The sequence below is a fragment of the Bradyrhizobium nivariense genome (assembly GCF_029846695.2).
GTDB lineage: Bacteria > Pseudomonadota > Alphaproteobacteria > Rhizobiales > Xanthobacteraceae > Bradyrhizobium.
The window spans coordinates 1-55815 of record NZ_JARWCR020000006.1 but is presented as its reverse complement, the minus strand read 5'-3'; the positions used below and the strand labels follow the sequence as shown (position 1 = coordinate 55815).

Sequence of the window (55815 nt, the reverse complement as noted above, 5' to 3'; positions counted from 1 at the left end):
TGGCCCGGCCATGAGCGGGTGAGGCAGAGATTGCCTGAGGTCTCGCCGTCCAGCACCTTGCCGTCGGCGTCGACGATTTCAGGCACCACACCGAAGAAAGGCTGCGTCGCCGAGCCCGGCTTCAGCCTGGTCGCGCCCGGCAGCGGCGTGATCAGGATGCCGCCGGTCTCGGTCTGCCACCAGGTGTCGACGATCGGGCAGCGGTCGTCACCGACGACGCGGTGGTACCATTCCCAGGCTTCCGGATTGATCGGCTCGCCGACCGAGCCGAGCAGGCGGAGCGAAGCGCGCGAGGTCTTCTTCACCGGCTCGTCGCCGCTCTGCATCAACGCGCGGATCGCGGTCGGGGCGGTGTAGAAGATGTTGACCTTGTGTTTGTCGATGACGTTCCAGAATCGCGAATTATCCGGGTAATTCGGCACGCCTTCGAACATCAGCGTGGTCGCGCCGTTGGCGAGCGGTCCGTAGAGAATGTAGCTGTGGCCGGTGACCCAGCCGACGTCGGCGGTGCACCAGTAAATGTCGCCGTCGTGATAGTCGAAGACGTATTGATGCGTCATCGCGGCGAACACGAGATAGCCGGCGGAGGTGTGCAGCACACCCTTGGGTTGGCCGGTCGAGCCGGAGGTGTAGAGGATGAAGAGCGGATCCTCGGCGTGCATGTGCTCGACCGGGCATTCCGTCGTCACCATCGAAGCCGCCTCGTGATACCAGAGATCGCGCGTCGGGTTCATGTCGATCTTGCCGCCGGTGCGCTTGACCACGACGACCCAGTCGACGCCGTCGGCCTTGGCGAGCTCCGCGTCGACATTGGCCTTCAGCGGCACCTTCTTGCCGCCGCGCAGGCCCTCGTCCGCGGTGATGATGACCTTGGACTGGCAGTCGTTGATGCGCTGGGCGAGGCTGTCGGGCGAGAAGCCGGCAAACACCACGGAGTGGATCGCGCCGATCCGCGCGCAAGCGAGCATCGCGTAGGCCGCTTCCGGGATCATCGGCAGGTAGATGGTGACGCGGTCGCCCTTCTTGACGTTGCGGGTGCGCAGGATGTTGGCCATCCGGCAGACCTCGTCGTGCAGCTCCTTGTAGGTGATGTGCCTGGACTGCGAGGGATCGTCGCCTTCCCAGATGATCGCGGTCTGGTTGGCGCGCTTGTGCAGGTGACGATCGATGCAATTGTGGGCGACATTGAGGATGCCGTCCTCGAACCATTTGATCGAGATGTTGCCGGGCGCGAAGGAGACGTTCTCGATTTTGGTCGGCGCGTGCATCCAGTCGATCCGCTTGGCCTGCTCCGCCCAGAAGGCGTTCGGGTCCGCGATCGAGCGGGCGTACATGTCCGCGTACTTGGCCTGGTCGACCCAGGCGCGCTTGGCCCATTCCGCGGGGACGTCGTAGATCTTCTCGGACATGTTTCCCTCCACATACGGCAGGCCGAGCACGGGCCATTGGCGAGCCGACTTGATCGTTGAACCGATTATGCGTCGGGCTAACCGGACCCGACAAGGTGCACAAGCTGGACCTTCGGCGAGCGCCCGGCCATGCGAAGGATCAAGGCCGCCGGGTGTGACTGTCGCAGATCTGAAACAGGCGAGGAGGCGGCTTTCGGGCCTTTACCCAAATCCGCGGAACAGGCCGGCGCAGAGCCCCATGCATCCGGCAGAGGTATTTAGAAACCGCACCTCACTGATTCGGGACTCGCAATACGGTTCGGAACACCCTAAATGGCCAACCCGGGCCGAACGAGACCCCTTGGAACAATAATCAGAACAGCGGCATTGACCGATAACAGGCAGGGCTAAGGCTTAAGACTATGATGGATCAGCAGAATCTCGGGACGATGCGGCCCGCTTCAGCCGATCCTGCGGCCATTGCGCTGGCCAAAGCCCTCGGACAATGGCCGAAACCGGCCGCTTCCGCCCGTTCCAGCCCGAAAAAAATGTTCGATACGACGCCCGCGGCGACGGTCGAGGCCCTCGCCAAGGAGCTGGGCTTGCGGCTCGGCGACCAGAACGAACTGAAGATCCGGCGCATCAAGCGCGGCAAGGGCTATTCCTTCGTCCGCCCCAACGGCGCGCATGTCCGCGATGCCCGTACCATCCGCCGGCTGCATTCCATGGCGGTGCCGCCGGCCTACCGCGAGGTACGCTACTCGGCCGATCCGAGCTCGCATCTCCAGGCGGTGGGACGCGATGCCGCGGGCCGGCTGCAATATCGCTATCACGCCGATTGGGAGAAAGTCCGCGAGCACCGCAAGGCGCATCGGCTGGAGAAGCTCGTCGGCGCGCTGCCAAAGATCCGGCGCAAGGTTTCTGCGTTCCTGTCGGGCGAGGAGCCGACGCGCGAGTTCGCGCTCTCAGCCGTGATCGAGCTGATTGCGCGCACCGCGATCCGCCCCGGCAACGAATCCTACGCTCGCCTCAACGGCACCCGCGGCGCCACCACGCTGCTGAAGTCCAACGTCACGCTGGAAGACGATTGTTTCGTGCTGACGTTCATGGCGAAGGGCGGCAAGGCGGTGCGGAAAGAGTGCGATGCGGCCAAGCTCGTGCGTGCCATCGGAATCCTGCGCGACGTTCCCGGCAAGCGCATGTTCCAGTACCGCGATGCCTACGGCGCCGTGCGTGCGGTCAATACGACGCAGGTGAACGCGTTCTTGCGCGAGATCGCCGGCATCAAGATATCGCTGAAGGACTTTCGTACGCTGATGGCCTCGGCCGTCGTCGTGGAATCGCTGTCGCGGATCACGCCGGCCGTCAGCCAGCGCGGCCGGAAGAAGCAGGTGCTGGAAGCGATCCGCGCCGCCGCCGACCAGCTCTCCAACACGCCGGCGATCTGCCGCAAGAGCTATGTCCACGACACCATCGTCACCGCCTTCGAGGACGGCATACTCGAGCGCTTCGCCGCGACCATGAAGGGCCAGCGCTCGCAGGCCAGGCGCGAGCAACTTTTGCAGCAGGTGGTGGCGACCGCGGCGGTCTGACTTCCCGTCGCTATGCCTTGTTGGAAACGCCCCTGTCGGGACCGGGATCGCTGCCTGCGGCTGCGGTCATGAGCCGTCCCAGATAATGCGTCCATCCCGTCGCGTGGGCGGCAGCCTGTTCTTCGGTCGGCAGCCCGCTATGGGTCATGCGCAGCAGCGTGCCGCCGTCGCGTTCGATCAGGTCGATCTCGATCAGGCTCGAGCCGGGCGGCACTTCCTGGCCGCCCTCCCATCCGAATGTATAGGCGAGACGATGCACCGGCACGACTTCGCGGAACGCGCCGCGGGCGACGGCGCCGCGGGGGCCGATGCCTTTGAGCAGATACAGCCCGCCGGGATGCGGCTCCGTGGTCGCCTCGGAGCCCATCCAGCTCAAAATCTTCTCGGGGTCGGTCAAATAGGCGAAAACGGTGGCGCGCGGGGCCGCGATCTGGGTCTCGCGTCGCAATATGAACGGTTCGGTCATCGGCGATCATCCCTGGGCTGACACTGGGACATGGCGGCGCTCCGGCGGCCCGTCAAGGATTGCCCGTGACAAAGACGGCCTGCCTTCGTCATGATCGGGCCATGCACCTCTCGCCGACGCTCGCCTGGCTGATCGATGCCGCCGCCGATAGCGCCGGGGCCGACCGCCTGCTCGCGGATCTCGGCGCACATCTGGTCGCCGACGGCGTGCCGCTTGCGGCAGGCAGCCTGACGCTCGAGGTGCCGCATCCGCTGATCGCGAAGCGGACCTGGTTGTGGCGCGCGGAGAACGGCCGGGTGATCGAAGCGCTCGGCTTCGCACCAGGCGGCCTCGCGCCCGACCTGCCCAACGATGCCGGCCGCCGCTGGCTGCGCGACATCGCGGACGGTGAGGTGCACCAAGACGTGGTCGGACGGTCCGATGGGCCGTTGCTCGGCTGGATCGGGCGGCGCCCGTTCACCGCAGACGAGATCGAGCATCTGCGCCAGGCCGCGCGCTTCGCCGCGACGCCCCTTGCGGTGCTTGCCGCGCGTGCAACGTTGCGCGCGACGTTGGATGCTTATCTCGGCAAGCGCAGTGCGGAACGGGTGCTGGCGGCACCGCTGCGGCGCGATCTCGGCGAGACCATACAGGCCGCCCTGCTCTATGCGGACTTGCGCAACTTCACGTCCCTGTCGGACACCAATCCGCCCGCCCAGGTCATCGTGGCGCTCGATGCCTGGTTCGATCGCATCGCCGGTGCGGTTCACGCCTTCGGCGGCGAGGTGCTGAAATTCATCGGCGACGGCGTGCTCGCGATCTTTCCGGTGGTCGAGGCGACACCACGCCGCGCATGCGATGCGGCTTTGCGTGCCGCGAGCGCAGCCGAAGCCGGGATGACGTATCTCAATGCGGAGCGCCGCGCCCAAAGTCTGCCGCCGCTCGCGTTCGGTGCGGCGCTACATCTCGGCGAGATGCTGTGGGGCAATATCGGTGCCGCCAACCGGCTCGATTTCACCGCGATCGGCCCCGCCGTCAATCTCGCCAGCCGGCTCGAAGGATTGTGCAAGCCGCTCGGCAGGACCGTGCTGGTGTCGGGCGCGCTCGCCGCGGAGACTGACATGCCACTGCTAGCGCTCGGATCGCATTCGCTGCGCGGCATCGCCTCGCCATGTGAGGTGTTCGCGTTGCCCGAGCCGCAAGCTCGGATACCGTAGCCCGCATAAGCGTAGCGACATGCGGGGTCGCAGCAGCAGTCCCGGATGTCGCTACGCTCATGCGGGCTCCGCCACCGAAGCCTACATCCCGCCCATCTTGCAGACGAGCTTCCACTCCTCGGCCGTCACCGGCTGCACCGACAGGCGCGAATATTTTACCAGGGCCATGTCGGCGAGTTTCTTCTCGGCCTTGATCGTGGCCATCGTCACCGGAATCTTCAAGGGCTTGTCGGCCTTGATGTCGACGCAGACGAATTTTGCGGTCTTGTCGGTCGGGTCAGGGTAGGCCTCCTTGATGATCTCCGCGATCCCGACGATCTCCTTGCCCTCGTTGGAATGATAGAAGAACGCCTTGTCGCCCTTCTTCATGGCGACGAGGTTCTGGCGCGCGGTGTAATTGCGCACGCCGGTCCAGGCTTCGCCCTTGGCGCCCTTCGCCACTTGGTGGTCCCAGGACCACACCGACGGTTCGGATTTCACCAGCCAGTAGTTCATCGCAAACTCACCTCGTTCCGGGATGCGCCATCTCCAGCACCGCGATGTTTAGGGCACGCCGATGCCTGCGACAAGCGCGGGCATCGTATATCAAACGCAACGCTCACTGCTTCAGATGTCGATCGAAGAATTTCGCGATATCGGTGAAAGCTTCCCTGGTCTCCGGCGCGTTGATGTTGAACTGGTACTGCGCGTGGGATTGTCCCTCATAGACGTTGAGATCGGCAATCACGCCGGCGCGACGCAATTTGCGATGCGTGCGAACCGTGTTGCTGAGGAACAGATCGCGCGTGCCCGATGTCAGGATGGTCGGCGGGAAGCCTTTGAAGTCACCGTAGATCGGCGAGATATAGGGATTCTTCAGATCCGTCCCGTTGGCGTAGAGCTTTGCGGCGCGGCCGAGCCAGCCGTCCCAGGTCACCAGCACGTTGTCGACCCACTCATTGCTGGCATAGGTGTCGCCGACCTTGTCGATGTCGGACCACGGCGTGCCCGGTGCGATCGCCGCCGGCCTCGGTAGCTTCTCGTCCCTGGCCCGCAGCACCATCGCAAGCGTCATCGCGCCGCCCGTCGACGTCCCGAAGATCGCCATCCGGCGTGCGTCGTGCGTCCTGGTGACCTCCTTCCAGGCCGCCATCGCATCGTCCATCGCGGCGGGATAAGGGAAGTCGGGCGGCATGCGGTAGTCGACCGAGATCACCTTGAAGCCGCCAAAACCCGCCATCATGATCGCTTCAGGCAACGCGGCTTCGCCGGGCCCGAACACATAGCCGCCGCCATGGACGTGGACCAAAAGGCGTTGCCGGTTCTCGGACGGGATCTTGTTCGGCGTGACGATGAAGCAGTGCACGCCGGCGATTTTGGTCTCCTCGACCTTGACGCCGAGCTTTTCCTTCATGGTCGGAATGCTTGATATCGACAGTTTTGCGCGACGGTCGATCAGCTTGCCGTTGTCGGCATTGGCCGCCGCCTCGCTCCTGGCGAGCTCGTCATAGGATATCGCGGCCTGGGCGCGGGCGACGGTGGGTAGCGTGATGGCGGCGAGTGCTGTGATGGCAATCGAAACGATCGCGTGATGCGGTTGGCGCATGCGTTTCCCCTGGGATCCGTTTCGTTGTTGTTGGACCGGGACCCTGCGGTTCGCCGCTAGGCTAGACCAGCGTGTGCAAGCCGTGAAGTGCTACCTGCGACGCGAAGGCCGTCGTCATTCCTCGGCCTTGAACGGCCGTGTCAGCAGCCCTTCAATCGCGGCGTCAATCGTCAACCGGCCATCCAGGATGGCAGCCACCGCCTGGGAGACCGGCATGTCGACGTGCCGCGCGGCCGCGAGCTCGACCAGCACCGGCGCAGTGAATGCACCTTCCGCAAGCTTGCCCGCCGGCGCGGCCTCTCCGCGACCGAGCGCAATCCCGAGCGCGAAATTGCGCGATTGCGCGGTCGAACAGCTCAGGAGCAGGTCGCCGAGGCCCGAGAGGCCGGAGAGCGTTTCCGTGCGCGCGCCGCAGGCACGGCCGAGCCGTGCCAGCTCGCTGAAGCCGCGCGTGGTCAGCGCGGCGAGCGCGGAGGCACCGAGGTTGCGGCCGACCACGATGCCGGCGGCGATCGCCAGCACGTTCTTGGCCGCGCCGCCGATCTCGACGCCGCGGACATCCGTCGTGTGATAGGGCCGGAAGGTCGCCGAGCCCAGCGCCTGCACCAGGTGGCTCGCGAGCGCTTCCTCCCTCGCCGCCAGCGTTACCGCAGTCGGCAGGCCACGCGCGACATCGTCGGCAAAGCTTGGGCCCGACAGGATCGCCGGCTGCGCATGAGTCGCGGCCTCGGCGATCACGTCGGTCATGAATTTATGGGTGCCGTGCTCGATGCCCTTGGCGCAGGCGACGATTGGCATCGGTCCTGTCAGATGCGAGGCCAGCATGTTGACGACGCCGCGCAGATGCTGCGCCGGCGTTGCGATCAGCAATATATCCGCGCATGCCGCCATCGCGAGATCGTTCGTCACCATGATCTCCGGTGCAAGCCGCACGCCCGGCAGCCGCGGATTGTCGCGGGTCGATGCGATTCGCGTCGCGTGCTCGGGACTGCGCGCCCACAGCGTCACGTTTCGTCCGGCCCGCGCCGCCACCATCGCCAGCGCCGTGCCCCAGGCGCCGGCTCCAATCACCGCAACGGATTGGAACGCTGTCATTGCTAGTATCCCGCCCGCGTATTGCCGTACCCGGCCGGTGCCGTCGCGTTCGCATCGAGCAGCCAGCGCGCGCGGGGCTGCGCTTCCATCGTGTCGGTCATGCCGAGCGCGAGACGTTCGGCGCCGGCCCAGGCGATCATCGCACCATTGTCGGTACAGAGCGCCGGCGGCGGCATGATCAGTTGAGTTCCGGCTTTCCTTGCAACGTCATGCAGGGCGCCGCGGATCGCCTGGTTGGCCGCGACGCCGCCGGCCGCCACCAGCGCTCGCGGCGCGCCGAACTGCTCGCGGAAAAGTTTGAGACCGACGCTCAACCGGTCGGCGGTGGAGTCGAGCACGGCGGCCTGAAAGCTCGCGCAGAGATCGCTGACGTCTTGCGGCGCGATCTCAGCTAACCGGCTCGCTTCGTTGCGCACCGCCGTCTTCAATCCCGATAGCGAGAAGTTGGCGTCGGGGCGTCCCTGCATCGGCCGCGGAAACGCAAATCGCGCCGGATCGCCGCTTGCTGCCGCGCGTTCGACCTGCGGCCCGCCCGGATAGGGCAGGCCCAGCATCTTCGCGACCTTGTCGAAGGCTTCGCCGATCGCATCGTCGACGGTGGTGCCGAGCCGCACATACTGGCCGACGCCGGTGACCGCGACGATCTGGGTATGGCCGCCCGAGGCGAGAAACAGGCAATAGGGAAATTCGACTGCGTCGGTGAGGCGCGGCGTCAGCGCATGCGCTTCGAGATGGTTCACTGCGACCAGCGGCGTGTCGTGCACCATCGCGATCGCCTTCGCGGTGGTGAGCCCGACGATGACGCCGCCGATCAGTCCAGGGCCCGCGGCGGCCGCGACACCGTTGAGCTGGGCAAAGTCGATGCCGGCCTCGTGCATGGCGCGGTCGATGATACCGTCGAGCAGATCGACATGCGCGCGGGCAGCGATCTCCGGCACCACGCCGCCAAAACGGGCATGCTCCTCGACCTGCGACCGCACGATATTGGACAGGATCCTGCCGCTGCCGTCAGGCGCGCGCTCGATCACGGCCGCGGCGGTCTCGTCGCAGGTGGTTTCTATGCCCAGTACCAGCATTGGCGAATTGGTATCCAATTTGCGCCCTTCTCACCCCCTTGCGCTCATCCGCAAAGCAGAGTTCTGGTACGTCCGGTAGCATTCCGGGGTCGGCTTGCGCAATCGCCACGCGCAGCTCTCCTCGTGAATGCGTCACCGCCACGTGTCCCGGAACCAAGCGATGTCCATTCTTGTCACACGGCCGCATCCCGACAATGAGGCAACGGCGGAAAATCTGCGTGCGCGGGGTCATGTGGTGCTGCTTGCCCCGGTGCTCAAGTTCGAGCCGGTCGCCTTCCATGACGAGAGCGAGACGCGCTACAGCGCCGTCATCGTCACATCGGCCAATGCGATCCGTGCCGTCGCGCCACAATTGCGGGACCTTGGCCTCCTGGAGCTGCCGCTGTTTGCAGTCGGCGAGCACACGGCCGCCGCCGCGCGCGATGCCGGCTTCGCCGAGGTGGTCGTCGCCGGCGGCGATGCCGCGGCCTTGCGCGATAAGGTGATGCAGGGCGCGCGCGACAAGCTGCTGAAGAAAAAGAGCACGGTGCTTTATCTCGCGGGCGCGGATCTGTCGCGCGACCTCAGCGGTGAGCTCGGCGCCGAAGGCTTCAACGTCGTGACGCAGACGACCTATCGCATGGTCCCGGTCAAGCTGTTGCCGCGCGATGTCTGTGAGGGCTTTGCCGCCCATGGGATCGAGGCGGTGCTGCATTACTCCCGGCGCAGCGCGCGGGCTTTCCTGGAGGCCGCGCGGGACGAAGGTGTCGAAATCTCGGCTCTGGCGATCCCGCAATGCTGCCTGTCCGAGACAGTCGCAGGTGTGCTGCGCGAGGCCGGTGCCTCGCAGGTTCTGGTGGCCGCGACGCCGGACGAAAATGCCTTATTTGGCACCTTGGAGCGTGCTTTGCGCACCCGTTTGGCGTAAGAGGTCGGGCCGAATCCGACGCAATCGGGTCCGTTTAGGGCATGTAAGTGTGAGGAACCGTCACGATGGCCGACGACAAGCCTGAAGACGCAGGATTGGCTCCCGAGTCCAGCCGTGCCAAGCGCACCCCGCCCACCATCGACCTCGAGGCAACCGAAGTCTCGACCCAGCCGCAGGAGGCGGCGGGCGAGCCGGAGGCTCGGGCGGCGGCCGAACAGGCCACGCATGAGCAGGCCAAGTCCGAAGAGGGCGAGTCCGAAGAGGCCAAGTCTCAAGAGGCCAAGTCTCAAGAAGCGAAGTCTCAAGAAGCCAAGTCTCAAGAAGCGAAGTCCGAAGAAGCCAATGCCGAGCCGCAGCCCGAACCTGCCGAGGAGCGGTCTTCCGTTGCGGCCGCGTCCGTATCGCCGTCGATTTCACCTTGGGTTATCGCTCCGTTCTCTGGCGCGGTCGCAGCCGCAATTGTGATCGCGGTCGGCTGGATGCTGGGCTGGCCTGCAGTGCAGGCCCCGCCGGCCGCTCCGCAAGTGACGGGCGCAACGGTCGATGCGCTGAGCGGGCGTGTTGCCGCGGTCGAAGCCAAGGCGGGCAAGCCTGCCGCCGATCCGGCCATGGTGGCGCGGATCGATGCGCTCGAGAAATCCGCAACTGGCCTGCGCAGCGACATCGCCAATCTGCGCGCGCAGTCCGACAAGACCGCGGGCGCCCTGAACGACGCGAAATCGGCGCCGCGCGCCGCCGCGCCCGATCTTGCCGCTCTCAACGACCGTATCGCGCAGCTCGAGCGTGCCACCAAGACCGAACGTGCCGAACTCGCGCAGCAGAGCGAGAAGATCGCCGACGCCAGGACGACGGACGACAAGCCGCTGCGCCATGTGGTGGCGGCGGCCCTGCTCGACGTCGCCGTTCGCCACGGGGACGCTTACGAGTCGCAGCTCGCCGCGGCGCGGTCGCTGGCAGCAAAGCCCGATATGCTGAAGCCGCTCGACACCTTTGCATCGTCAGGCATCCCGACGCCGGTCGCGCTGAGTCGCGAGCTTCTCAACATCGTGCCAAAATTGTCGCCGCCGGCGGAAGCCCCGGCCAGCGGCACCGGCATCGTCGAGCGCCTCCAGGCGGGGGCGTCAAAACTCGTTCGCATCGAGCGCACCGACGGGGTCGGCAATGATCGCGGCGCCATCGTCGCGCGGGTGACAGCCGCAGCGCTTCGCAACGATTTCGTGGAAGCGCGGCGTGAGCTGAAGACGCTGCCCGAAGCCGATCGTGCGCCGGCACAGGTCTGGCTCGACAAGGCCGATGCCCGTGACGCAGCGCTCGCCGCCTCACGCAAATTCGCCGACGGCGCCATGGCCGATCTCGTCAAGCAATAAAGGTTCGCGCAATAATCAGCGCGTATAGGGATCGTCATGCTTCGCATCGTCCTCTTCCTCGTTCTGATCGCGTTGGCGGCGGCCGGCGCGGCCTGGGTTGCCGACCAGCCCGGCGACCTCGTCCTGACCGCGGGCGCTTTCCGCGCCACAACGACGCTTCCCAGGTTCGTGTTCTTGCTTGGCCTCTTTGCCGCGGCAGTCGTGCTGGTCTGGAGTCTGCTGACGATGACCTGGCGTGCGCCTGGGCGTCTGCGGCGCCGTCGTCATGAGAAGCGTCACGCCCGCGGCCGTCACGCCATCACCCACGGCCTGCTTGCGATCGGCCATGGCGATACCGCGCTTGCCCGTCGCCACGCCGATACCGCGCGGCGGCTGGCCACAAACGATCCGCTCGCGCTTCTCTTGCATGCGCAATCGGCCCAGCTCGAGGGCAATCGCGACGAGGCGCGGCGCGTCTTCCGTGCCATGGCCGCGCGCGAGGACACGCGCCTGCTCGGCCTTCGCGGCCTGTTCATCGAGGCGCAGCGCGCCGACGATGCGGTCGGCGCTGTGATGATCGCCGAGGAAGCGATCAAGCTGTCGCCGTCCTCGACCTGGGCCTCGCATGCGGTGCTCGGCTTCCGCTGCGCGCGCGGTGACTGGAGCGGCGCGCTCGCGATTCTCGATTCGAATCTGTCCGCGGGCCTGATCGACAAGCAGGCCTATCGTCGCCAGCGCGGTGTGCTGCTCGCCGCACGCGCGCTGGAATTGGAGAAGATGGACCGCGACGTCGCGCGCGAGAGCGTGATGGAGGCGATCAAGCTCGCGCCGACCCTGGTCCCGGCCGCGGTGCTCGCCGCAAAATTCGAGAGCGAGGCGCATCAGGTGCGCCGCGCTATGAAGCTGGTTGAAGCCGCCTGGCTCGCCAATCCGCATCCTGATCTTGCGGATGCCTATGCGCATGTGAAGCTCGGCGATTCCGCGCGGCAGCGCTTGCAGCGGGTCGAGACGCTTGCCGCCAAGATTCCTGCCGACAAGGCCGGCCATGTCGAGGGCCAGCTGGCGATCGCGCGCGCCGCGATCGATGCGTCCGAGTTCGCCCGTGCGCGCAAGGTGCTGTCGCCTTACGTCAACGACCCGACCCAGCGCGTGGCGCTGCTGATGGCCGAGATCGAGCGCACCGAGCATGGTGACGGTGGCCGGGCCCGCGCCTGGACCTTGCGCGCGGTGCGCGCCCGCCATGATCCGGCCTGGACCGCGGACGGTTATGTCAGCGACCGCTGGCGTCCGGTGTCCCCGGTCACCGGCCGCCTTGACGCGTTCCAGTGGCAGACGCCGGTCGCGAGTCTTCCTTCCGGCAAGGGCGACATGATCGAATCCTCGGCGTTCGAGGAAGCCATGCTGGCGGCCCCGCCGCCGAAGCGGGAGACGGCGGTCCCGAGCGAAAGCCCGGCGGAACTGCTTGTAAGGGCGCCAGCTGCGGTGGCGGCCTCTCAGGACAATTCGCCCCCCGAGGAGGCCAAGGAGGACGCCAAGGAAGAGCCGGTGGTCACGCCCGCCGAGCCGGTCAAACCGGCCCCTGAGATCGCCGAATCATCGCCGGCGGCGGCAACGCCGGTGTTCCGGACTCGCGCCGACCTCGGCAAGCCGGCCCCAGCGCCTATTCCCGCCGTCATCCCGATCGTCCGCGCCCCGGATGATCCCGGGATCGATGACGAGGGCCCGAGCGATGAATTTACGGAACAAATCGGCACGCCCAAGGCCCAGGCCGGCGGCTGGCGCGGATTCTGGTCTCGCTGGGGCGGGTGAGGGGCATTTCGAAGCCGGCTCCACCTTGCCAATTCGGGCCATGCCCGATATCACGAGCGCGCGTATCGGGACCGGCCTCGCGCGGGCCCCGGCAGGGTTCGCCGCAATAGCTCAGTTGGTAGAGCACGTCATTCGTAATGACGGGGTCGGGGGTTCGAATCCCTCTTGCGGCACCAGCGCCCCAGTGTCCGGCCCGAAGACATGGGTAACGGAACGTACCTAAGACATGGGTGACAGCCTCGTGCCGAACGGGTTGTCCACAGGTCGCAGGCGTCTGCTTCAGGTGCGCCTGCAGCGCGTCTTCCAGCGCGGCAGTTGGTAGCTTGCGGTCATCATCCGTCGCCATTGCATCGATCCTCGCTATCACCGCCGGGCACGCACTATCGCTGCGGATGAATTTCAAAGAACGCGTGCAGGCGCTCGGCAGGATAGGCTTTCATTGAGTACGGCCGACGGCCTGCCTTTGATACAGCTTCGTCCAATTGGGCAAACCGTGTTGCCCGCGCTTCAAGGTGATGCTTTTGACTATCTTGATTGAGATTTGCGGGCAGAGAGATCATGGATCGAACGTTTGCAGCAAACGCTTTCCCGGCTGTCCTTTCACCGGCTCGGGCAATAACTTCTAGATCGACATGTATGTCGGCCAAGTTATAGGCGCTGATCTTTCCCCCAACGTTATCAGCAATTCTTTCGATTGTTTCTGCGCAGGTCTGCGCGATGTCGGGCCAGCCTTTGTCGAGCGCATCGAGTCCAAAGACCGCAAGATTGGCCGTCGCGTCGGACAAGTGGTGTCCCTTTGCAGGACGATCAGCAGGAAAAAATCCTCCAACCCAAGTTATGAGTGGCTTTAGGTCATCCACAACCGTCGAGATAAATTCCTCTGCACCTGAAGGTGGATGCGCGATCTGGCGCATGAGCACTTTCAGAATCGCATCGAGCGAGTCCAGCACCCACTTGGCCAATAGGGTGCCTTGAAAATCGATACTCGACAGGCGTCGGTAATGCCCGCGGACTTCTTCCGCGGCCTCTGATAGATCGGCGAAGGGATCGTTCCATGGCCGCTCTGGATCAACCTTGATCTTTGCCGCGATGCTTTCGACCAGCGCCGGGATGCTAGCTTCAAAGCCGAGTGCGTAAGCCGGGAAAACGTGTAAACGGCGTTTACCTGCGACGTCAGCCAATATCTCGAACGGAATTAATTCGGAAATTTGGTCTAACGTCGATTTTAGCGACCCTACCTCGAACAAGTCGTTCTCGATTTCATAACGGACCGCGAAAAGAATGGCTTCAAATGACCGGAACACCGAAATCTGATCCGACTTACCGTATCCATCCACAGCAATGTCAAAGAGCGCCTCGTTCGCCTCCATTGTTGTTTCCGTAGAGCCCACATCAGTCGAGCGGTTTTGAAGCACGGCTCCGAAACTGGAAATAGCACGCAATTTTGCGTCGGGCATGTTGGCTGCAAGCACCAAACGCGCCGCGCGGTGAAGGTAAAAGCAAGCACTATAGGCCAGCGGGGCTACTCTCTGCTCTGCCGCGCCGTGCGCGACAACAGACATAGCCTGCAATGTCATCCGCCCCATTGATGAGATTGAATGTTGCACAACTCGCTCGTTCTTGGCGGCAATCGCGTCCTCTATGATGTGCAGTATGCTCTCGTAGATGGGATTCAACACGTCCGATACGTCGCTCAGGTATCCAGCAAATGGAAATTTGGGATCTACATGAAGCGTTATGCTCTTCTTTCGCAGGTCTGAGTATTCGGTAGCGATAGTTTCAAGCGCGCCGAGGGTTTCGATGGTCGCATTCGAGTCGCGGCGAGCAATGAATCGGTGCGCAAATTCCTCAAGTTGCGCAATCGAGTGTTGGAGTCCTTGAGGTAAGCGCGTGCGCACAATTGTTTGTGCGTGGAGTATCTGATCCATCTTACTCGGCGCGCCGTTAGCAACGACTTGAATTGCGACCGCCTTCTCAGCAGCCCGTCCAATCCTGCGAATCTGCGCGCTGCTGACCCGTACGATTTGTCGGATGGCAGACTCTGGTGCAAGCAGGTTAAGTGTTGAAACGTAGAAGCGGCGCAGAGCATCGAATGATATTCCAAGAAGAAGGAATTGCAGCACCAGGGACATCTTCGGATCGAGCCGGACGGACCACCGCGTCCCCAGCAAGAGCGAGAGCATCGTAGTCGCCACCAAAATCAAAAAAACGCCGACAAGAGCACGATCCTTAGCGAACTGCTGCAGAACAGAGATAGAAAATAATTCGGCGGCGCGCTGCGCAGGAATAATCGAAAGAGACAAAACTAGCGCAAGCGCAGCGCCAATTATTTGGGCGGCGGCTAAGTGCGTCTCACTTGCTTTGATATCCGTGCTGTCAGCGATGGTGTAGAAGAGCACCGAGATTATCACGGACACAATTGTCGCGAGGAGCGTTGATCCTTTGGAGGCGACTTGCTGGGTCGTTCGTTGAAGGCGCAGGTCTGTAGACAGTAGCGCTTTGATGTACGTCGCATGGGCGCGACGGCGGTACCCAAGGGCGACGCGGCCGAATTTGTACCATCGCGACTCGCTAATTGGGTCGGTCAGCTTTGTGGGTGGTTCAGAGGTTCGCCCTAGCGGACTAGAGCGGGGTGCTTCCGCAGGATGATCCTCCCGAGCGGCAACTGACTGCGGGCGAGGCGGTGTAGACTCGCCTTCCTTCATATGTGGAAAGACCTTATGCATTAGACAATTCGAAGATCAGCGAGGGGCGACCAACTATAGTTGTCGTTCGCAGCGTCCACAACTGTCGCCCAGATTCATCCGATCCCACAAGCCAAGCATTTTGACCGGCGCCTCCAGCCTGTAAGAGCGTACAGTCCAGATGGGGTCGCGCAGAGCGCTGCCGTTCCATCGCCATGGACGCGTTCGGGATCGAGCGCCAGCATGAGTGATCGTGATCACATAACCGCGCGATCGGCTCCCTTAGTGTCCAGCTCACACCAAACACGGGGACATTTCATATGCGCAAGATCATTCTGGTGACCGCCATGGTGCTGGTCTCTGCATCTGCCCAGGCCGGAGGCCCGCGCAGCCTGTCGCTGTCCGCGGTGAGCGAGCCGGCTTCGGTTCAGCAAACGGCGCCGGCACTTGCTGCCGCGCCGACGCAGGTGAGCGAAGCAGCGCCTGCCGCCGAAGCTCCGAAATATCTCGATCGCCCGCCGGCGGTTTCGCTGACGGCGCCTGCGGCGGCCGCCGCACCCACGACCACACCCACGACCACGACGACCTCGGCGCCCGCGACGACGACCCAACCTGTCGCGAAGACGACGGCCAAAGCAGACAAGCCGAAGCACAAGCGCAGCTGGACCGAAGGCCGCATCATCAGCGAGCTGCATCGCCACGGAATCTACTGGTAAGCGGTCATTGGTCCCAAAAAGCACATGGCCGGGGCAAGCCCGGCCATGACGCAACAGTTTTGGATCGGATCGGACGCGTTACTGCGAAACCGTCTGCACCACGCTCGCGATCGGACGCGCGCTCGAGGTCGGCACCTTCAGGTCCTTCAGCAGTGCCTCGTCATAGTCCGGCAGCGTCTGGAAGGTCGTCTTGGCCTTCATCTGCACGATCTTGTAGCCGCCGGCCTTGAGCCGCGCGAGCAACGCCGGCATGGCTTCGCCGGTGTGCTTCTGGAAGTCGTGCATCAGGATGATGCCCTTGCCGAGCTTGTCGAGCCTGGTCATCACGGTCTCGATGATCTTCTCCGGCGTCGCGCCCTTCCTGAAGTCGAAGGAATCGATGTCGGTCGAGAACATCGCGACGTTGCGGGTGCCGAAATAGCTCACGATCGCCGGATTGTGCTGAAGCTGCGGGAAGCGGAAGAACGGTGCGGGGTTGGTGCCGAGCGCGAATTTCACCGCGCTAAAGCCCTTCTCGACCTCGTCCTTGGCCATTTGCTCCGTCATCTTCTTGCCATTCAGGTTGACGTGCGACCAGGTGTGCGCGCCGACCGTATGCCCCTGGGCCAGCACCTGGCGCAGGATTTCCGGATGATAAGTCGCATGCTTGCCGACCGAGAAGAACAGGCCCTTGGTGCATTCATCCGCAAGCGCCTTCAGCACGGCGGGCGTGTTCACTGGCCAGGGACCGTCGTCGAAGGTCAGCACGACTTCCTTGTCGGTGAGGAAGTCGAACTGCTTGAAATGGTCGAAGCCGAAGCCCGGGCCGCCGGTGGTGTCGATCTCGACCACGCGGGAGACGCCCAGCCCGTTGGGATTGGCGCAGGTCGATTTCTGCTGTGCCGGCATGGCTGGGGCTTGCGCCGGAGCGGGTGCCGGCTTGCCGACGAGCGCCGCTGTGGTCTCGACGTCATCCCGGGCGGCGAGCTTCGCCTGTGCCGGCAATTGATCGGCGGCACGGGCGGCCATTGTCTTGGGAGCGGCCTGATCGGCGCGCGAGGAATAATAAAACCAACCGCCGGCGGCGATCACGACCGCCGCAACTACACTGGCCAGCATCAGGCCCAACGCATTACGCATCGCTACTCTTTCCAATTACGCAACCAAACCTGCGGAATTTCCCGCTCGCCGAGCCATTAATGCGAAGGAACAGTTAACGTGACACCAACACGACAGCGGATGCGGAGGAATTTCAGTGAGGTGCGCCAAAGTGACCGAGATCACAGAGGGCGGCCCTCCCGTGACCGTCATCACAGTAGAAACTGTTTTGCTGGAGCATCGTAGTTCCCATCAACAACGGGCCCGCTTCCAGCGGTGCCAATGGGAGCTTCAAATGACCAAGTCTCTGAGCAAGTCTTTCTCCGCCAAATCCCTGACTGACAAGATCCGCGACACCAGCCTGGCTCTGGGTTTTGCCGCCATCGTCTCGATCGCCTCAACCGGCTCGAGCTTCGCCTTTTCGTCCGAAGCGCAGCAGCAGTGCACCGGCGACGCCTTCCGTCTGTGCTCGTCAGAAATCCCCAACATCCCGAAGATCACGGCGTGCATGATGAAGCATCGTTCGGATCTGAGCGCCGGTTGCCGTGCGGTGATGGACAAGGACCTTGCCAAGGGCGGCGCGTCACGCAAGGTCGCTGACGCCCAGGACAGTCAGTAAAGAGACAGTCAGTAAGAGACAGTCAGTAAGAGACAGTCAGTAACCGCAACGATAACGTCGTTGCGTCGGTTCGCTCCCTCGCGATGTGCCCCGGCGTCAGGCTGGGGCCACGCGGCGGCGCCAATGAGCCTGCAAAGTCAGCTTGCCAACAAAGCCGTTGCGGCTCCGGGATCGTCGCACTAGCTTCGCCCGCACTTTCTTCCGGGCAAGAGGCATTACGCGATGGCCAGATTTCTTTTCATTGTTTGTTTGATTCTGTGCGCGTCGGGCGCATCCGCGCAACAGCAGCCCGGACACGACGCCTGCGCACGCGACGTCACGCGCTTCTGCCGTCCGGTGATGAACAACGGCGATGGCGCCGTGCTCGCTTGCCTCAAGCAGAACCGTACCCGACTCACCAAAGGCTGCGAGAAGGTGCTGACGGATCACGGGCAGTAACCGCCTTCGCCGGGACGACGGCGGAGTGTTTGGCAAAAATTACGTGCTGCTTCCCGCCGCGGTCGCGACCACAGGCAGCACCTCTGCGCTGGCGCGATCCGGCGTATCCTCCTTCCAGCGCACCGAGCCGAACGGACGCTCCAGCATGCGGCGGATTCGCACCGGATCGGGGCCGACGTGGAAGGCGATCGCTTCCTGATGCAGCGCGCGTTCGGATTGGGTCGAGCGGTTGCGCTGGCGCAGATAGTCGAGCCAGGTCGGACAGTGATAGCGCTCCGTCCACAATTCAGGATCGGCGATGTCGCGCGCGATCGACCAGCCATAGGCACCATTGCGCTGCCTGGAGAGTTGCACGTCCTGCATCACATTGTGAAAGGCGCGGGCATTCTCCTGCGAGACTCGGTATTCGATCTCGACCACCAGCGGCCCGCTGCGCGCCGTGAGCGACAGTTTGACTTCCGGATCGGCCAGCACGTCGGCATCCTCGTTGCGCGCGCCTACGCGCGGCATCGCGAGCCAGATCCCGAGCACCGGCGAGATCAGCATCAGGCCGGCGGCCGTCAGCAGCGCGACCTCGACACCGGCGTAGTCGGTGAGATGGCCCCATCCCCAAGCGCCGATCGCGATGCCGCCGGAAATCGAGGCCTGGAACGCCGCGAGCGAGCGGCCGGCGACCCAGCGCGGCGCCGAGAGCTGCACGCCGATATTGAACAGCGCGACGGCAGCCATCCAGACCGCGCCGGCGAGCACCAGCGCGGCCGCGGTCAGCACCGGCTCGGTGCTCACGGCGAGCGCGGCCATCGCAAACGCCATCGAGATGGTGCAGGCGCGGATCGCGGCTTCGCCGCTCATGCGCTTGCGCAATTCGTGGATATTGAGCGCGCCGACCACTGCGCCCATGCCGAAGGCGCCCAACATGATGCCGTAGGTCTGCGCGCCGCCATGCAGCAGGTCGCGCGCGACCAGCGGCATCAGCGCCATGATGGCACCGCCGCACAGACCCATCACCAGCGTGCGCAACAGCACGATCTTGATCGGCGGCGAATTGGTGATGTAGCGGAAGCCCGACACCATGGCGCGGTTGAGCTTCTCCCGCGGCAGGCGCGACGGCTCGGTGTTGCGCCGCCAGAGCAGGAGCACCACCAGCAGCGGCAGATAGAGGATCGCGTTACAGGCAAACGCCGCCACCGCGCCGAGCGCGGCGACGATGACGCCGCCGACGGCCGGACCGAAGCTGCGCGCGATGTTGTAGCTGATGCCGTTCAGCGCGACGGCCGACGGCAGCGCATCGGGCGGCACCTGCTCGCTGACCGAGGACTGCCAGGCGGGACCGAACAGCGCGTTGCCGCTGCCGACCACGAAGCAGAAGGCGAGCAGCGTTTCCGGGGTGATGAGGTTCAGTCCGGCCAGCACCGTGAGCGCGCTCGCGCCGGTCAGCGCGATCGCGAGCGAGATCAGGGTGACGATGCGGCGGTCATACATGTCGGCGATGGCGCCGGCCGGCATCGAGATCAGCATGATCGGCAGCATCAGGGCGGTCTGCACCAGCGCCACCTTGTCCGCCGAGGCCGCCATCTGCGTCATTGCCCAGGCGGCGCCCACGCCCTGGATCAGCAGGCCAAGATTGGAGAGCAGGCTGGCGAGCCAGATGCGCCGGAACACGGTGTACCGCAGCGGCGCGGTGATGCCGTCGGCGGCAATTCTCTGACGGTTCGTCTGCTCGGTCATATCCCCTTCCATATGGGCTGGCAGAAGTGGTTTCGGGTGATTCCGGTATGCTCAGTGATGCCCGCGAAAGTCCTTCGCTGTCCAGTGGTTAGGCCGGTATAAGCGGTGCAAAGAGATGGTTTTGCCGGGGAGGAACACATGAAGCTGTCGCGACGGATGATCTTGCAAGGTGCCGGCAGCTTGCCTTTCGCAATTGCGAGCTGGCGGGCGGGTGCGTTGGCCCAACCCACACCCGCCACTTCGAGCGAGGTGCCTCCGATCCTGTTCGTCCACGGCAATGGCGATTACGACGCGCTCTGGATGACAACCTTGTGGCGGATGGAATCCAACGGCATCGTGCGCGAGCGCATGATGGCGATCAATTTCACCGATCCCAATGCGCGGAGCGATGACAAGGTCGAGCAGGCGGGCCGCTCCTCGACCGAGGACCAGCGCCGCGAGCTCGCCGCCGCCATAGCCGAATTGAAGCGCAGCACCGGCGCGGCCCGCGTGGCGCTGGTCGGCAGCTCGCGCGGCGGCTATGCGATCCGTAACGTGATCAGAGGCGGCGGCGCCGGCGATGTCAGCCACGCCGTCCTGTGCGGCACGCCCAATCATGGCGTGTTCGCGACCGACGACCAGCCCAACAGCGAGTTCAACGGCCGCGGCGCATTCCTGCGCGGCCTGAATGAGGGCGAGAGCGAGGTGACGCCGGGTGTTGCCTTCCTCACCTTGCGCAGCGACGGCATGGACAAATACGCGCAAGCCGATGGCCGCTTCATCGGCAAGCCCGGCACGTCGACGGGCGTCAACGTTGAAGGTCCAGAGTTGAAGGGGGCCACCAACCTCGTGCTCGGCGCACTCGATCATCGCGAGGTGGCGTTTCACCCCCGAGCCTTCCGCGAGATCTACAGATTCATCGCCGGCCGTGAGCCCCAGCGCATCGCGATCGTGCCGGAGCAGAGCGTCAGGCTGAGCGGCCTCGTGACGGGCATGCCGGGCGGCGCGCCGACCAATCGGCCGGTGGCCGGCGCAACCGTCGATATCTTTCGCGTCGATCCTGAAACCGGTGAGCGCAAGGGCAGCGCCGTGCACAGCGCGAAGACCGGCGCCGACGGCCGCTGGGGACCGGCGCAGGTCGAGCCTTCCTGGTCGCTCGAATTTGTCCTGACATCGCCGGATGTGCCGACGACGCACATCTACCGCTCGCCCTTCCCGCGCTCGTCCGACGTGGTACATCTGCGCGCCGCGCGTCCGCTCGGGCTCGCGGACAAGGACGCCGGGGCTGTCGTGATCCTGTCGCGTCCGCGCGGCTATTTCGGCCTGCCGCGCGATGTGGTGCTGCTTGACGGCAAGGAGCCGGCCGACGTCAAATCGGGTGTGCCCACAGATTCGACAGCAACACTGCGCCTTCCGGCCGGCGAGGTCGGGCGTAACATCGTGGTCCAATTCAACGAAGAACGAATTGTGGCACGCGCCTGGCCTGCCTCCGAGAACAGGATTGCGATTGCCGAGCTGACTTACTAGCTATTTGCCTGCGTCACCTCTGCGGGAGAGAGCCATGAATATCGCCAGCGTGCGTCGGCCCATCGTCCCTCCGACCCCGCCGCGTGCGCCCGACGATATGTCGTTCCTCGGCCGGCTTGCAGTGATCAAGCGGAACATGATCGCGACCTGGGGACAGCGCGCCTATGAGGAAGACGTCATCAAGGGCCGCTTCTTCTTCCGCAACAGTTTCATCCTGAACCAGCCGGATGCGATCCGGCATGTCCTGCTCAGCAATTACGAGAATTACTCGCGCACCCCGGCGGGCATCCGCATGCTTCGTCCCGTGCTCGGCGACGGCCTTCTGATTGCGGAGGGCCATTCGTGGACGTTCCAGCGCCGCACCCTCGCGCCGGCGTTCACGCCGCGCGCGACTGCAAATCTCGTCCCGCACATGACGGCGGTGCTCGACGAGACCATCGCGAAGCTGGATGCACGCACGAGCGAGCCGGTCGATCTGCGCGAGATCATGCAGCGCATGACGCTGGAGATCGCCGGACGCACCATGTTCTCGTTCGGCATGGAGCGGCATGGCCCGACCTTGCGCAACTTCGTCATGGAGTATGGAGCCCGACTCGGGCGGCCGTACTTGCTCGACATGGTGCTGCCCCTGTCCTGGCCGAGCCCGATGGATTTTGCCCGCGCCCGTTTCCGTAAGCGCTGGACCGAATTCGTCGCGATGCTGATCGCCGAGCGGCGTGAGATGGGCAAGAAGGACGGCGCGCCGCCGCGCGACCTGTTCGACCTCATGGACGAGGCGCGTGACCCTGAAACCGGCAAGGGCTTTTCGGACGAGCAACTCGTCGACGAAGTCGCGACCATGATCCTCGCGGGTCACGAGACCACGGCGACCGCGCTGTTCTGGGCGCTCTATCTGCTCGCGCTCGATCCCGATACGCAGGAGGAGATCGCCTCCGAGACCCGCGGCGAACATCTCGACAGCATGGCCGACATCGATCGCCGGAAGTTCACCCGCGCCGCGATCGAGGAGACCATGCGGCTCTATCCGCCCGCCTTCCTGATCGCTCGGGCCGCGCGCGAGAAGGATAACGCAGCCGGCGTCGAGATTGGCAAGGGCGACATCATCATGATCGCGCCGTGGCTGCTGCACCGGCACGAGAAGCTGTGGGATCAGCCGAATGCGTTCATTCCAAAACGCTTCATATCGACCGAGCCGCCCGACCGTTTCGCTTATTTGCCGTTCGGTGCGGGTCCACGCGTCTGCGTTGGCGCGCCGTTTGCGCAAGCCGAATCCGTGCTGGCGCTGGCCCGGCTGATCGGCGCATTCCGCGTCGAGCTTGCCGATACCAGCCCTGTCATCCCGATCGGTGTCGTCACGACCCAGCCGGACCGTTCACCCCTGTTCCGCATCACGCGTCGGTGACAGGCGTTCGCCTGGCCGACGCGTGATCCACACCAGATAGAGTTGCGCGATGAGCGATATCCAGGCCCAGTTTTCCGTTCTGAAGCAGACCGCCGATGCGAAGGTGGTCGACGCGATCACGCGCCTCATCGAGGACGGCGAAGATCACGAGCTCAACCGCATCAATGTCCTCGATTTCGCGAGGCAGCACGGTCTCGATGAAGAGCACGCGATCTCGGCATTCCTGCATTCGGCGCGGCTCGGCCTGTTCGATCTCGGCTGGAATGTACTGTGCCCGGGCTGCGGCGGCGTGCTGGGGGCGCATTCGACCCTGAAGGCGCTCAAGCCGGATGAGTATCACTGTGCGCTCTGCGCCTGCGGCTACAAGACCTCCGTCGACGATCAGGTCGAGGTCTCCTTCACTGTCAATTCACGTGTCCGGCGCATTGCGGCGCATGATCCTGATACGCTTCCGGTGTGGGAGTATTTCAAGCAGGTGTTCTGGAGCTCCGGCGTCGACTTCAACAAGGAATCGTTCGCGACGCTCGCCAACGAGGTGACGCTGGATACGATGGAGTTGCCGGCCGGCGAGAAGGCGACCATGTCGCTGCAACTGCCGAACGACTTCATCATCATCTTCGAGCCGGTGACGCACGCGGCCCATTTCATCGACGTGCAGGGCGAGCCGACCAAGGACCGTCAGCAATTCGCCATCATGTACAACAAGGTGCAGGCGCCGACGGGAACCACGACCATGCGGCCGGGCCCGCTGCGGCTGTCGCTGGAGAACCAGGCCGGCGTCCGCGTGCTGCCGTCGGTGTTCATCGCGGCCGAGGCGCTCCATCACCTCATCGGCAAGCGCAAGCCGTTCCTTACCGCCAAGCGGATGCTGTCGAACCAGACGTTTCGCGATGTGTTCAAGGCGGACAATCTCAGTCTCGACCAGCGGCTCCAGATCACCTCGCTGACCTTTCTGTTCACCGATCTGAAGGGGTCAACTGCGCTCTATGAGCGCGTCGGCGATCTCGCCGCCTTCGATCTCGTGCGCGCCCATTTCCACGCGCTGCTCGAGATCATCTCGTCGGAGAAAGGCGCGGTGGTGAAGACCATCGGCGACGCCGTGATGGCGACCTTCGTCCGTCCCGAGCACGCGATCGCGGCGGGTTTGCGGATGCGCGGGGCGATGGACGAGCTCAACAAAAAGCGCGGCACCGCCGACCTCGTCGTCAAGATCGGCATCCACGAAGGTCCGTGCCTCGCGGTGATGCTGAACGAGCGGCAGGATTATTTCGGCCAGACCGTCAACATCGCGGCGCGCGTGCAGAGCCTGTCGACCGCGCAAGAGATCCACATCACCGGCCCGGTGCTGGATGCGCCGGCGGTCGTCGAAGTCCTCAAGCGGCGCGAAATCAGGCCTATCCAGAAGCAGGCCGCTCTGCGCGGCATCGCCGACAAGATGGTGGTGTACGAGATACCGTAATTGGTGTCGTCCCGGCGAAGGCCGGGACCCATACCGCGTGATTTCCGAAACGGGCTGGATGGTCGTTGCCAAGGTCTTCGCCAAACCACAGCCTGTGGTTATGGATCCCGGCCTTCGCCGGGACGACATCTGCGGACTTGGCTTGCCCTACTCCAAAATCACAGCGCTCCAGATTGCCGAAACGTAATGCGGCGCGCGGAACTGACGCACATTGCGCCGGGTGAGTTTCCCGCTCATATAATGCTGGTAGCGGTCGCGCTCCTGCGGCTTCATCGATTTCGGTAGGACTCTTATGCTCGACGGCCTGCGCCAATTCATCGCCGACATTGTTGCTTCCCATGCCCAGGACCGCGCATTCGGCGACAGCGACTACCGGCTGGCGGCGACCGCGTTGCTGGTTCACGTGATCTCGCTGGACGGCCAGCCGACGGCTGCCGAGCAGCGCAAGTTGCACAGCCTGATCGAAAGCCACTTTGGGCTCGATCGCGGCACCGCGGATCGTCTGATCGCGGATGCGACGGAGGTCGAGGGCGAGGCGGTCGATCTCTATCACTTCACCAGCATCATCATGCGCTCGCTCGACGAAGACGACCGCAAGCGCATCGTCCGGATGATGTGGGAGCTGGTCTATGCCGACGGTCAGGTCACCGAGTTCGAGGACAACGTCGTCTGGCGCGCCTCCGACCTGCTCGGGGTCTCGCAGCGCGACCGGATCGACCTGAAGCACGCGGTCGCAGACCACGCTGGTGGCCGGGTCAAGGACAACGCTGTCGGCGGCTGATCCGGGCCAACCGGCGAATTGCCGGTTGTGCGGAACCACATGACAAAACTTTAATGTAGCCTCTGCGTTGCCTGGGTTCCGGATTTCCCTGCAAATCCGCGGTTTTCTGCCTCTCCCTGTTTCCCGCTCAGATGGGCCATGCTGCGGGCGCCGCTTGCCTGTCGCGCACGGCCTATGCTCTCGTTCCGGAATTGCGGGGCCAAAAAACTTCAATTGAAGAGACTTCGATCGTGACTGAGCGGGTAACGTTGATCACCGGGGCCTCGGCGGGCATCGGCACGGAGCTGGCGCGTGTGTTCGCCGCGAACGGACACCGTCTTGCGCTGACGGCGCGACGCGCGGACCGGCTCGAGGCGCTCGCGAACGAGCTCGCCGCCAAGGGCGGCAAGAGGCCGATCGTGATCGTCTGCGATCTCCAGGACACAGGTGCCGGCGAGAAGATTGCGGCGGCGCTCGCCGCCGAAGGCGTCGAGCTCGATCATCTCGTCAACAATGCCGGCTTCGGCGTATTCGGTGACGCGATCGAGCGTGACCGCGTCGAGCAGGTCGGCATCGTCGATGTCAACGTCCGGGCTCTGACGGATCTGTCGCTGCGCTTTGCCGATCAGCTCATCAGGAACAAGGGCGGTCTTCTCAACGTCGGATCCGTCGCCGGTTTTATGCCCGGCCCCGGCATGGCGGTCTACTACGCGTCCAAGGCCTATGTCATATCTCTCACTGAGGCCTTGCGGGCGGAGCTTGCACCGCACGGCGTTCGCGTCACGGTACTTTGCCCGGGTCCGGTGCCCACCGAATTCCAGGCGCGCGCCGGCGTCGGGTCCGGACATGATACGGCCCTTCTCAATGTTTCTGCCGCCGATGTCGCACGGCAGGCCTATCGCGGCCTGATGGCCAACAAACGGGCAGTCCTTCCCGGTCTGGGCATCAAGATTGTGCCGTTCGCGCTGCGTTTCTTCCCGCGCGGCTTCATCCTGTCCGCCACAAATCGGTTCCAGAGGCAACGGCACTAAAGAGAGCTCTGCGTCCGAAGTGGCCCGGAGCTTGCTTCACTATCGGGCGTGTGTGCGCAAACTCACACGAAATTAACGATCGCTTAGTTATGCTGGCGGTCTGAACCGATAGCACTCGCAGAGACCATGTCGTTCCGGACGGACAGGTTTGGTGGCGCAGAAGTGGTGCCCTTCCCCAGAAGGATGCCGAACGTCGCCGCTCCCGAAACCCGGTTGCCGGTTCTGATTATCCTGCATCAGGAATCCTCGACACCCGGCCGCGTCGGCAATGCGCTACGCGCGCTCGGCCATCGCCTCGACATCCGCCGTCCCCGCTTCGGCGATGCCCTGCCAGAGACGCTCGACCAGCATGCCGGCGCCGTGGTCTTCGGCGGCCCGATGAGCGCCAACGATTCCGACGACTACATCCGCCGCGAGATCGACTGGATCGAAATTCCGCTGCGCGAGCAGCGGCCGTTTCTCGGCATCTGCCTCGGTGCACAGATGCTCGCGAAGCAGTTAGGAGCTCGCGTTGCGCCGCATGCCGATGCGCTGACCCAGATCGGTTACTACCCGATCCGCCCGACGTCTGCAGGCCGTGCGTTGTGCCGGGACTGGCCGGCGCAGGTCTACCATTGGCATCGCGAAGGCTTCGAGCTGCCGGTCGGCACCGAGCTGCTTGCGGAAGGTGACGATTTTCCGGTGCAGGCGTTCCGCACGGGCAACGCTTTCGGCGTGCAGTTCCATCCCGACGTGACCTACGCGATGATGCATCGCTGGACCACGCGCGGCTATGACGGCTTCAGCGCGCCCGGCGCGCGGCAGCGGCATCATCATTTCGCGGATCGTGCGGTGTACGATGCTGCAGAACGCGCCTGGCTCGATCATTTCATCGACGGCTGGCTGGCGCGGCGTCCCGTGTTGGCGCAAGCCGCCGAGTGATCGCGCCTTCGCGCAGAGGTCCTTGGCGCAAGCCCTTGTCTCATCCCTGAATATGCTAGGCTCGCTGCCAACGAGCGCGCGAACATGCGCCGGCAAATATAGGGAGAGCGCCATGGCCTATGAACACATTCTCTATGAGGTCAGCGACAAGGTCGCGACCATCACGCTCAATCGCCCCGACCGCATGAATGCGTGGACGCCCATCATGGAGCGCGACGTGCGCCATGCGATGGAAGCATCGAGCGCCGATGACAATGTCCGCGTCATTGTGCTCACCGGCGCGGGCCGCGCGTTCTGCGCCGGTGCCGACATGGATGCACTGAAGGGGCTCGACCCTGACGACGTCAGGCGCGCGTCGAACCTGCCGCCCTTCGACATGAATCGCCGGCCCGACTGGCAGACACGCTATGGCTTCTACCCCTCGATCGGCAAACCTGTCATCGCCATGCTCAATGGCGCGACTGCCGGCATCGGCCTCGTCCACGCGCTCTATTGCGACCTGCGCTTTGCCGCCGACAACACCGTGTTCACCACCGCCTTCGCGCGGCGCGGCCTGATTGCCGAGCATGGCATCAGCTGGATGCTGCCGCGCATCGTCGGTCACGCCAATGCGATGGATCTGCTGCTCTCGGCGAGGCGCGTGGGGAGCGACGAGGCATTGCGGATCGGCTTGGTGAATCGGCTCTGCCCGCCGGAAAAACTCCGCGAGGAGACCTATGCCTATGCGCGCGACCTCGCCGATTTCGTCTCGCCGAGCGCGATGGCCGTGATCAAGCGGCAGCTCTACGAGGTGCCGTTCCAGACGCTGGCGGAGGCGACGATCGAAGCCAACCGGGAAATGATGGTGGCGCTGAGCGGCAGCGATTTCCGGGAGGGGGTCGCGAGTTTCATGGAGAAGCGGCCGCCAAGGTTTACGGGGAAGTAGGGGGGTGATCCGTCTGAGACAGTCCGTCTTCGCCCTTTGGGCTTCGCCGGACACCACGCTTCGCCCTTCAGGCTCCTCGTGGCTGCGCCACGCGTAGCCCGAAGGGCGAAGCGTGGTGGAGCCAGGCGGGATCGAACCGCCGACCTCGTCATTGCGAACGACGCGCTCTCCCAGCTGAGCTATGGCCCCATTTGCGGCCGCTCTGGTCAATGCGGCCGACAACCGGGCGCCATTTAAGTCCCCGGCAAGGTCAAGTCAAGGACGGGTGTAACCCGGTTTTAGCCATCCCGGCACCGACTTCCCTTGTTTGGGCCGGGGGGAACCGATATCTAGCAAAAGGGGTCAATCCCGACCGAAGCCAGAGTTTTCAGAAGCCAGAGTTTCAAAAGCCATGCGTGCCGTTCTCGACATCGTCATCATCGTGCTCGACCTCTACGTCTGGCTGCTGATCGCGTCCGCGATCCTGTCCTGGCTGATCGCCTTCAACGTCGTGAACACCCGCAACCAGTTCGTTTCGGCGGTGGCAGAGTTCCTGTACCGAATCACTGAGCCGGTCCTGGCGCCGATTCGCAATTTCCTGCCCAGCCTCGGCGGCCTCGACATCTCGCCGATCATCCTGATCCTGCTCATCATGTTCATCGAGCGGGTGATCCTGTACTACATCTACCCGAACGTGATCTAAGCGGGCTGGAGCGCCTTAGGTTGCCAAAGAACCTTGTTATCAAGGAACCTTGGCGTTACTCGGCCGCAGGCATCAGCATCGCGCTGCGGGTGACGCCGCGCGGCGGCCGCGACGACATCGACGGGATCGAGCAGCTGGCCGATGGCCGCAGCGTGCTCAAGGTGCGGGTGCGCGCCATTGCCGATGGCGGCGAAGCCAACAAGGCCGTTCTGGTGCTGCTGGCGAAATCGCTTGGCGTGCCCAAGGCCAGCGTAAAACTGCTATCCGGAGCGACCTCGCGGCTTAAGCAGATCGCGGTCGATGGCGACCCGGCGCGGCTCGGCGAAGCCCTGCGCCAGCTCGCCCAAGCCAAATCGAAATCGATAGACTGAGGGAACTGACATGACGGCCAGGATCATCGATGGAAAGATCATCGCTGCGGACCTCCGTGGCCGCGTCGCGGATGAGGTCGCCCGCGTCAAGCGCGAGCACAATCTGGTGCCGGGCCTTGCGGTGGTCCTGGTCGGAAGCGACCCGGCGAGCGAGGTCTATGTCCGCTCGAAACACACCCAGACCCAGGCCGCCGGCATGGCCTCGTTCGAGCACAAGCTGCCAGCCGACGTCTCGCAAGCAGATCTCCTGGCGCTGGTCACAAAACTCAACCGCGATTCCGCCGTGCACGGCATTCTGGTGCAACTGCCACTGCCCAAGGGCCTCAACACCGAGGCCGTCGTCAACGCCATCGACCCGGCCAAGGATGTCGACGGGCTGCATCCGAACAATGCCGGCCGCCTCGCCGGCGGTTTCGAGGCTCTGTCGCCCTGCACGCCGCTCGGCTGCATCATTTTGACCAAGAGCGTGCATGGTTCGCTCGAAGGCATGAACGCCATCGTCATCGGCCGCTCCAACCTCGTCGGCCGCCCGCTGGTGCAGCTGCTGCTGAACGAGAACGCCACGGTGACCATCGCGCATTCGCGCTCGCGCGACCTGCCAGGGCTCGTGAAGCGCGCCGACCTCGTCTACGCTGCGGTCGGAAAGTCCGAGATGGTGCGCGGCGACTGGCTGAAGCCGGGGGCGACCGTGATCGACGTCGGCATCAACCGGATCCCGAAGGACGACGGCAAGACGCGTCTCGTCGGCGATGTCGCCTATCAGGAAGCGCTCGCAGTGGCCGGCGCCATCACGCCCGTGCCGGGCGGTGTCGGCCAGATGACGGTCGCCTGCTTGCTCGTGAACACATTGCGCGCGGCTTGCGCGATTGCAGGGCTGCCGAAGCCGGCGGTGTAACTAAATTTTCGTGCCCCGGACGCAGTGCAACGATGCGCTGCTGAGCCGGGGTCCAGTGCAGGTGGCACCCTGGGTCCCGGCTCTGCGGCGCATCACTTCGTGATGCACCGCGTCCGGGACACGAAAGCTCAGGCCTTCTTCTTCTCGCGATCGATGCCTTCGAGGATCAGCTTATGCGCATCCTCCGGGCCGCCCCAGCGCAGGATCTTCACCCATTTGCCCGGCTCGAGATCCTTGTAGTGCTCGAAGAAGTGCTGGATCTGCTGCAGCGTGATGTCCGGCAGGTCACTGTAGGATTTCACCTTGTCGTAGCGCTGGGTGAGCTTGGACGAGGGCACCGCCAAAATCTTCTCGTCGCCGCCGGCTTCGTCTTCCATGAACAGCACGCCGACCGGGCGTACGCTCATGACGGCGCCGGGGATGATGGCGCGGGTGTTGATGATGAGGACGTCGCAGGGGTCGCCGTCATCGGACAGCGTGTGCGGGATGAAGCCGTAGTTACCGGGGTAACGCATCGGCGTGTAGAGGAAGCGGTCGACCACCAGCGTGCCGGCTTCCTTGTCCATCTCGTATTTGATCGGTTCGCCGCCGACGGGGACTTCGATGATGACGTTGACGTCGTGTGGCACGTTTTTCCCGATCGAGACCGCATCGATACGCATTCAAGGCTCCGTTGTTGCCGAGGCTAAATCGCGCCCGGCAGCGATTTTGGCACTGTCATACGCGGGCTTGACCCGCCTATCCATCGTGTTTTTGTGAAATAATGAATCCGGCGATCACCGGCTCAAAAGGCAACGATATCGACGGACGGGAAACGCTGCCGAGCGGACTTCAGCAGCTCAATTGGTCCAAGCGAAGGCAACCTTGTCGAGCGACTTTGGCCCGAAACGCTCCGAGGAGCGCGCCACCATGCGGCCGCCCAAGGCGCGGTAGAACTCGGTGGCCGGATCGTTGTCCGAGAGCGCCCACACCACCATGCTCTTCAGGCCGCTCTGCATCAGGTCGCGGCGGGCCGCGGTGAACAGGCGGCGGCCGAAGCCCAGGCCCTGGAATTCGGGACGCAGATAGAGCTCGTAGACCTCGCCGTCGAAATGCAGGCTGCGGGCGCGGTTGCGACCGTAATTGGCGTAGCCCGCGATCTTGTCGCCGAATACGAGCACGCTGACGCGGCTGCCCTTGCGGATCGCGCTATCCCACCATTGCGGACCGCGGCGGTTGATCAGCTTTTCCAGCTCGGCGCCGGGAATAATGCCCTGATAGGCCGAACGCCAGGCTTCGTCATGGGTGGACGCGACCGCAGTTGCATCTGCAGCTTTGGCCGGCCGGACCTCGATCAGGGTTGTGCTCATGGACGTGATCAAACCAAGTCGCCGGGCCGGCGGCAAGACCTATCGTTAATTATCGGTTAACGTGTGGACTTTCTGCATCAGTATTTTACCCATGTTGTACCGAAAAAAGACAAGACGCCAATTCGAACGGCACCGGCGTGCCATGCGTCGGTGCAAAACTGCTTTGGCGCAATGAATGAACGGCAATGACAACGCGGAAAGTCTGCCGATATTGATTCGTTCCTACTAGTGTGACGTCGCTGTTCTCGCTCCGGCAATTCATGCGGCTCCTCAATACCCTTGTGCTTCTGCCTCTGTTGGCCTTGCTGACTGCGCCGCCCGTGTGCGCTCAGGTCACGTTTGGTTCGTCCGGAGCGGAGAGCGATCCGTTTCGCCGGCAGCAATGGCGCGTGCCATCACCGGATACCGACATCGCCGCGCATGCGCTGCTGTTTCGTCCACCAGGTGCCGGCCCGTTCCGGCTTGCGGTGATCGCGCATGCCTCGACGCAAAATGGCTTGCGGCGCGCACAAATGCCCCAGCCGGAATACCGCGCGCTCAGTGCATTCCTCGTTACGCGCGGCTTCGCCGTGCTGGTGCCGGAACGGCTCGGCCATGGCGCGACCGGCGGCCGCTATGTCGAGGAGCAGGGTGGCTGTGACGAGGCGGACTACGTGCGCTCGGGTCGCGCAACGGCCGACGAAATCTCGCTCGCGCTGGACTATTTGCGAAAGCAGGATTTTGTCCGCAAGGACGCCGCGATCGTGATCGGCCATTCCGCCGGCGGTTGGGGCGCGCTGGCGCTCGCGAATGCCGATCCGAAGGCGATCTCTGCCATCATCGCCTTAGCGCCCGGCCGCGGTGGCCATGCCAATGATGAGCCGAACCGGATCTGCGCGCCGCATACGCTTCTTGCAGCGGCGGCTGAATTCGGCAAGGCCGCGCGTATCCCCGTCACGTGGCTCGTTGCCGCCAATGACAGCTACTTTGCACCGGCATTTTCGATTGCGTTGGTCGACGCGTTTCGCGGCAGCGGCGGCACGGCCGAGTTCCGCACCTTGCCGGCCGCGGGCGGCGAGGGTCACTGGATGATCGAAAGCGAAGCCGGCGTCAAAGCCGCGAGCGCCGAACTCGATCGCGCGCTGAAGCCGGTGGCTGGCACAAAGCCATGACGCTGTATTTCCTGGTCACGCCCCCGATGCTGGATAATCGCTGATGCCAAAATGGCCTGACGACGACGTGATCCTGTTCGACGGCGTCTGCATCTTCTGCTCGCGCTGGGTGCGGTTCGTCGCGCAGCGTGACACGGCGAAGCGATTTCGCTTCACGCCGATCCAGTCGGACTATGGCGCCCGGCTCGCGCGCACGTTCGGCATCGATCCGGATGATCCCGACACCAATGCCGTGGTCCATGGCGGCGAAGTAATCATGAAATCGGACGCTGCGCTGACGGTGCTGTCGCAGCTCCCCGGCTGGGGCTGGGTGCGCATGCTGTTCACCGTGCCGAAGCCGCTGCGAGACCCCGTCTACAGCCTCATCGCGCGCAATCGCTACCGCATCTTTGGGAAGTATGATGCGTGCTTCGTGCCGGATGCGGATTTGCGGGCGCGGGTGATCGAGTGACTCGTCAATGCGAGCGCAGTCGTGCCTACAAATTCAGTGTCGTCCCGGCGAAGGCCGGGACCCATAACCACAAGGCGATGTTTGGCGAACCCTTGCAGTCGAGGGATCAATCCCCGGTACGAACATCTTGATTCACCGAGAGATCACGCGGTATGGGTCCCGGCCTTCGCCGGGACGACACTAAGGTCTCGTCAGCGCTTCCCAATAGCCGCAAGCACTTCCTGCGCCGCCCGCTCCCCTGAGTCCCTCGCGCCATGCGCCGTCGTGAAGAAGGTTGGCGACGTCGCCTCGCCGCCAAAGAACAGCCGCCCATCCACCGGCGCGGCCAGCACGGCGCGCTCCCCGGCATGTCCCGGCAGCGCATGCGAGTAGGAGCCTCTTGCGAAGGGATCGTGCGCCCAGCGCGACTCGTAGAGCGGCTTCAGCTTTCGCCGGATATCGTTGCCGAGAAAGCCTGCGATCTCGCCGATGCTTTGCGCGGCAATAGCGCCTTCGCCGGCGTGTTCCAGTTCGCGGGCAAAGCTGCCGCCGAAGAAGCCTTCGATGCAGGGCTGGCCGAACGGGCGGATATGATAGGTGCCCATGTCGGTGCGCATGGTGGCGCCGCGCAGGTTTCCTTCCCTAGGGAAGGCCTCGGCATCGTCGAGCGCCAGCGTGACCTTGTCATCGACACCGAGCGGCAGGCCGGCCGCGGCATCGACTTTGGCGGCGAGCGGCGGCGAGAAGCGGATCGCCTCATTGGCGATGAGATTGGTCGGGACGGTGACGATCACCTTGCTCGCGATCAGCGTGCCCTGCGATGTCTCGATGCGGATGCGCCGGCCGGAATGATCGATCAGCGTGACGTTGCAGTTCAGCGCCACCGGACAGGACGCGCCATAGGCCTCGATGAGCGCGCCATAGCCGCGGCGGACGCGCCAGTTGAGGTCACTGTCCTCATAGGCGTCCCAGTCCAGCGTCGACATGTCCTTCAGTTCGCAACCGTTGATGTAGGTCGAGACCGCGTCGATCATGGGATTCCAGCGATTGCCGGGCTCGAGGCTCAAGCTCGCGGGTGCATCCTTGCCCTTCTCGGCGGCCTTCCAGAGCCGCTGATAGAAGGCGTCCATCGCGCGCATGAAATCGTCGCGCTCGGCTTGCGGAAACGCGTTGCCGAAGGTGCGCTCGCGCCAGGGCGGCAGGTCCTTGTTGATCTCGAAATCGAGCTGCTTCGCAATCGCGACGAAGGAGTTGTTGTCCGCCGAATGCAGCCAGCCGCAGCCGACGTCGAAGGTGACTTCGGGCGAGGCCTGCACCGTCCAGGCCCGACCGCCGAGCCGGTCGCGCGCCTCCAGCACGATCACGGAGAGGCCGGAGCCTGCCAGCGCATGCGCCGCGCCGAGGCCGGCGGCACCCGCGCCGATAATCGCGACGTTAACGGAGGAGGGCAGGGAGCTCATGAGCGGGCTCTAGCACGTTCGCGAAGAGTGCTGAAGTCACCACGGCACGCACTGTCATCACCCGCGAAAGCGGGTGATCCAGTATCCCAGAGGCAGTTGTTATAGAGCCGAGAGGCAGCGGCGTACTGGATTCCCCGCCTTCGCGGGGAATGACAGAGAGTGAAAGCGACGGCTTACGCCACCGCTTCCTTGGATTTTTCCGCGCGCTTGCGCTCGTTCGGGTCGAGGTGCCGCTTGCGCAGGCGGATCGACTTCGGCGTGATCTCGACCAGCTCGTCGTCCTCGATATAGGCCAGCGCCTTTTCCAGGGTCATGCGGATCGGCGGGGTCAGACGCACCGCTTCATCCTTCGACGTGGTTCGGATGTTGGTGAGCTGCTTGCCCTTGAGCACGTTGATCTCGAGGTCGTTGTCGCGGGTATGCTCGCCGACGATCATGCCCTTGTAGACCTTCCAGCCCGGCTCGATCATCATCGGGCCACGATCTTCCAGCTTGAACATGGCATAGGCCACCGCGTCGCCCTGGTCGTTGGAGATCAGCACGCCGTTGCGGCGACCCTGGATCTCGCCCTTATACGGCGCGTAGCCGTGGAACAGGCGGTTCATGATCGCGGTACCGCGCGTGTCGGTGAGCAGTTCGCCCTGGTAGCCGATCAGGCCGCGGGTCGGCGCGTAGAACACCAGCCGCAGGCGGTTGCCGCCGGACGGCTTCATCTCGATCAGCTCGGACTTGCGCTCGCTCATCTTCTGCACGACGACGCCGGAATGCTCCTCGTCGACGTCGATGACGACTTCCTCAATCGGCTCCAGGGTGGCGCCGGTTGCCTCGTCCTTCTGCAGGACGACGCGCGGACGCGACACCGAAAGCTCGAAGCCTTCGCGGCGCATGGTCTCGATCAGGATCGCGAGCTGCAATTCGCCGCGACCCGAGACTTCCATCGCGTCCTTGTCCGACGCTTCGACGACCCGCAACGCGACGTTTCCTTCGGACTCGCGCAGCAGGCGGTCGCGGATCATACGGCTGGTCACCTTGTCGCCTTCCGTTCCGGCGAGCGGCGAGTTGTTGACAATGAAGGACATCGACACGGTCGGCGGGTCGATCGGCTGCGCCACCAGCGGGGTCTCGACCGACGGATCGCAGAAGGTGTCGGCGACGGTGCCCTTGGTCAGGCCGGCGATCGCGACGATGTCGCCTGCGTCGGCTTCATCGAGCGGGGTGCGCTCGATGCCGCGGAAGGCGAGGATCTTGGTGATGCGGCCCTGCTCGATCATCTTGCCGTCGGCGCCCAGTACCTTCACGGCCTGGTTCGGCTTGATCGAGCCTGAGGTGATGCGGCCGGTGATGATGCGGCCGAGATAGGGGTTGGCTTCCAGAATGGTGCCGATCATGCGGAACGGGCCTTCCTCGACGGTCGGCGGCGCGACATGGCGCACGATCAGGTCGAACAGCGGCTGCATGCCGGCTTCGTGCGATCCATCCGGGCTATCGGCCATCCAGCCCTGCTTGGCAGACCCGTAGAGGATCGGGAAGTCGAGCTGCTCCTCGCTGGCGTCGAGCGCCGCGAACAGGTCGAACACCTCGTTGATGACTTCGGTCGCCCGCGCGTCGGGGCGGTCAACCTTGTTGATGACGACGATCGGCTTCAGACCGACCTTGAGCGCCTTGGAGACCACGAATTTGGTCTGCGGCAGCGGGCCTTCGGCGGCGTCCACCAGCACCAGCGCGCCATCCACCATGTTGAGGATGCGCTCGACCTCACCGCCGAAATCGGCGTGGCCTGGGGTGTCGACGATGTTGATGCGGGTGTCCTTCCACTGCACCGAGGCCGCCTTGGCCAGGATGGTGATGCCGCGCTCGCGCTCCAGATCGTTGGAGTCCATGGCGCGCTCGGTCACCTTCTGGTTCTCGCGATAGGTGCCGGATTGCTGGAGAAGACGGTCGACCAGAGTCGTCTTGCCGTGGTCGACGTGGGCGATGATGGCGATGTTGCGAAGGTTCATGAGTGAGCTTCTTTGCAGTCAGACAATGGGTTAAGCGCGATCTCGCCGGTCAGACCGGGACCTCTTCTCGAAACAACGCTGGAAGATCGGAAACGGGGCGCTTTCCGCCCAAAAAGGGACGCCCGGCATATCGACCAGGCTCCCTACGCGTTGCGGCGCAATATATGCAAAAACGGCCAAAAAACAATGTGTTCTTTGGCCCTTGGTTGATTGAATTTTGTCCGGGAATTCCCGGGGGTTAGGCGGAAAAGCCGGGCTCAGGCGCGTCGACCCCTGATCGCCGCCCAGATCAGGGCAACCCCGCCCATCCCCACGACCAGGCCCAGGAAGACCAGCGGCGCGATGTCGGAATCGATCCGGCCGCTGGCGGATATCGAAGTTCCGCCAAAGAGCAGGGCACAGAGACCCGGCAGCAGCATGATGATGCCGAAGCCCGCCATGAGGGCGGTCAGGCAGCCGCCGCGCTGGTTCGGCGGCGGCAGCGAAAGCGAGGGAGGGGGTGGCGGGTTATCAGTGCTGGTCATCCCTCCAACACTCCTTCCGGCACAGCCTGCATTGCGAGTTCGGCGCGAATACCGTCGATCTTCCCGTTCCGGTAGAACAAATTGTAGGTGTCGAACGGGATGATTGCGCCGCTCTCGGTGACGAAATGGATGCAGCTGCGCTTGACGTTGCCGACGCAGAAATTGAAGCGATCGAGAAACTGCACGATGGTGACGCGGAACACGTTCTCGTAAGTGAGGCCGTGCGGTACCTCGAAGCTCGGCAGGCAGCACAGCAATTCGCAGACGCGCTCGCTGGTGTTCAGCGGCCCCGATGACAGCGAAAACAGATCGACGAATTTTTCCCGCAGTACCGGATGCTTCTCCGGGCTGATCGTGTTGGGCATCAATGCGACCAGTTGCTCCTGCGGGATCAGCGAGGTCAGCGGCAGCACCTTCTCGCCATTGCGCAGGCCGTAACCGATCGAGATGCTTTCGGGGTTGCAGGGCAGCGGGATCATGTCGTTGTCGCCGAACACGCCGGTTTCGACCACGCGTTTCCGGATCTCCGACAGCATGATGCGGTCGGTGTTCTTGTCGAAATTCTCGTTGCGACCGGCGTCCTGCACCGGCTGAAGCGTGACGCCGCGAACGCACTTCCAGCTCAGGGCATGGCGGACGATGTCGCCGATCTCGGCATCGTTGACGCCGCGCTTGATGGTCGCCACCAGCGTGGTCGACAAGCCGTAATGCTCGAGATTCTCCAGCGCCTGCTGGCGGATCTTTCGCAGATCCGCCCCGCGCAGGTTGATCAACGCGTCGCGTTCGAGCGAGTCGAACTGGAGATAGACCTCGAGCCCGCGCTTGTTCTCGGCGAGCCGCGCCACGAAATCCTTTTCGCGGGCGATACGCAGGCCGTTGGTATTGATCATGACATGGCGGATCGGGCGGGCGCGCACCGCATCGAGGATCGCGAAGAAATCCGGATGCAGCGTCGGCTCGCCGCCGGAGATCTGCACCAGGTCAGGCTCGCCTTCGCTGGCGACCAGCGCGTCCAGCATTCGCTCGATCTTGGCCAGCGGCGTGAAGCTGGTCCGCGCCGGCGAGGAATCGGCAAAGCACACCGGGCAGGTCAGATTGCAATGCTCGGTGATCTCGATCAGCGCCAGGCAGGAATGCTGCTCGTGGTCGGGGCACAGGCCGCAATCGTAGGGGCAGCCGAATTCGGTATGCCGTTGAAAGGCGAGCGGCCGGTCGCCGGGCTTGATGAAATCCTTGCACAGGCGCCAATAGGCTGCGTCCGTCGACACCAGCGTCGACTGCACGCCATGCTCCTTGCAGCGCTTCTCGTACCAGACCTCGTTGTCGAGGATCTGGATCTTGGCCGGCACCAGCTTCAGGCAGGTCTCGCACAGAGACTGGGTCTGGCCCCAGAAGATATAGGGGCGCGACTTACGCAGCGGCGCGTTCATGCATGGGTCTCGCTTTGGGCGCCGTCGCCAGCATGACAGCGGCGTAGAGCAGGATGGTCAGCGACAGCAGGTGAAACAGCGTGAAGGGGCCGATCAGCGTGCCATAGGGCTTGAGGAATTCCCACAGGAAGCGCTGTGCTCCATAATAGACGAGGACGAGGTAGAAACCATTGGTGATCACAAACGCGCTCCGGTTCAAGATCGCCAGCACATAGAGCAGCGCAAATGCGCCCATCGCGGCGCTCTCGTAGAGCTGCACGGGATGGCGAGTTACGCCGTCGCCGAAATCATGGCCGAAGGGCAACGCCGTCGGCGTGCCGTAGGTGAAATCGTCAAGGCCCGCGAAATAGCAGCCGAGCCGGCCGACCGCGATGCCCAACGCCAGCGGCAGCGCGAACCGCGCGCCGGTTCGTACAGTGATCCCTGCGGACCATTTGTAGAGCTCGATCGCCACGATGCCGCCGGCGAGCGCACCTTCGACCGAGCGCGCAATGCCGCTCTGGCCCGACAGCCACAGATTGGCGGAGCCGAACAAATAAGCGCCGAGGCCCGCACCGAACACCAGCGCGGCGATGTAGGGCAACTCGAAGGATTGCGCCGGAAACCGCAAATCCTGTCGCGACAGCCAGTAGACCGCGACTGCCGCCGCCAGCCACGCTGCGATGTCGAAGAGAGTGTGAAGGAAAGCCCCGCTCATGCGGGGATATTAGCGCAGGTCCAGGCCACGCGGGATAGTGCGCTCCCGCACCTCTCCACGCCGGAAGAGCGAGGCGGGCGGCTACCCGGCTTCGCGCTCCTCGGTCGGATAGACCCCGCGCAGCACCTCCTCGAAGTGCATCTTCACGGCCTCGTTGCACAGGCAGGCGCGCAGGCGCAGGCCATCGCGGTTGCGGACCAGGATCGATCCGCGCCGTGTGTCGAGCACGCCTTCCGCCTTGAACGACTGGAGCACGCGGCTGGCATAGCTGCGGCCGACGCCGAGCAGCGTCGCGAGTTGTTCGTGCGTCAGCGGCACGCTGCTCGCGTCGCCGGTGCGCTCCATCGCCGCCAGCATCCATTTGGCCGTGCGCTGCTCGATCGAGTGAATGGCGTTGCAGGCGGTGGACTGGAAGACCTGCGCCAGCATGCAATCGGCGTAGCGGGCGAAGATGTGCCGAAACGAGACCGAACGCTGCTTGGCGGCCTCCAGTTTGCCGACGTGAATCCGCGCAAACGGCCCGCCGAATTTCACGCAGATTCGGGTATAGGCCGGCAGATAGCCCTCGCTGACGATGCCGCCCACCGCGCCTTCGCGGCCGACCAGGATGGTCTCGACATCGCGGCCGTCCTCATTGGGAACCAGGAAGGTCGCAAGCGCCGGCCCGCATGGAAAATGGACGATTTGGACGTCGTCGCCGGGGTTGTAGAGCAGTTCATTCGCCGCTGCGTTTTCGACCATGACGTGTGGTGCAAGCAGGGCGTAGTCGGCCTGGCTCAAGCGCCGCAGCAGATTGTTGGTCGGCCGGCTGTCGATCTCGGTGGCGTTGCGGGTGCGCGCGTCCATCGTGAACTCCTCATCCGCCTCCCACATTAGCGAGTTCCGCCAAGACCCCTGTGTGCACAAGTGGACAGACTGGAGAACTGCGATGTGGTGGGTTTCGTTCCGGGAACCCGCCGCGCTGGGTGCAGGCACCGCGTCGCGGCTGTCCTGATCAGAAAGCCCCTCATGCTTCAAAACGAGATTATGGCCCCCGCTTTACCCGACGGCTCCGATTGCCCTGCCGATGTCCTGATCGTCGAGGACGATCCGATCATCGCGATCGACTTCGAGGATCGCCTGCTCGGATTTGGCGTGAAGAGCGTGCGCACGGTGGGGTCGGTGGCGCAGGCGCTGGCTGCGATCGCGGCGCGGGCCCCTGATTTTGCGCTGCTCGACGTCGAGCTGAGGCGGGAGAAGAGCATTGCGGTCGCCGAGCGGCTGGCGGCCCTGAAAATTCCCTTCGTCTTCGTCACCGGTTATGGCGCCGAGGCACGGATCGCTTCCGATTTCGTCAAACGGCCGCGTTTGCAAAAGCCATGCTCGAGCGAGGCGCTGGAGGCCGCGCTACGGTCGCGCGGCGCCTGAAGCCGATCAGGCCAGCCTGGGATCAAGCGTGGTCGACCACAGCGCGACATCGGCGCGGTCGCGCAAGGTCACCGTCATCTGGCCGGAGGCGCCGTCGATCTTGACGTGACCGAAGAATTGCATGCCGGCGGACGGCGGCAGGTTCTGGTCGTCCTTGCCCGGCGCCTTGACGAAGCGCACCTCCGGCCCAAACGTGTTGTCGAGCGCGTTCGGACCGAACGTGCCGGCGTGCAGTGGCCCCGAGACGAATTCCCAGAACGGCTCGAACTCCTGGAATTGCGCCTTGTTCGGATCGTAATAATGCGCGGCGGCGTAGTGCACGTCCGCGGTCAGCCACACGGTGTTCTTGATCGGCGCCATCTTGATGAAGCGCAGGATGTCGGCGATCTCGAACTCGCGGCCGCGCACCGGGCCGTCGCCTTGCGCGAACGCTTCCGAGCCGCCCTTCGGCGTGTCGGACACGACGAGGCTGAGCGGCATGTCGGAGGCGATCACCTTCCAGGTCGCGCGCGAATTCAAAAGGCCGCGCTTGAGCCAGGCCATCTGGTCCGGGCCGAGGAAGTAGCTGGCCGGGCCGTAAGTGGTTTCGAGATTGGGGCCGTTCGGGCCGCGATAGCTGCGCTCGTCGAGCACGAACAATTCGAGATGCGGGCCGTAGGAGATCTGGCGATAGACGCGGCCGGGCTCAACGATGCTCTCGCGCATCGGATGCATCTCGTGGAAGGCACGGCCTGCGCGGGCCGCAAGCAGCGTGATGTCGCGCTCCTTGTAGGTCGCCGGCAGCTCCTTCGACAGCGACCAGTTGTTGGTCACCTCATGGTCGTCCCACTGCACGAAGATCGGCACGTCGGCATTGAAGGCGCGGACATTGTCGTCGGTGAAATTGTATTTGTGCGCGGCCCGGTACTCGTCCAGCGTCTCGGCGACCTTGGCCTTCTCGGGGATCGTGACGTTCTTCCAGATCTTGCCGTCGGCGAGCTTCACCTCCGATGCGATCGGACCGTCGGCATAGATGGTGTCGCCGGAGTGCAGGAAGAAATCCGGACGGTGCTTGCGCATCGCCGAGAAGGTGAACATGCCGCCGTCGTCGGGATTGATGCCCCAGCCCTGGCCGGCGACGTCGCCGCCCCAGACGAAGCTGACGTCGCGGCGGTCGGCCGGCGCGGTGCGGAAGCGGCCGGTCACCGGCTCGCCCTCCACCGCGGTGTGCGAAAGATCGCGGAAGCGGACGCGATAAAAGATGTCCTGTCCGCCCGGCAGGTTTTCGATCAGCATCTTTGCGGTGAAGTCGCTCTCGGGCAGCGCCGCGATCGGCGGCAGCGCCCGGGCATCCCTGAACGATTCCGTCGTCGCCACTTCGACCAGCATCTGCGCAGGCCGGTCGGTGCGCGCCCAGACCACGCCACCGTCGACGGTGACGTCGCCCGACTGCACGCCATGGGTCACGGCCGGCCGGTCGGCCGCGCGGGAGAGATAGGGCACTGCGACCGCGCCCAGCGCGCCGGCACTGGTTGTCAGGAAACGGCGGCGGGAGAACTTGATGTTCATGGCACGTCTCGATATCGCGTGAGGCGACGGCCCAGGCGGCCGCCACGGTGAAGTCCGACGCTATATTGAGACAATGTGACGCAGCGATTACGCGCGCAGGCGCTTACGCGTTGCCGGCGGCCCTGAACGCTGCACCCGTGCGTTGCAGGTTCTGCGGCAGGCTGAACAGCACCGCCTTGCGGTCGGCGACGGCGGCGTGGAACTGGTCGAGCGCGATGTTGAAGGCGGTGAGCGCGGCTTCCTCGATCGCGCCGTGATCGAAACAACGCAGCGTGTCGCGCAGGATCTCGTCGGCCTCGGTCTGCATCTGGTCGAGCTCTTCGGTCGTCTCGCTCTTCCGTGCGGCGGTGATCATGTCGAGCAGCCGCTCGCGCAGATGGCTGTTGGTGTTGCGCTCGTCCTTCTTCAAATAGCCCGCAAACCAGGCGCCGATCGAGCCCATGGCCGAGAGCGCCATCAGGGTCCACCAGATGTAATCGCTGTATTTGTCGAGGAAGGTCTTTTCCTCGCCGTCGACGAAGGCGGCCGCACCCGGATGCACCGGAATCACCGCATCCTTGTCGGTGTCGGGTGTCTCGATCTTCGCCGCCAGCGGGAATTCCGCCACCAGTTGCTGGCGCACGGCGAAGAGCTGACGCGTGAACGCTGCAATGGTGGTTTCGGACACGGTTTTGCGTGCCACGATGTGGTGCGAGAAGCTGATGGTCTTCACCTCTTCGTCCGGACGATCGGGCGAGCCGCCATAGGTGCCCGCGGGGATCTCGGACGCTTCATAGGCCGGATGGTTCTGCGCGATCGCATCCGCCGAATCGATCGCGAGGAAGGTCGGCGTGCCAAAATCCTTGGCGGAAGCGGCGATCGCATCTGACGTGATCTTGCTGTTGACGGGACCGGCCGCGAGATAGGCGTCGACCTTCTGGGTGCGGATCGCCTCGGCGGCTTCATTGGCCGGGAATTGCACGATCTCGACCTTGGCGGGATCGACGCCGTATTGCTGGAGAATCACCTTGAGGAGGTTGACGTTGGCCTGGGTGCGGCCGACCACGCCGACGCGATGGCCGGCGAGCTGCGCGACCTTGGTGATCTTGGCGCCCTTCTTCTTGCCCTTGCCGGGGACGGACCACAGCACCACGACGTTCTTGCGCAGGGTCGCAACGGCTTGCGCGTTCTTCGGCACATCGAGATCGCCGCGTACGATGGCGAGATCGGCCTTGCCCTCTGCGAGCAAACCGGCGCTGGCGGTGGCGCCGTCGGTCTGGATCGGACGCAGCCGCACATAGCTCTTGTTCTGCGCGAAGGCCTGGGTCAGTGCCTGCACGACCTTGACGTCATCGCTGTTGGCGGGGCCGACCGCGATCTTCAGCATCACAGGCCGCATCGCGAAATAATAGCCACCGACGAGCGCGCCGACGATCGCAAGCACAAGCGCGAGAGTCACGAGTGCCGTCTTCCGCGCCGCGTATCGCGGCGAAGGCGGAGAGGGCGCTTCGGCCAGGTCCAATTCCCCGGTCATCGTTCTCCCGAACAGGCTCTTGAGGCTCAGCTTCATCTTGGCCGGCGATTTACACCTGCAATTGTAGCAAACTTCTTGTCCGGCGGGGTTACATCTCCGTCATGGTTAGCGGATGGCGGAAATCCCGTATGAACCAGGGACGCCCGCCGGTGTTAGGGTAAAGTTCCCCTGAACGACGGAGACGGTCATGGCAGAACGGCTGACGGCGGACGCACGCAAGCAGGCGCTGAGCGCAATACCGGGCTGGAGCGAAACCCAGGGCCGCGACGCCCTCGGGAAAACCTTTGTCTTCAAGGATTTCAACGAAGCTTTCGGCTTCATGACGCGCGCCGCGCTGGTCGCCGAAAAGATGGATCACCATCCCGAATGGCGCAACGTCTACAAGACGGTGGAGGTGGTGCTTTCGACCCATGACGCAGGCGGGGTCACCGCGCTCGACATCGAGCTGGCCAAGGCGATGAACGCCATCGCCAAGCTTACACCGGGCTGACGTCTTGCAGGGACCGGCCGCATCCCCATCTTGTGATCAGCACGGGATGCGGCGATCTGCCGCCCTGGCGCCACCCTTGGCTGAACGGGGAGTTTGTCGAACATGGCTGCCGAACACAGTGTCGGTTTCGAGCCGGCCGATCGGCTCGCGGAGGATCGGGAGAGCGTGCGCCGCCGCTTCTGGCGCAAGCTGAAGCGTGTCGCCGCGCAACTGCCGTTCGCGGAGGACCTGCTCGCCGCCTATTACTGCGCGTTCGACCGGCAGACGCCGCGCCATGTCCAGGCCTCGCTGCTCGGGGCGATCGCCTATTTCATCCTGCCGTTCGACTTCGTTCCCGACGTGATGCCGATCCTCGGCTTCACCGACGACGCCGCCGTGCTCGCCACCGCGATCCGCATGGTCGCCAGCCACATCACGAATGAGCACCGCGAAGCCGCCCGCACCGCGCTGAAGCTCGGCGTGGATGAGGCGGAAGCGGCGTAGTAGCGGGCGGTTCAACCACACCCACTGCCGTCATTCCCCGCGAAGGCGGGGAATCCAGTACGCCGCGGCTTCTCGATTCAATCACTGGCGTCTCGGACTACTGGATCGCCCGGTCAAGCCGGGCGATGACAGTGAGCGTTTGGATGGTGCTTGCGACACCATCGGTCGCAACGACGCCCGCTACTTCTTCTCCGGCACCGCCTGCGCCCGCGCCTTCTCCGCGTCCCACGCCTGGAATTGCCTGAACAGCGTTTCCTTGTCTGCGTCGGACACCTTTGCAGCGGTCGGGCTCTGCGTCAAAAACGCCTCGAAGCGCTGGCGTGCCACCGGCTCGACACCGTGCCGGTCGAGCCATTGCTGCGCCACCGGCAATCTGTTCCAGCCCGACAGGGGCGCTGCGAGCGAGACCTCCTTCCACTTGGGATGGAAGGGCGGGTTCTGCAGCGCGGGGAATTTCGCGAAGAACGCGTCTACGAACAGCGCGAGCTTGCGATAGCGCTCGGTATTGGGCGCCCAGTTGTAGGCCGCGAGCACCGCAGGCACCGCGATCGTGTCCACGCTCTCGCCGTCCTTGATCAGGTTTGGATAGTCCTTGGCGGTCAGCGTGGCCGGCAGATAGTCGCTCTGGAGCGGCTTGGCATAGTCGACTTTCGCAAGATGAAAGCGACCGTCATTGCCGAAGGTCGAGACCGACTTGTACGGCTTGCCGCCGACTACGATGACGGCGTCGATCTCACCGGCCTTCAGCTTCTCCATCGCGATGCGCTGCTCAACATAGACGAATTTCGCCTTGATCCCGAGCCGTTCGAACACGGTGAGGGCGGTGACGAAGGTGCCGCCGTTCGGCAGGTCCACGCTCACCGTCTTGCCTTCGAGATCTTTCAATGTCGCGACCGATTTCGGCGCGATCACCTGCATCTCTTCGTTGTAGAGCTTGGTCACATAGGTGAACTGCTTCTTGATGTCCTTGGCAAAACCCTTGCGTTCGAGATAGTCGAGCGTATCGGCCCGCACGATGCCGAGATCGACGCCTTGCAGGAACAGGATGTCGGCAACGCTCTGCACCGAGCCGCGGCCGACGATCGGCAGCACGCGGATCTTGTTGCCATCGTCGAGCACGGAGGCGAGGTCCGCGCCGAACTGCACATAGGTGCCGCCGATCGTGCCGGTGATCAGCGTGACGGTGTTGGCGTTCAGCGACTGCTTGGTCGAGGTCGAGCCGAACTGGAAGATGGCCTTCAGGCCGTCCGAGACCTTGGCCGGATCGTATTCGGCCTGCTCGGCGCGGGCCGCAAAGGCACAGATCGTCATGATGGCGGCAAGCGCCATTCTCAAAGCGTTACGCATGATGTCTCCTGAAGTGTTCTAGTTCTGAAGCTGGGCGAGGCGCTGCTGCGCCTCCGCCGATCCGAGTGCCGCGGCCTTTTGATACCAGTCGCGTGCGGCGGTCGCGTCGGCGGCGATGCGCCGCGCGTCGCTGGTGCCCAGCACGGCCGGGTCATAGGTCTGCGCCAGCAGATGGGCGGCCGTCGCATCCTGTGCATCGGCTGCGCGTTCGAGCAGCAGGCGCGCCGCAACGATATCGCCGACCGTCAACAGGCTCTTCGCGCGCGCCATCAGCCCGGCCAGCGTGTCGGCGTCGAGCGTCCTGGCGGGCGGAGGGGACGGAGGCTGCGCCGCGACAGGCGCGGGCGCATGCACTGGCGGTTGGGCTTGCAGCGCGGTCTGATAGGCACTCGCGATCGCTTCGCGGCTCGGCGTCGACGGTGCAGGGAGATCCTGCACGTCAGCGCTCGCCGGCATCGTGCGGGCCGGATCCTTGATCGGGACCTGCCGCGCAACCGGCGCGTTGGCCGACGCCATCGCCTGGTCCAGCGCGAAGCCCGCCGAGCCACCGGCCTCGGCGGCGAAGATGCCGCGAAGGTCGGACTGAAACAGCGCGGCCAGAATTGCCAGGGTGGATGCCACCAGAACGGCCGCGAGAACGGCCGCGAGAACACGCGGGACAATTCTGACTCGGGGACGCAACTCCTGCGGCGTATATTCCCCTGGGTCCGGCGCACCGAGCGGATCGGACAGGAACAGTGGAATTGGATCGTCCGACGACGGATCGACCCGTGCGGCGCGCGCACGGATATAGGACGCGACGGACGGATGTGATGCAGCTTGATCGGAATCGAACGCTCTCGATTCCCTGGACGGACGGTGCGCCGTCGTCTCCATGGTGATGCTTCCCCATAACTAACGCAACGCAGGGGCAATCCCGGCTTTAGTCTTTTTGTTATTGTCCAGAAGTTCCCCGCAAACTGGAGCCGGTAAATCGCAGTTTGAATCAGCCCAAAAAGCGACGGCGGTTTGCGCGAATCGGGAGACATTGGGGTTTGATTAGGGCGAGGCGGGGGAATGCACCGCAATTTTGACGGTGATGGTTGAGGGCGTTCTACCGGGCGACTGCATGCGGAAGCGCGGGGTGAAAGAAGCGGAGGCGCAATAGCACGCTCCAATGTCGTCCTGGCGAAAGCCAGGACCCATTGCCCAGCAAGTCCTTTGGCGAAGACTCGTCGTTCGGTATTGCGACCGAACGCTACCGATTCCGCGGTATGGGTCCTGGCTTTCGCCAGGACGACTTGCGGAGGGAGTCTTCGCCATTGCATCACCTCACGGATGCAAGATCACCTTGCCCATGGCCTGACGTCCCGCGAGCACCTTCAGCGCGTCGGCGGTCTGTGCCAGCGGGAAGACGCGATCGACATGCGAGGAGATCTTTCCTTCCGCTGTCCACTTCACGAGCTTCTCGAGATTGGCGCGGTTCTTGGCCGGGTTGAGGCGCGTCCATGCGCCCCAGAACACGCCACGGATGTCGCAGCCCTTCAGCAGTGCGAGGTTCAGCGGCATCTTTGGAATGTCGCCGGCGGCAAAGCCGATCACGAGGAAGCGGCCTTCCCAGGCAATCGAGCGTAGCGCCTGCTCGGCATAGGCGCCGCCCACGGGATCGAAGATGATGTCGACGCCCTTGCCGCCGGTGAGTTTTCGCAAGCCTTCCTTTAAATCTTCCTTGCCGTAGTTCAGCGTCAGCTCGGCGCCATGCGCCTTCGCGAATTCGAGCTTCTCGTCCGACGAGGCGCAGGCGATCACCTTCAGGCCCATCAGCTTGCCGAGCTCGCAGGCCGCTAGACCGGTGCCGCCGGCGGCACCGAGCACCGCGAGCGTTTCGCCCGGCTTCGGGCTCGCGCGATCTTCCAGCGCATGCAGCGCGGTGCCGTAGATGATGATGATGCCGGCCGCGCGGTCATAGTCGAGATTGTCGGGAATCTTCACGATCGATGCCGCCGGCAGCGCGATCTTTTCGCGCGCGCCGTTGTGGCCGCAGGAAGCGACGACGCGGTCGCCGACCTTCACGTCAGTCACGCCGGGGCCGATGCTCTCGATCACGCCCGCAACTTCGGCGGCCGGCGAGAACGGGAACGGCGGCTTGACCTGGTACTTGCCCTGGATCATCAGGATGTCGAAGAAGTTCAGCGCCGCCGCCTTGATCGCGATCACCGCTTCGCCGGGACCGGCCACCGGATCCGGCACGTCGGCCAGAACGAGATCGTCGGGCTGGCAATATTGCGAGCAGAGGATGGCTTTCATGGCGGCACCTTGGGCGTTTCGAGCGGGATTATAGTTTGCCCGTTTCTGCCGGATTTAGGCACGGGCCACAATCCGGTTTCTTTGTCAGAGACCATGCACTGGCCTATCCTCGCAACGCCCAAATCCGCGGAGAAGGATTCAAACGATGTTTGAAACGAGTCTGCTTAGGGACAAGCGCATCCTCGTCACCGGCGGCGGCTCGGGCCTCGGCGCCGCGATGGGGCGCCGTTTCCTCGCGCTCGGTGCGGAGCTCGTGATTTGCGGCCGGAAGCTCGATCGGCTGGAAGCGACGGCGAGCGAGCTGCGCGAAGAGACCGGCGGCAAGGTTACAACCATCGCTTGCGATATCCGCGACGGCGCCGCCGTCGAGAGCATGATGGATGCCATCTGGCGCGAGGCGCCGCTCGATATTATCGTCAACAATGCCGCTGCGACCTTCATCGCGCAGAGCGAGCATCTCTCATTCCGCGCCGCGGACGCGATCCTCGCCCCGACCCTGCATGGCGCGATGTATTGCACGCTTGCCGCCGGCAAGCGCTGGATCGAGGGCAGGCATGGCGGCGTCGTGCTCTCGATCCTCTCGACCTCGACCATCACCGGCCGCGCCTTCACCGTTCCCTCGGCGATGGCGAAGTCGGCGGTGCTGGCGATGACCAAGAGTCTTGCGGTCGAGTGGGGCCCGAAAGGCATCCGCACCGTCGCGATCGCGCCGGGACCGTTCCCGACCGCCGGCGCATCGGGGCAGCTTCGCCCCGAGGATCGCGACGAGGGGTGGGCCGCGCGCAACCCGATGGGGCGCACCGGCGAGCACAGCGAGCTTGCCGACCTCGCCAGCTTTCTGGTCTCCGACCGTGCCGGCTACATCAACGGCGAGATGGTGGTGATCGACGGTGGCGCCCATTTGCGCAGTTCCGGCGCCGAGGATTTGTTGCGCTGGACAGATGCGCAATGGTCGGAGCAGCGCGCCGCGCGATCCAAAGCCTAGTCATCGCGACCTTCGCTAACTGCCTTCCCAAATTGGAGTTTCCCGGCTATCCCTGCCGCAGGGACAACGCGCGGCCGGGCCATCTTCCAGTCACAATATTGAGGGAACCACTCCAGCATGTGGCGGGTGCTGATTTTAGCTTTGATGACTGGCGTGGCAGCCTGTGGAATCACCAATTCCGCACGGGCACAGACGGCGCAACCGGCGCCCAAGGCTGCAGCGAAAGAGACTGCGCCGAAATCGGCTGCGCCTGGGGCCAATACAACTGGGAAGACGGCTGCAAAGCCAGAGAGCAAGCCGATGGCCCCGGCTGCGGCGGTTGCGGGCGGCGCCGAGCCAACCCTGATCGGCCAGTTCGGCACCTGGGGTGCCTATTCGGCCACGCCCAACGGCAAAAAGGTCTGCTTCGCGCTGGCCAAGCCGTCGTCGTCGAAGACCAACCCGCCGAATCGGCCCCGCGATCCTGCCTATGCCTTCGTCTCCACCCGTCCGGCGGAGAAGGTCAACAACGAAGTCTCGGTCATGATTGGCTATGCGCTGAAGCCGGGCTCGGAATCCTCGGTCGAGGTCGGCGGCGCGGCTTTCGCCATGTACTCGCAGGGCGACGGCCTCTGGATCAAGAACGCGGCCGAGGAAGAGCGGATGGTGGAGGCCATGCGCAAATCCGCCGATCTCGTGGTCAAGGGCGTCTCGTCGAAGGGAACCGAGACGACCGACACCTTCTCGCTGAAGGGCCTCGCCCAGGCGCTTGACCGGATCTCCCAGGATTGCAGGCGTTAAGCCTGCGGTCGATAAGGTCGCAATCGGCAATTCCGGTTGCTATATAGAGGCGGTTCCACAATTTCAGTCGTCATGGCCGGGCCTGTTCCGGCCATCCACGCGGTAACCGCAGGCGGAAAAAGAACGTGGATGCCCGGGACAAGCCCGGGCATGACGAGACAGCAGCAACCTCAGGCAACCGATGCAACCGACGACCGAGCCGCACAACGCAACACTGCTGGAGAAGACTCCGCTCGAAACCTATGTGCCGCCGGCCAAGCCGTCGCTGATCGGCCTGTCGCGCAGCGAGCTTGCCGATTGCCTCGGCGAGATCGGCGTCGCGCCCGGGCAGCGCAAGATGCGCGTGCAGCAGCTGTGGCACTGGATCTATTTCCGCGGCGCCCAGAATTTCGACGAGATGACGTCGGTCTCGAAGACGATCCGCGGCTCACTCGCCGAGCGCTTCACCGTCGACCGGCCCGAAGTTGTGGCCGAGCAGATCTCCAACGATGGCACCCGCAAATGGCTGCTGCGGCTGCCGAGCGGCGACAATGTCGAGCGGGCGCATGAAGTCGAGTGCGTCTACATCCCCGAAACCGATCGCGGCACGCTGTGTGTGTCTTCCCAGGTCGGCTGCACGCTGAACTGCTCCTTCTGCCACACCGGCACGCAGCGCCTAGTGCGCAATCTCACCGCCGGCGAGATCGTGGGACAGGTGATGGTCGCGCGGGATCGTTTGAATGATTGGGCCGATCGCGAGGACGGCACGCGTCGTGTCACCAACATCGTGATGATGGGCATGGGCGAGCCGCTCTACAATTTCGACGCGGTGCGCGATGCGCTGCTGATCGTCGGCGACAATGAAGGCATCGGCATCTCCCGCCGCCGCATTACGCTGTCGACCTCGGGCGTGGTGCCGAACATCGTGCGCGCGGGCGAGGAGATCGGCGTGATGCTCGCAATCTCCCTGCATGCGGTGCGCGACGAGCTGCGCAACGAGCTGGTGCCGCTCAACCGCAAATATCCGATCGCCGAACTGCTGCAGGCCTGCCGCGACTATCCCGGCGCATCGAACGCGCGCCGCATCACCTTCGAATATGTGATGCTCAAGGGCGTCAACGATTCGCTCGACGACGCCAAGCTGCTGGTGAAGCTGCTCAAGGGTATTCACGCCAAGATCAATCTGATCCCGTTCAATCCCTGGCCCGGCACGGCCTATGAATGTTCGGACTGGGACCAGATCGAAAAGTTCTCCGAATACATCTTCAACGCCGGCTATTCCTCGCCGGTGCGCACCCCGCGCGGCCGCGACATCCTGGCGGCTTGCGGCCAGCTGAAGTCGGAGACCGAAAAGCTCTCCGCCAGGGAACGCCAGGCGCTGCGCGCCATGGCGATGACGGACTAGCGATCATGTTAGCGCTCTCGCCTCCTCGCCATTGCGAGCGAAGCGAAGCAATCCAGAATGTCACCGCGGAAGCAGTCTGGATTGCTTCGTCGCATCAGCGCAAAGTTGCTACGCAATTTTGTCGCGAGCTCCTCGCAATGACGGTGGTTTTGGCGTCATGTCCCTGATCGGCCGCCTCATCGTCATCTTCATCGGCTTTCTCGCCGCCTGTTTCGTCGGCGGCATGATCGTCGTCGTCGCGCTGCTGTTTCCGGAATTCGCCGATCTTGGCGCCGGTCCCGTCGATCAGGGCACGATCGACATCCTGCTTGGTTTCGGCTTCATCTTCGTCTCCGGTTTTGCGCTGGTGCCGGCGGCGGTGATCGTCGCGATCACCGAAGCGCTCTATATCCGCAGTGCGCTCGCTTATGCCGTCGGCGGCGGCCTCGTGGGGCTCGCCTGCTATCTCGGCCTCGTCCCCTTTCACTCCGAGACGTTGCAGTTCGAAGGGATCGTGCGGCGTCACCTGGAGATCATGACCGGTGCCGGCATCGTCGCCGGTGTCGTCTACTGGCTGATCGCCGGTCGCAATGCCGGCGCCTGGCGCAATCCGCCGCCCCCGCGCAATCCGCCTCCGCCGCTGCCGTCACAGTCGCGGCCGGATGCGCGATGAGTCGCGCCGATTCCGGGGTTTTCATCCCCGCCCCACTCGGCTAAACCGCGCGCCATGAACCGGACCGGACTCTTCATCGCCCTGGCGCTGTGGCTCGTGATCGGCGTCGTTTTCGGCCTCTATCCCGAGCTCGATCTCAAGCTCGCCGCGCTGTTCTTCGACCCTGACACCAAGACGTTTCCGCTCAAGCTGAACGATTGGGCCGGCTTCGCGCGCGATGCCGCGATGTGGGTCGCCTGGGCGTTCGTGCTGCCTCCGCTGATCGCACTTGTGGTCAAGATGTTCCGGCCCGACCGCCCGCTGATGGTATCGGGGCGCGCGATCGTCTTCCTGCTGGTCACGATCATCATGTCGGCCGGCATACTCACCAATCTCACCTTCAAGACCTATTGGGGCCGGCCGCGCCCGGTGGTCGTGACGCAGTTTGCCGGCGACCAGCAATTCGTGCCGTGGTGGGATCCGCGCGGCGACTGCGCGCGCAACTGCTCGTTTTTCTCGGGCGAGGGCGCCACCGCGTTCTGGACGCTGGCACCAGCTGCACTGGCGCCGCCGGCGTGGCGGCCGCTCGCTTATGCCGGAGCCGTGGTGTTCGGCCTCGTGACATCAGGGCTGCGGATGGCCTTCGGCGGCCATTTCTTCACCGATGTCTCGATCGCCGGCCTCGTCACCTTCGTCGTGATCTGGTTTGCCTACGCGCTGATTTACCGCTGGCCGCGCACCCGGTTTTCGGACGAGGCGGTCGATGCCGCCCTGACCCGGCTGAACTGGCCCGCCTACCGGCTTCGCCAGCGCCTGTTCGGCCGCAAGACGGGTACCGAGCCGTCGATCTGAGCCATTAAATGGGTGCCGAGGCGTGCGAAATTTGATATTCGCGCGGTCAACCCGCCCTCACATCAGCCCTTTGAGACCCGATTGGAAGCGCCATGACCACGATCCTGAAAAGCCTGCCCAAGGGTGAAAAAGTCGGCATCGCTTTTTCGGGCGGTCTCGACACCAGCGCGGCGCTGCTCTGGATGAAGCAGAAGGGCGCGCGCTGCTACGCCTATACCGCCAATCTCGGCCAGCCGGATGAAGCCGACTACAACGAGATCCCGCGCAAGGCGATGGAGTTCGGTGCGGAGAAGGCGCTGCTCGTTGATTGCCGCACGCAGCTCGTCCACGAAGGCATTGCCGCGATCCAGTCCGGCGCCTTCCACATCTCGACCGGCGGCATCACCTATTTCAACACGACGCCGCTCGGGCGCGCCGTGACCGGTACGATGCTGGTCGCGGCCATGAAGGAAGACGGCGTCAACATCTGGGGCGACGGCTCGACCTTCAAGGGCAACGACATCGAGCGGTTCTATCGCTACGGCCTTTTGACCAATCCCGGCCTGCGCATCTACAAGCCCTGGCTCGACCAGCAATTCATCGACGAGCTCGGCGGCCGCGCCGAGATGTCGGCGTTCATGACCGCCCAGGGTTTTGCTTACAAGATGAGCGCCGAGAAGGCGTATTCGACCGACAGCAATTTGCTTGGCGCCACGCATGAAGCCAAGGATCTCGAGAGCCTCGACAGCGGCATCAAGATCGTCAACCCGATCATGGGCGTGCCGTTCTGGCGCGACGACTGCAACGTCAAGGCCGAGAAGGTCGTGGTGCGTTTCGAGGAGGGCCAGCCGGTCGCGCTGAACGGCCAGACCTTCTCCGATCCCGTCGCGCTGTTCCTCGAAGCCAACGCCATCGGCGGCCGTCACGGCCTCGGCATGAGCGACCAGATCGAGAACCGCATCATCGAGGCCAAGAGCCGCGGCATCTACGAGGCGCCCGGCATGGCGCTGCTGCACATCGCCTATGAGCGCCTCGTCACCGGCATCCACAACGAGGACACCATCGAACAGTACCGCATCAGCGGCATGCGTCTCGGCCGCCTGCTCTATCAGGGCCGCTGGTTCGATTCGCAGGCCCTGATGCTGCGCGAGACCGCGCAGCGCTGGGTCGCGCGCGCCGTCACCGGCGAGGTATCGCTCGAGCTGCGCCGTGGCAACGACTACTCGATCCTCAACACCGAGAGCCCCAACCTCACCTATGCGCCGGAGCGGCTCAGCATGGAGAAGGTCGAGGACGCGGCGTTTACACCGGCCGATCGCATCGGTCAGCTCACCATGCGCAATCTCGACATCAACGATACCCGTGCCAAGCTGAAGCTGTACACCGACACGGGCCTGTTGTCGGGCAGTGAAGGCTCGCAGATCTTCCGGCTCGAGAACGACAAGGACTGACGCACTCGTAGCCCGGATGGAGCGAAGCGAAATCCGGGACTTTCTAACCAAGCCGATAGAACCCGGCTTACGCTTCGCTCCATCCGGGCTACGAGGCAAAAAAATGGCCGGGATCGCTCCCGGCCATTTTGCATTTTGTGCTTCGCCTCAGCGCGGCGGGGCGGTGCCGGGCGGGGGCGGCGGCAGCGAGGCCTGGCCGCCGTTGAGCAACGGCGTGATGTTGCGGACGGTGACGCGCCGGTTGATCGCGCTCGGTCCTTGCGTCTGCTCCTTCAGGTACTGCTCGCCGTAGCCCTGCGACGTCAGGTTCTCAGACGGCACACCGAATTGCTGGGTCAGCAATTCGGCCGCGGACTGGGCACGACGATCCGACAATGACAGATTGTCGACGTCGTTGCCGACCGCGTCGGTGTGACCTTCGATCAGGAACACCACGCGCGGGTTGGCCTGAATCGCACGGTTGAGACCGTCGGCGATCGACTGCAGCTTCGCCGCTTGGTCCGGTGGGATGGTCCACGATCCCGTCTCGAAGTTGATCGTGTTGAGGTCGATGCTCGGCATTTGCATGCGAACATTGGGGCTGTAGCGGATCTCGTCGAGCGTGTAGCGACGGTTGATCCGTTGCACCGGCGGCGCCACCATCGTCTGGTAGATCACGTCCGGCGACGCTTCGTCGGCGTCGACGATATAGCGATCGTAGGGAATGTTCACGACTGGCGGCGGCGCATCGACATAGAACCCCCCGACCGATTGCGGATCGCGATAGCTGTTGTCGATGATGATGATCTCGCGCCCGCCGGGGTCCCTGCGGATTCGACGCAGCAGCCGACCGTCCGGACCGACAACAGTAACGATCTCGCTGCCGTCGGGACGGATCACCACGGTGCGGGTATCGGCGCCGACAGTTTCGGTGCGGATGTCGCGGGCGCCATAGCGGAAGCGATAGAGATCGTTGCCGCGGACGTAGGTCTGCCCACCCGGATCGCGGATGATGATGCGGTCCGGCTCGGTGTAGACGGTGCGGCCGCCTTCGACGGACTCGCGTCGCTGGTTGCGGTAGTCGGCGATGGTGGCGCCGATCACGGCACCGGCGACCACGCCTGCACCGATCGCGAGCGGTGTCAGGTCGCGCTGTGGCGGACGCGGCGGCGGCGGCAGCGGCGCTGCGACCGTAGGCGCAGTCCGGAACGCGGGAGCGACGGTCGGGTGAGCGAATTGCGCCCTGTCGGGCGGCGGCGTCGCGGCCGCGGAGCCCGGGACGGTGCTCGGTGCCGCAGCGCCGGCGGGGGGAGCCGGTGGCCGGGGCGGGGCGCCTGCCTGCGGCTGGGTCGGCGGAGTTCCGGCAGCGGGCGCACCAGCAGGAGGCGCGCCGCCCTGGCGTCCCGGGGGCGGTGTCACGGCGCCACCGGGGGCCGGCGTCGTTGTCGGGGCCGGGGTTGCGCCGGGCGCGGGAGCCGAACCTGGACGTCCGGACGGCGGCGTCGGAGCGCCACCGGGGGCCGGCGTGGCGGTCGGTGCAGGCGTGGCGCCTGGAGCAGGTGAGCCTGCAGCCGGAGGCGCGCCAGGACGTCCGCCAGGGGGCGGTGCACCGGGGCGGCCAGTCGGTGGCGTACCCGGCGTGCTGCCCGGAGCCGGCGTTGCGGTCGGCGCAGGGGTTGCTGTCGGAGCAGGCGTGGCGGTTGGGGCAGCAGGCGTCGCCGGGCGCGCTGCGGGAGCAGCAGGTGTCGGAGCCGGCGTTGCCGTGGGCGCAGGCGAGGGTCGTCCCTGTCTCTTATACACATCTCCGAGCCCACGAGACCCCAGCCTCTCTATTCTTCTCTCCGCTCCCTCAAAAAAAAAAGTGTCTTCGTCTCCTGCCACTTCTCGAGGTCGGGTTTTACTTCGCCCGACTTTTGCTCCTTCTCCGGATTGCCCTTCCACGGCTTGTCCGTCTGGGCATGCGATCCCCAGTCGTTCTGCTGCCG

At 64.3% G+C, this 55815-nt stretch carries 52 protein-coding genes and 2 tRNA genes (1 of these 54 only partly in view); 30 read left to right on the top strand and 24 right to left on the bottom strand.

Translation table 11 applies throughout. The features are described 5' to 3' along the window. On the bottom strand, positions 1-1409 hold the 5' portion of the coding sequence (acs, locus tag QCM77_RS07365; RefSeq protein WP_279682636.1) for an acetate--CoA ligase. The gene continues 538 nt to the left of window position 1, outside the view; only the first 1409 of its 1947 coding nucleotides appear in the window; it begins with the start codon at positions 1407-1409; the stop codon falls past the left edge of the window. Positions 1410-1810: 401 nt separating this feature from the next. On the opposite strand from acs, the gene QCM77_RS07360 reads away from it, so the two are divergent. After that, a complete protein-coding gene (locus tag QCM77_RS07360; protein WP_279682634.1) occupies positions 1811-2980 on the top strand; it encodes a DNA topoisomerase IB in 1170 nt (389 codons plus the stop codon). A gap of 10 nt (positions 2981-2990) precedes the next feature. On the opposite strand, the gene QCM77_RS07355 is transcribed toward QCM77_RS07360, so the two are convergent. Then, positions 2991-3446: an SRPBCC family protein gene (locus QCM77_RS07355; RefSeq protein ID WP_279667724.1), complete on the bottom strand. Its 456-nt coding sequence runs from the start codon at positions 3444-3446 to the stop codon at positions 2991-2993. Positions 3447-3547: 101 nt separating this feature from the next. On the opposite strand from QCM77_RS07355, the gene QCM77_RS07350 reads away from it, so the two are divergent. After that, a complete protein-coding gene (locus QCM77_RS07350) occupies positions 3548-4642 on the top strand; it encodes an adenylate/guanylate cyclase domain-containing protein (RefSeq protein ID WP_279682632.1) in 1095 nt (364 codons plus the stop codon). Between the two features lie 81 nt (positions 4643-4723). Here the strand turns inward: QCM77_RS07350 and QCM77_RS07345 are convergent, their stop codons facing one another. The 4 genes from QCM77_RS07345 to tsaD form a co-directional block, all read right to left on the bottom strand. Beyond that, entirely contained in the window at positions 4724-5137 is a 414-nt protein-coding gene (locus tag QCM77_RS07345) for an EVE domain-containing protein (protein ID WP_279682630.1), read from the bottom strand. 103 nt (positions 5138-5240) lie between these two features. Beyond that, a complete protein-coding gene (locus QCM77_RS07340; protein WP_279682628.1) occupies positions 5241-6227 on the bottom strand; it encodes an alpha/beta hydrolase fold domain-containing protein in 987 nt (328 codons plus the stop codon). 114 nt (positions 6228-6341) lie between these two features. Continuing rightward, positions 6342-7322, bottom strand: coding sequence for an NAD(P)H-dependent glycerol-3-phosphate dehydrogenase (locus QCM77_RS07335; protein WP_279667720.1), 981 nt, complete (start codon positions 7320-7322; stop codon positions 6342-6344). Between the two features lie 2 nt (positions 7323-7324). Then, entirely contained in the window at positions 7325-8398 is a 1074-nt protein-coding gene (tsaD, locus tag QCM77_RS07330) for a tRNA (adenosine(37)-N6)-threonylcarbamoyltransferase complex transferase subunit TsaD (RefSeq protein ID WP_279667719.1), read from the bottom strand. 160 nt (positions 8399-8558) lie between these two features. Between tsaD and QCM77_RS07325 the strand changes: the two genes are divergently transcribed. The 4 genes from QCM77_RS07325 (at position 8559) to QCM77_RS07310 (ending at position 12636) form a co-directional block, all read left to right on the top strand. After that, positions 8559-9305 carry a uroporphyrinogen-III synthase gene (locus tag QCM77_RS07325; RefSeq protein WP_279682626.1) on the top strand — a complete coding sequence of 249 codons (747 nt, stop codon included), beginning with the start codon at positions 8559-8561 and terminating at the stop codon, positions 9303-9305. A 65-nt stretch (positions 9306-9370) separates the two neighbouring features. Next, positions 9371-10672 (top strand): COG4223 family protein, encoded by a 1302-nt coding sequence (locus QCM77_RS07320; RefSeq protein ID WP_279682624.1) that lies wholly within the window; start codon positions 9371-9373, stop codon positions 10670-10672. Positions 10673-10708: 36 nt separating this feature from the next. Then, on the top strand, positions 10709-12460 hold the full coding sequence (locus tag QCM77_RS07315; protein WP_279682622.1) for a heme biosynthesis protein HemY: 1752 nt from the start codon (positions 10709-10711) through the stop codon (positions 12458-12460). A gap of 100 nt (positions 12461-12560) precedes the next feature. Continuing rightward, positions 12561-12636, top strand: a tRNA-Thr gene (locus QCM77_RS07310). Between the two features lie 204 nt (positions 12637-12840). Here QCM77_RS07310 and QCM77_RS07305 read toward each other — a convergent pair. Continuing rightward, the gene (locus QCM77_RS07305; RefSeq protein WP_279682621.1) at positions 12841-14859 is read right to left on the bottom strand and encodes a hypothetical protein; all 2019 of its coding nucleotides are present in this window, start codon (positions 14857-14859) and stop codon (positions 12841-12843) included. A 605-nt stretch (positions 14860-15464) separates the two neighbouring features. Between QCM77_RS07305 and QCM77_RS07300 the strand changes: the two genes are divergently transcribed. Next, positions 15465-15860 carry a hypothetical protein gene (locus tag QCM77_RS07300; protein ID WP_279682620.1) on the top strand — a complete coding sequence of 132 codons (396 nt, stop codon included), beginning with the start codon at positions 15465-15467 and terminating at the stop codon, positions 15858-15860. 78 nt (positions 15861-15938) lie between these two features. Here the strand turns inward: QCM77_RS07300 and QCM77_RS07295 are convergent, their stop codons facing one another. Then, positions 15939-16979, bottom strand: a complete 1041-nt coding sequence (locus QCM77_RS07295) for a polysaccharide deacetylase family protein (protein ID WP_279682619.1) — start codon at positions 16977-16979, stop codon at positions 15939-15941. Between the two features lie 253 nt (positions 16980-17232). On the opposite strand from QCM77_RS07295, the gene QCM77_RS07290 reads away from it, so the two are divergent. Continuing rightward, a complete protein-coding gene (locus QCM77_RS07290; RefSeq protein ID WP_279682770.1) occupies positions 17233-17556 on the top strand; it encodes a hypothetical protein in 324 nt (107 codons plus the stop codon). 222 nt (positions 17557-17778) lie between these two features. Further along, positions 17779-17994 carry a hypothetical protein gene (locus QCM77_RS07285; RefSeq protein WP_279667712.1) on the top strand — a complete coding sequence of 72 codons (216 nt, stop codon included), beginning with the start codon at positions 17779-17781 and terminating at the stop codon, positions 17992-17994. A gap of 39 nt (positions 17995-18033) precedes the next feature. Here the strand turns inward: QCM77_RS07285 and QCM77_RS07280 are convergent, their stop codons facing one another. Further along, entirely contained in the window at positions 18034-19722 is a 1689-nt protein-coding gene (locus tag QCM77_RS07280) for an MFS transporter (RefSeq protein WP_279667711.1), read from the bottom strand. Positions 19723-19860: 138 nt separating this feature from the next. Between QCM77_RS07280 and QCM77_RS07275 the strand changes: the two genes are divergently transcribed. The 7 genes from QCM77_RS07275 to QCM77_RS07245 all read left to right on the top strand — a co-directional run bounded on the left by QCM77_RS07275 (position 19861) and on the right by QCM77_RS07245 (position 27726). Beyond that, the gene (locus QCM77_RS07275) at positions 19861-21228 is read left to right on the top strand and encodes a hydrolase (RefSeq protein ID WP_279682618.1); all 1368 of its coding nucleotides are present in this window, start codon (positions 19861-19863) and stop codon (positions 21226-21228) included. Between the two features lie 34 nt (positions 21229-21262). Further along, positions 21263-22630 carry a cytochrome P450 gene (locus QCM77_RS07270; RefSeq protein ID WP_279682617.1) on the top strand — a complete coding sequence of 456 codons (1368 nt, stop codon included), beginning with the start codon at positions 21263-21265 and terminating at the stop codon, positions 22628-22630. Positions 22631-22679: 49 nt separating this feature from the next. Then, entirely contained in the window at positions 22680-24089 is a 1410-nt protein-coding gene (locus tag QCM77_RS07265) for an adenylate/guanylate cyclase domain-containing protein (protein ID WP_279682616.1), read from the top strand. 292 nt (positions 24090-24381) lie between these two features. Further along, positions 24382-24870, top strand: coding sequence for a tellurite resistance TerB family protein (locus QCM77_RS07260; protein ID WP_279682615.1), 489 nt, complete (start codon positions 24382-24384; stop codon positions 24868-24870). Positions 24871-25100: 230 nt separating this feature from the next. Further along, complete coding sequence (locus tag QCM77_RS07255; protein WP_279682614.1) at positions 25101-25880, top strand: SDR family NAD(P)-dependent oxidoreductase; 780 nt, start codon at positions 25101-25103, stop codon at positions 25878-25880. Positions 25881-26006: 126 nt separating this feature from the next. Next, complete coding sequence (locus QCM77_RS07250; RefSeq protein ID WP_279682613.1) at positions 26007-26801, top strand: glutamine amidotransferase; 795 nt, start codon at positions 26007-26009, stop codon at positions 26799-26801. A 112-nt stretch (positions 26802-26913) separates the two neighbouring features. Continuing rightward, positions 26914-27726, top strand: coding sequence for an enoyl-CoA hydratase (locus tag QCM77_RS07245; RefSeq protein ID WP_279682612.1), 813 nt, complete (start codon positions 26914-26916; stop codon positions 27724-27726). Positions 27727-27839: 113 nt separating this feature from the next. On the opposite strand, the gene QCM77_RS07240 is transcribed toward QCM77_RS07245, so the two are convergent. Beyond that, positions 27840-27915 (bottom strand) — tRNA-Ala (locus QCM77_RS07240). A 202-nt stretch (positions 27916-28117) separates the two neighbouring features. On the opposite strand from QCM77_RS07240, the gene QCM77_RS07235 reads away from it, so the two are divergent. From QCM77_RS07235 to QCM77_RS07225, 3 genes are read left to right on the top strand one after another with little or no spacing between them, the layout of a single operon-like run. Further along, a complete protein-coding gene (locus tag QCM77_RS07235; RefSeq protein WP_007598721.1) occupies positions 28118-28408 on the top strand; it encodes a YggT family protein in 291 nt (96 codons plus the stop codon). A gap of 20 nt (positions 28409-28428) precedes the next feature. Then, positions 28429-28779, top strand: a complete 351-nt coding sequence (locus QCM77_RS07230) for a DUF167 domain-containing protein (RefSeq protein WP_279667704.1) — start codon at positions 28429-28431, stop codon at positions 28777-28779. A 10-nt stretch (positions 28780-28789) separates the two neighbouring features. Continuing rightward, entirely contained in the window at positions 28790-29674 is an 885-nt protein-coding gene (locus QCM77_RS07225) for a bifunctional methylenetetrahydrofolate dehydrogenase/methenyltetrahydrofolate cyclohydrolase (RefSeq protein WP_279682611.1), read from the top strand. Between the two features lie 128 nt (positions 29675-29802). Here the strand turns inward: QCM77_RS07225 and ppa are convergent, their stop codons facing one another. Together ppa and QCM77_RS07215 are read right to left on the bottom strand one after the other, a co-directional pair. Beyond that, positions 29803-30336 carry an inorganic diphosphatase gene (ppa, locus tag QCM77_RS07220; protein WP_279667702.1) on the bottom strand — a complete coding sequence of 178 codons (534 nt, stop codon included), beginning with the start codon at positions 30334-30336 and terminating at the stop codon, positions 29803-29805. A 177-nt stretch (positions 30337-30513) separates the two neighbouring features. Then, positions 30514-31023 (bottom strand): GNAT family N-acetyltransferase, encoded by a 510-nt coding sequence (locus tag QCM77_RS07215; protein ID WP_007598725.1) that lies wholly within the window; start codon positions 31021-31023, stop codon positions 30514-30516. 260 nt (positions 31024-31283) lie between these two features. Here QCM77_RS07215 and QCM77_RS07210 point away from each other — a divergent pair, with 260 nt between their 5' ends. Next, on the top strand, positions 31284-32174 hold the full coding sequence (locus QCM77_RS07210; protein WP_279682610.1) for an alpha/beta hydrolase family protein: 891 nt from the start codon (positions 31284-31286) through the stop codon (positions 32172-32174). 43 nt (positions 32175-32217) lie between these two features. After that, complete coding sequence (locus tag QCM77_RS07205) at positions 32218-32625, top strand: thiol-disulfide oxidoreductase DCC family protein (RefSeq protein WP_279682609.1); 408 nt, start codon at positions 32218-32220, stop codon at positions 32623-32625. 191 nt (positions 32626-32816) lie between these two features. Here QCM77_RS07205 and QCM77_RS07200 read toward each other — a convergent pair whose 3' ends face one another. The 6 genes from QCM77_RS07200 to QCM77_RS07175 form a co-directional block, all read right to left on the bottom strand. Then, entirely contained in the window at positions 32817-34064 is a 1248-nt protein-coding gene (locus tag QCM77_RS07200) for a flavin monoamine oxidase family protein (RefSeq protein ID WP_279682608.1), read from the bottom strand. 173 nt (positions 34065-34237) lie between these two features. Then, positions 34238-36064 (bottom strand): translational GTPase TypA, encoded by a 1827-nt coding sequence (gene typA, locus QCM77_RS07195; RefSeq protein ID WP_279667740.1) that lies wholly within the window; start codon positions 36062-36064, stop codon positions 34238-34240. Between the two features lie 257 nt (positions 36065-36321). Then, positions 36322-36588 (bottom strand): hypothetical protein, encoded by a 267-nt coding sequence (locus tag QCM77_RS07190; protein WP_279682607.1) that lies wholly within the window; start codon positions 36586-36588, stop codon positions 36322-36324. Next, on the bottom strand, positions 36585-38018 hold the full coding sequence (locus tag QCM77_RS07185) for a radical SAM protein (protein ID WP_279682606.1): 1434 nt from the start codon (positions 38016-38018) through the stop codon (positions 36585-36587). Before QCM77_RS07185 ends, QCM77_RS07190 begins: the two co-directional genes overlap by 4 nt. Continuing rightward, a complete protein-coding gene (locus tag QCM77_RS07180; RefSeq protein ID WP_279682605.1) occupies positions 37999-38715 on the bottom strand; it encodes a prolipoprotein diacylglyceryl transferase family protein in 717 nt (238 codons plus the stop codon). Before QCM77_RS07180 ends, QCM77_RS07185 begins: the two co-directional genes overlap by 20 nt. Before the next feature lie 81 nt (positions 38716-38796). Further along, positions 38797-39561, bottom strand: coding sequence for a Crp/Fnr family transcriptional regulator (locus QCM77_RS07175; RefSeq protein ID WP_279682604.1), 765 nt, complete (start codon positions 39559-39561; stop codon positions 38797-38799). 162 nt (positions 39562-39723) lie between these two features. On the opposite strand from QCM77_RS07175, the gene QCM77_RS07170 reads away from it, so the two are divergent. After that, on the top strand, positions 39724-40122 hold the full coding sequence (locus QCM77_RS07170) for a response regulator (protein WP_279682602.1): 399 nt from the start codon (positions 39724-39726) through the stop codon (positions 40120-40122). A gap of 6 nt (positions 40123-40128) precedes the next feature. Here QCM77_RS07170 and QCM77_RS07165 read toward each other — a convergent pair whose 3' ends face one another. Beyond that, positions 40129-41670, bottom strand: coding sequence for an alkaline phosphatase D family protein (locus QCM77_RS07165; protein ID WP_279682601.1), 1542 nt, complete (start codon positions 41668-41670; stop codon positions 40129-40131). 103 nt (positions 41671-41773) lie between these two features. Beyond that, complete coding sequence (locus QCM77_RS07160) at positions 41774-43219, bottom strand: TAXI family TRAP transporter solute-binding subunit (protein WP_279682600.1); 1446 nt, start codon at positions 43217-43219, stop codon at positions 41774-41776. Positions 43220-43370: 151 nt separating this feature from the next. Between QCM77_RS07160 and QCM77_RS07155 the strand changes: the two genes are divergently transcribed. Both QCM77_RS07155 and QCM77_RS07150 read left to right on the top strand, forming a co-directional pair. Beyond that, positions 43371-43673: a 4a-hydroxytetrahydrobiopterin dehydratase gene (locus QCM77_RS07155; protein WP_279667748.1), complete on the top strand. Its 303-nt coding sequence runs from the start codon at positions 43371-43373 to the stop codon at positions 43671-43673. 102 nt (positions 43674-43775) lie between these two features. Beyond that, positions 43776-44156, top strand: a complete 381-nt coding sequence (locus QCM77_RS07150; protein ID WP_279682599.1) for a YkvA family protein — start codon at positions 43776-43778, stop codon at positions 44154-44156. A 180-nt stretch (positions 44157-44336) separates the two neighbouring features. Here the strand turns inward: QCM77_RS07150 and QCM77_RS07145 are convergent, their stop codons facing one another. The 3 genes from QCM77_RS07145 to QCM77_RS07135 form a co-directional block, all read right to left on the bottom strand. Next, positions 44337-45503, bottom strand: coding sequence for a TAXI family TRAP transporter solute-binding subunit (locus QCM77_RS07145; protein ID WP_279667750.1), 1167 nt, complete (start codon positions 45501-45503; stop codon positions 44337-44339). An 18-nt stretch (positions 45504-45521) separates the two neighbouring features. Next, entirely contained in the window at positions 45522-46379 is an 858-nt protein-coding gene (locus QCM77_RS07140) for a hypothetical protein (protein WP_279682597.1), read from the bottom strand. Between the two features lie 435 nt (positions 46380-46814). Further along, positions 46815-47789: an NADPH:quinone oxidoreductase family protein gene (locus QCM77_RS07135; RefSeq protein ID WP_279682596.1), complete on the bottom strand. Its 975-nt coding sequence runs from the start codon at positions 47787-47789 to the stop codon at positions 46815-46817. 145 nt (positions 47790-47934) lie between these two features. Here QCM77_RS07135 and QCM77_RS07130 point away from each other — a divergent pair, with 145 nt between their 5' ends. The 6 genes from QCM77_RS07130 (at position 47935) to argG (ending at position 53851) form a co-directional block, all read left to right on the top strand. Continuing rightward, positions 47935-48774 (top strand): SDR family oxidoreductase, encoded by an 840-nt coding sequence (locus tag QCM77_RS07130; protein ID WP_279682595.1) that lies wholly within the window; start codon positions 47935-47937, stop codon positions 48772-48774. Between the two features lie 117 nt (positions 48775-48891). Beyond that, positions 48892-49554, top strand: a complete 663-nt coding sequence (locus QCM77_RS07125) for an invasion associated locus B family protein (RefSeq protein WP_279682593.1) — start codon at positions 48892-48894, stop codon at positions 49552-49554. Positions 49555-49735: 181 nt separating this feature from the next. Continuing rightward, positions 49736-50938 (top strand): dual-specificity RNA methyltransferase RlmN, encoded by a 1203-nt coding sequence (gene rlmN, locus QCM77_RS07120; protein WP_279682591.1) that lies wholly within the window; start codon positions 49736-49738, stop codon positions 50936-50938. Positions 50939-51095: 157 nt separating this feature from the next. Then, a complete protein-coding gene (locus tag QCM77_RS07115) occupies positions 51096-51590 on the top strand; it encodes a hypothetical protein (RefSeq protein ID WP_279682589.1) in 495 nt (164 codons plus the stop codon). A 54-nt stretch (positions 51591-51644) separates the two neighbouring features. Continuing rightward, positions 51645-52421, top strand: a complete 777-nt coding sequence (locus tag QCM77_RS07110) for a phosphatase PAP2 family protein (protein WP_279682588.1) — start codon at positions 51645-51647, stop codon at positions 52419-52421. A gap of 92 nt (positions 52422-52513) precedes the next feature. After that, entirely contained in the window at positions 52514-53851 is a 1338-nt protein-coding gene (argG, locus tag QCM77_RS07105) for an argininosuccinate synthase (protein ID WP_279667759.1), read from the top strand. Positions 53852-53998: 147 nt separating this feature from the next. Here the strand turns inward: argG and QCM77_RS07100 are convergent, their stop codons facing one another. After that, complete coding sequence (locus QCM77_RS07100) at positions 53999-55249, bottom strand: OmpA family protein (RefSeq protein ID WP_347882357.1); 1251 nt, start codon at positions 55247-55249, stop codon at positions 53999-54001. Positions 55250-55815 lie beyond the last annotated feature (566 nt).

What these genes read in the sequence shown, in the direction of transcription:
- QCM77_RS07360 (WP_279682634.1), top strand. Translation starts at nt 1,811, where the DNA reads ATGATGGATCAGCAGAATCTCGGGACGATGCGGCCCGCTTCAGCCGAT.
- QCM77_RS07355 (WP_279667724.1), bottom strand. Translation starts at nt 3,446, where the DNA reads ATGACCGAACCGTTCATATTGCGACGCGAGACCCAGATCGCGGCCCCG.
- QCM77_RS07350 (WP_279682632.1), top strand. Translation starts at nt 3,548, where the DNA reads ATGCACCTCTCGCCGACGCTCGCCTGGCTGATCGATGCCGCCGCCGAT.
- QCM77_RS07345 (WP_279682630.1), bottom strand. Translation starts at nt 5,137, where the DNA reads ATGAACTACTGGCTGGTGAAATCCGAACCGTCGGTGTGGTCCTGGGAC.
- QCM77_RS07340 (WP_279682628.1), bottom strand. Translation starts at nt 6,227, where the DNA reads ATGCGCCAACCGCATCACGCGATCGTTTCGATTGCCATCACAGCACTC.
- QCM77_RS07335 (WP_279667720.1), bottom strand. Translation starts at nt 7,322, where the DNA reads ATGACAGCGTTCCAATCCGTTGCGGTGATTGGAGCCGGCGCCTGGGGC.
- tsaD (WP_279667719.1), bottom strand. Translation starts at nt 8,398, where the DNA reads ATGCTGGTACTGGGCATAGAAACCACCTGCGACGAGACCGCCGCGGCC.
- QCM77_RS07325 (WP_279682626.1), top strand. Translation starts at nt 8,559, where the DNA reads ATGTCCATTCTTGTCACACGGCCGCATCCCGACAATGAGGCAACGGCG.
- QCM77_RS07320 (WP_279682624.1), top strand. Translation starts at nt 9,371, where the DNA reads ATGGCCGACGACAAGCCTGAAGACGCAGGATTGGCTCCCGAGTCCAGC.
- QCM77_RS07315 (WP_279682622.1), top strand. Translation starts at nt 10,709, where the DNA reads ATGCTTCGCATCGTCCTCTTCCTCGTTCTGATCGCGTTGGCGGCGGCC.
- QCM77_RS07300 (WP_279682620.1), top strand. Translation starts at nt 15,465, where the DNA reads ATGCGCAAGATCATTCTGGTGACCGCCATGGTGCTGGTCTCTGCATCT.
- QCM77_RS07295 (WP_279682619.1), bottom strand. Translation starts at nt 16,979, where the DNA reads ATGCGTAATGCGTTGGGCCTGATGCTGGCCAGTGTAGTTGCGGCGGTC.
- QCM77_RS07290 (WP_279682770.1), top strand. Translation starts at nt 17,233, where the DNA reads ATGACCAAGTCTCTGAGCAAGTCTTTCTCCGCCAAATCCCTGACTGAC.
- QCM77_RS07285 (WP_279667712.1), top strand. Translation starts at nt 17,779, where the DNA reads ATGGCCAGATTTCTTTTCATTGTTTGTTTGATTCTGTGCGCGTCGGGC.
- QCM77_RS07280 (WP_279667711.1), bottom strand. Translation starts at nt 19,722, where the DNA reads ATGACCGAGCAGACGAACCGTCAGAGAATTGCCGCCGACGGCATCACC.
- QCM77_RS07275 (WP_279682618.1), top strand. Translation starts at nt 19,861, where the DNA reads ATGAAGCTGTCGCGACGGATGATCTTGCAAGGTGCCGGCAGCTTGCCT.
- QCM77_RS07270 (WP_279682617.1), top strand. Translation starts at nt 21,263, where the DNA reads ATGAATATCGCCAGCGTGCGTCGGCCCATCGTCCCTCCGACCCCGCCG.
- QCM77_RS07265 (WP_279682616.1), top strand. Translation starts at nt 22,680, where the DNA reads ATGAGCGATATCCAGGCCCAGTTTTCCGTTCTGAAGCAGACCGCCGAT.
- QCM77_RS07260 (WP_279682615.1), top strand. Translation starts at nt 24,382, where the DNA reads ATGCTCGACGGCCTGCGCCAATTCATCGCCGACATTGTTGCTTCCCAT.
- QCM77_RS07250 (WP_279682613.1), top strand. Translation starts at nt 26,007, where the DNA reads ATGTCGTTCCGGACGGACAGGTTTGGTGGCGCAGAAGTGGTGCCCTTC.
- QCM77_RS07245 (WP_279682612.1), top strand. Translation starts at nt 26,914, where the DNA reads ATGGCCTATGAACACATTCTCTATGAGGTCAGCGACAAGGTCGCGACC.
- QCM77_RS07235 (WP_007598721.1), top strand. Translation starts at nt 28,118, where the DNA reads ATGCGTGCCGTTCTCGACATCGTCATCATCGTGCTCGACCTCTACGTC.
- QCM77_RS07225 (WP_279682611.1), top strand. Translation starts at nt 28,790, where the DNA reads ATGACGGCCAGGATCATCGATGGAAAGATCATCGCTGCGGACCTCCGT.
- ppa (WP_279667702.1), bottom strand. Translation starts at nt 30,336, where the DNA reads ATGCGTATCGATGCGGTCTCGATCGGGAAAAACGTGCCACACGACGTC.
- QCM77_RS07215 (WP_007598725.1), bottom strand. Translation starts at nt 31,023, where the DNA reads ATGAGCACAACCCTGATCGAGGTCCGGCCGGCCAAAGCTGCAGATGCA.
- QCM77_RS07210 (WP_279682610.1), top strand. Translation starts at nt 31,284, where the DNA reads ATGCGGCTCCTCAATACCCTTGTGCTTCTGCCTCTGTTGGCCTTGCTG.
- QCM77_RS07205 (WP_279682609.1), top strand. Translation starts at nt 32,218, where the DNA reads ATGCCAAAATGGCCTGACGACGACGTGATCCTGTTCGACGGCGTCTGC.
- QCM77_RS07200 (WP_279682608.1), bottom strand. Translation starts at nt 34,064, where the DNA reads ATGAGCTCCCTGCCCTCCTCCGTTAACGTCGCGATTATCGGCGCGGGT.
- typA (WP_279667740.1), bottom strand. Translation starts at nt 36,064, where the DNA reads ATGAACCTTCGCAACATCGCCATCATCGCCCACGTCGACCACGGCAAG.
- QCM77_RS07190 (WP_279682607.1), bottom strand. Translation starts at nt 36,588, where the DNA reads ATGACCAGCACTGATAACCCGCCACCCCCTCCCTCGCTTTCGCTGCCG.
- QCM77_RS07185 (WP_279682606.1), bottom strand. Translation starts at nt 38,018, where the DNA reads ATGAACGCGCCGCTGCGTAAGTCGCGCCCCTATATCTTCTGGGGCCAG.
- QCM77_RS07180 (WP_279682605.1), bottom strand. Translation starts at nt 38,715, where the DNA reads ATGAGCGGGGCTTTCCTTCACACTCTCTTCGACATCGCAGCGTGGCTG.
- QCM77_RS07175 (WP_279682604.1), bottom strand. Translation starts at nt 39,561, where the DNA reads ATGGACGCGCGCACCCGCAACGCCACCGAGATCGACAGCCGGCCGACC.
- QCM77_RS07170 (WP_279682602.1), top strand. Translation starts at nt 39,724, where the DNA reads ATGCTTCAAAACGAGATTATGGCCCCCGCTTTACCCGACGGCTCCGAT.
- QCM77_RS07165 (WP_279682601.1), bottom strand. Translation starts at nt 41,670, where the DNA reads ATGAACATCAAGTTCTCCCGCCGCCGTTTCCTGACAACCAGTGCCGGC.
- QCM77_RS07160 (WP_279682600.1), bottom strand. Translation starts at nt 43,219, where the DNA reads ATGAAGCTGAGCCTCAAGAGCCTGTTCGGGAGAACGATGACCGGGGAA.
- QCM77_RS07155 (WP_279667748.1), top strand. Translation starts at nt 43,371, where the DNA reads ATGGCAGAACGGCTGACGGCGGACGCACGCAAGCAGGCGCTGAGCGCA.
- QCM77_RS07150 (WP_279682599.1), top strand. Translation starts at nt 43,776, where the DNA reads ATGGCTGCCGAACACAGTGTCGGTTTCGAGCCGGCCGATCGGCTCGCG.
- QCM77_RS07145 (WP_279667750.1), bottom strand. Translation starts at nt 45,503, where the DNA reads ATGCGTAACGCTTTGAGAATGGCGCTTGCCGCCATCATGACGATCTGT.
- QCM77_RS07140 (WP_279682597.1), bottom strand. Translation starts at nt 46,379, where the DNA reads ATGGAGACGACGGCGCACCGTCCGTCCAGGGAATCGAGAGCGTTCGAT.
- QCM77_RS07135 (WP_279682596.1), bottom strand. Translation starts at nt 47,789, where the DNA reads ATGAAAGCCATCCTCTGCTCGCAATATTGCCAGCCCGACGATCTCGTT.
- QCM77_RS07130 (WP_279682595.1), top strand. Translation starts at nt 47,935, where the DNA reads ATGTTTGAAACGAGTCTGCTTAGGGACAAGCGCATCCTCGTCACCGGC.
- QCM77_RS07125 (WP_279682593.1), top strand. Translation starts at nt 48,892, where the DNA reads ATGTGGCGGGTGCTGATTTTAGCTTTGATGACTGGCGTGGCAGCCTGT.
- rlmN (WP_279682591.1), top strand. Translation starts at nt 49,736, where the DNA reads ATGCAACCGACGACCGAGCCGCACAACGCAACACTGCTGGAGAAGACT.
- QCM77_RS07115 (WP_279682589.1), top strand. Translation starts at nt 51,096, where the DNA reads ATGTCCCTGATCGGCCGCCTCATCGTCATCTTCATCGGCTTTCTCGCC.
- QCM77_RS07110 (WP_279682588.1), top strand. Translation starts at nt 51,645, where the DNA reads ATGAACCGGACCGGACTCTTCATCGCCCTGGCGCTGTGGCTCGTGATC.
- argG (WP_279667759.1), top strand. Translation starts at nt 52,514, where the DNA reads ATGACCACGATCCTGAAAAGCCTGCCCAAGGGTGAAAAAGTCGGCATC.